This window comes from Streptomyces sp. NPDC051051, from assembly GCF_040682975.1.
GTDB lineage: Bacteria > Actinomycetota > Actinomycetes > Streptomycetales > Streptomycetaceae > Streptomyces.
Genome location: NZ_JBFBCB010000035.1, coordinates 1 through 56600, shown reverse-complemented (window position 1 = coordinate 56600; position 56600 = coordinate 1). Strand labels below are relative to the sequence as shown.

The following is a 56600-nucleotide window of genomic DNA, read 5'->3' as shown; positions in this document are numbered from 1 at the left end:
GCGTGCCACGTCTCGGCGAGCAGGGCGGTGGGCCGGTGCGTGCGCAGGTCGTCCAGGCCGGCCTTGCCGGTGCGCGCCGGGTCGCCGAACAGGCCCAGCAGGTCGTCGCGGAGCTGGAAGGCCTCGCCCAGCGGCAGCCCGTAGGCGGACAGGCCCCCGCGCAGCGCCGGCGAGGCACCGGCGAGCAGCGCGCCGATCAACAAGGGCTGTTCGACCGTGTACTTGGCGGTCTTGTGGCGGATCACCTGAAGGGAGGCGGCGGTGTCGGGCCGGCCGCCGGTGCGCAGGATCTCCAGGCACTCGCCCGCGACGAGGTCGCGGGCGAGCGCCGCCCACAGGCCGCGGGCACGGCCGAGGTAGGCGACGGGCAGTCCGCTGGTGACGAACAGCTGCCCGGCCAGGGACATCAGGAGGTCGCCCACGAGCAGGGCCAGGGACCGGCCCGCCGGGCGGGCGTCGGGGCGTCCGGCCAGGACCGCGGCGAAGGCGACGTGGACGGTGGGAACCCCGTGGCGCAGAGGGCTGTCGTCGATGAGGTCGTCGTGGACGATCGCGGCGGCGTGCACCAGTTCCATGGCGGCCGCGGCCCGCACGAGGGCGTCGCTGTCGGGCTGCCCGGACGCCCGCCAGCCCCAGTAGCAGAACGCGGCCCGCAGGCGTTTGCCGCGCCCGGCGGCGTCCCGCAGCCGCTCCGCCACCGGCTCCAGGTCGTCGTCGACCGCCACCAGCAGGTCGGCCTCCTCGGCCAGCCGGCCGCGCAGGACGGTGTCGACGCGGGCCCGGAAGGCGGCGGGATCCCATGCGTCAGACATCGGAATCGGCCTTCGCGCGGGCGAGCTTGTGCCGGGCGAGCACCTCCAGGTGGGCCGGCGGCACCCTCGCGTACCGGTCCAGGGCGAGTCTGCCGCGGGCCTGGAGCTCCTGCCGGGCGGTCTGGGCGAGGTCGGCCGCGTCGGACCGGCGCAACAGCCCGCGCAGCGTCCCGAAGGCCGAACCGACCGCGTGCGCCGCGAGGTCCGCCAGACCGGCGGCGAGCAGCAGCGCCTGCTCCTCCCGCCCCGGACCGCGCGGTGTCGTGTGCGTCATGCCGCTTCCCCCATGCCCGAGTGCTTTCGCCGTGAAGGCGTTTCCGAGCATGGCTCTGCGCCGGGTTCGAAGATCGGTGGATATTCCATCGAGTGACGGAGTGGACGTATGTCGGACCCCGGTCGGCCGTCACCTCGCCCACCGCGGTCGGAGGTGTCGCCCTCCCGCGCCGCGGTCGGAGGCGTCGCCGCGGTGCCTTCGCGCGAGCCGTCGGGATCCGGCCGGGTCGGTGCCCGGCACGCCCGGTGCCGGTGGCGCTGCCCCGCGCTGCTGCCGTGCACCGCCGACCGCGCCCCGCCGACCGGGCGGCGCCGGATGCGGCTCGGCGCCGGGACCCGCCCGGACCGGCCGCCCCCGCCGCTCGTGCGTGCGGCGGGGGACGGCCGCGAGAGCGTCAGCCGGGGAAGCGGCCCGTGGAACGCAGGTGCCAGCGGCGTTCCGCGTAGGCCAGGTCGTCGCGCCACAGGCGTCCGGCGGCCACCCGCATGAGCGGCCGCAGCAGCGGCGTCACCGTACGGGCCACGGCGAATCCCGGACGGTCCGAGGCCGCCACGATCGCCTCGACGACCGCGGTCCGCGGCCGGCCCCTGTCGTCGGGGCCGAGGGGCGTCGCGTGCGTCTCGACGACCGACCCCCGGCCCTCGCCCTCCGTGATGTGCATGACGACCGTGCGCGGTTCGGGCGCCGTGAACACCGCCCGGACCGGCACGACCAGCCGTCCGGCGAGCTTGAAGGACACGTCCACCGTGAAACCGTCCCCGTCCGCCGCCGCGCCGGCGTCGTCCTCGACCACGGCCAGGTCGACGAACGAGTACGGGTGGAACCAGGCCCCGTGCCACGGGTCCAGCCGGTTGGCGACGACGTCCTCCGGCTCGCACGTGCCGACGCCCACGTAGACCGCGGACACGGCGCCCGACAGGGCCGGTCGGACCGGCACCACCGGCGCCGCCAGCGGCGGCTCGCCGCCCACGTCGTCCAGCCGTACCCACACCAGCACACCGTCGTCGTGCACGGGCAGCGGTTCCCAGCCCGCGAACGGACCGCCCCGCAGCGCGAGCCCGTGCCAGTGGCAGACCAGGGTGCCGCAGCGCACCGGACTGTCCCGCAGCGGTGCGCCCAGGTGGGGGCAGACACCGGGCCCGGCGACCAGCCGGCCCTCGGCGTCGCGCCAGACGACCACCTCCCGCCCGGCGACGGTGCGCGCGAGGGGGCGGTCGTCACGGACGTCCAGGGTGGCACCCACGACGTACCAGTTGCCGGACGGGCGTGCCTGCGCCCGCTTCAGCGCCCGCGCGATCACGGCGGGCCGCGCCTCGCGCCACGTCGGGCGCTGCCGCTCCCAGGACACCGGATTCCTGCGCAGTGACAGCGGGAACCGTCGTTCGCGCCTGTCCGAACGGTCGGGACTCATGCGACCTCCTCGTGCTCACGTTCCGGCGCGTGCGGTGTGCCGTGCGTGCCGGGCAGCCCGGCGGGCGGCCGCGGCGGGCCGGGCGGAGCCTTCCGCCGGGCCGCGGCACGGGCGGCCGCCACGCGGACCAGACCGTCGAGGGCCACGGCGGCACGCCGTCGGCGGGGCACCACGGCACGGCGGTGGACGACCGCGTACCCGTCGTCGGCGACGGAGTCCAGGATCCCGCCGTACAGCACGAACGCCGTGCGGATGCACGGACGGGCCACCGGGTCGAGCATGGCGAGCCCCGGTGCCGCCTCGCGGTACACCCCCCGCGTCAGGTCCTCGAACGCCCTGAGCGCCTCGGTGATCCGGGGGTCCCGTCGCCCGGTGCGGCGGGACCACTGGAGCAGGTCCCGGTCGACACCGTGGCTCCCCAGCAGGTCGGCGGGCAGGTAGACGCGGCCCCGGTCGAGGTCCTCGCCCACGTCGCGCAGGAAGTTGGTCAGCTGGAAGGCGACGCCGAGGGCGGCCGCGTGCGGGGCCGCCTCCTCGCGCGGGACGAGGGTTCCCAGCACCGGCAGCATCTGCAGTCCGATCACGGCCGCCGAGCCGTGCATGTAAGCGCGCAGCTCGTCGTAGGTGGCGTAGTCGGTGACCGAGAGGTCGCTGCGCATGGCGGCCATGAAGTCGCGGAAGTGCCCGTGGGGGATGCCGTACCGGCGGGCGGTGTCGGCGAGGGCGAGGACGACCGGGTCGCCGCTGCCGCCACCGCGCAGACCCCGCTCCAGCCCCTCCTGGAGGGTGGCGAGCGCGGACGCGCGGCGGTGCGGCGGGACGTCGGTCTCCAGCGAGTCGACGATGTCGTCGGCCCAGCGCGCGAAACCGTACAGGGCGTGCACGGCCGGACGCCGTTCCACCGGCAGCAGCCGGGTGGCCAGGAAGTACGTCTTTCCGTGCCGGGCGTTGAGCAGGCGGCAGCGCGTGTAGGCGGCGCGCAGGGCCGGCTCGGCGATGCCCGCCGCGTCCAGTTCGCGGGCGGTCATGACGGGGCTCCTTCCGGGGTGACGAGCGCGGAACGCCCGCGCCGGGAGGGCGGGGCCGCAGCCGTGCGGCCGGTGACGCGGGCCGCGGCGAGCTTGCCCGACAGCAGGACGGTCGGCACGCCGACGCCCGGAGTGGTCCCGCAGCCCGCGAGCACGACGTTGTCGGTGCCGCGGACGAGGTTGCGCGGGCGGAACGGGCCGGTCTGGGCGAAGGTGTGGGCGGCCGAGAAGGGCGTGCCCGCCGCGTGCCCCTGGGCGTGCCAGTCGGCCGGCGTCACCAGGGTCTCGTCCTCGACGGCCGCGGCGATCCCGTCGAACCCGCGCCGCTCCAGTTCCCGCAGCACGTCGTCGCGGTAGCGCGGGGCCAGCTCGCCCCAGGCGGCGGCGTCCGGTCCGATGTCCGTGTTCGGGCAGGGGGCCAGGACGTAGTGCAGGTGCCGTCCGGGCGGGGCGAGCGTCGGGTCGGTGGCGGTGGGCCGGGTGATCAGCAGCGACGGGTCGCTCATCAGCTCACCCGTGCGGGTGAGTTCGTCGAAGGTGCGGTGCCAGGCGGCACCGAAGGAGAGCGTGTGGTGCGCGAGCTCGGGCCACGTCCGGTCGGTCCCGGCGTGCAGCACGACGGCCGACGGCGCGTGGGTGATCCGCAGGGGGCGGCGGGGCGTCCGGCCGAGCAGCCGGTAGGCGACCGGCAGCTCCGGGGTGAGGACCACGGCGTCGCAGGCGATGCGCTCGTCCGCGGTGACGACGGCGGTGACGCGGTTGCCGGAGCGCTCCAGCCGGACGACGTCCTGTCCGAACCGCAGGTCGGCGCCGGCCCGCGCGGCGGCGTCGGCCATGGCGCGCGGCACCGCGTGCATGCCGCCGCGCGGGAAGTACACGCCGGCGACGGTGTCCATGTAGGCGATGACCGCGTACGCGGCGAGGGCGCGGGCCGGCGGGACGCCCGCGTACAGCGCCTGGAAGGAGAAGACCCTGCGCAGCCTTTCGTCGCGCAGATGGCGGCCGATGCGCGCGTCGAGCCGGCCGAAGCCGCCCAGCGCGGCGAGCCGGGCCAGGTCGGGCGTCAGCAACTGGAGGGGCGAGTCGAAGTTGGTGTCGATGAACCGCCGCATCTGCGCCCGGTAGAGCTGCTCCAGCCAGTGGCGCAGCCTGCGGTACCCCGCGGCCTCCCCGGGCCCCGCGAAGCGCTCGACCTCCGCTTCCATCGCGTCCGCGTCGGTGTGCACGTCGATGCGGCTGCCGTCGGCGAACAGCGCCCGGTAGGCGGGGTGCAGGGGAATCAGGTCGACGCTGTCGCGCAGGTTCTCGCCGACCGCCGCGAAGGCCTCGTCGGCCAGGTCCGGCATGGTCAGGACGGTCGGACCGGTGTCGATGCGGTAGCCGCCGCGCGTCAGGAGCCCCGCGCGTCCGCCCGGCAGCGCGTCGCGTTCGACGATCGTGACGCGGCGGCCGGCGCCCAGCAGGTGGAGCGCGGCCGACAGGCCGGAGAGTCCGGCGCCGACCACGACGACGTGGTCGGTGCGTCCGGGAACGGTCCTCATCGCGGGGCCCCTTCGGTGAGCAGCAGCGGGACGGTCGTGCCCCCGTCCGGGGGAGGGGGTACGTCGTCGTCCGGGGCGGCCGGGCCGTCCCACGGACCGGTCGAAGCGGACGCGGGGGGCGCGGGGGGCGCGGGGGGCGCGGCCGGGGACGTCCCGGCGGTGGCGTGGAACAGCCCCGTCAGACGCCGCCTCGCCACGGGGTCGAGCACGACCGAGTCGAGGTGGCGCATTCCCTGGGCCACCAGCCGCTCGATCTTCGCCTCGACGGTGTCGCGCGCCCCGAGGGCGACGAGGACGTCGCGCACCTCGGCCAGACCGCTGTCGGGCAGGTCCGCCCGGCCGACGGACCGGCGCAGCACCGCGAGGGCGCCGCGGTCGCGGCTCGCCTCCGCGCGGGCCTGGGCCACGGCCATGAGGTAGGTGGGCCGGCCCGCCCGGATGTCGCCGCCGACCGGTTTGCCGGTCCGGCGGTCGCCGCCGAACGCGTCGAGGAGGTCGTCGCGCAGCTGGAAGGCGATGCCCACGCAGCGGCCCGCCGAGCACAGCGCCCCGGTCCGCGCGGAGTCGGCGCCCGCCAGGGCGGCGCCCAGGGCCAGCGGACGCTCCACCGAGTACAGGGCGCTCTTGAGGCACGCGGCGCGGATCGCCCGCGCGAGGGAACGCGAGGACGTGGCCTGCCCCTGTACGTCCAGGTACTGGCCGGCCACCATCTCGGTGCGCATCGCGCTCCACACCTCGCGCACCGCGCGGGCGATGGCCACGGGTGCCTCGGTCGCCGTGACGACGTCGTCCGCCCACGCCAGGGCCAGGTCCCCGGCGAGGATCGCGGCGGCCTCGCCGAACCGGGGGCCCTGGGCGCAGGGCACGGTGCCGGCGTACTGGGCGGTGACGTCCGCGTGCAGGGCGGGCCGGCCGCGGCGGAACGCCGAGCCGTCCATCACGTCGTCGTGGATCAGCGCGCACGTCTGGATCAGTTCGAGCGCGGCGCCGACGCGCAGCGCGCTCTCCGTCTCGTCCGCCCCTCCGCCGCAGGCGCGCAGCGCCCACCACACGAACCGGGGCCGCATCCGTTTGCCGCCGTCCAGGGTGAAGCGCCTGACGCGTTCGGCGAGGTCCCGTGCGAACACGGGGTCCAGCGCGGCGGCCTGCTCCGCGCGCTCTGCCAGGAGATGGTCGAGGAGACGTCCCACGGCTCCGGGTACGTCGTCGTCGAGGGCGGACAGGTCGCTGACGTCCAGCGGGAAACGGGCGGGCATGGCGCCTTCCGGTCGGCTGTCGGGGGAGGGGCCGCGATCGGCGTGCCCCGGCCGGGTCCCCATCGGACCCGGCCGGGGCGCGCGGGAAGTGCCGGACGGTGTGTCCGCCGCGGAGTCGTGTCTCGCGGTGCTGGGGCGCATGCCGGTTCCTCCCGTCGTGATCGCAGTGGGCCCTGACTTGAAGTCATTCCGCGCCGGGGACGGTCATGGATGCGCCAGACGAGCGACTCGCGGACCGATTCTGTTCCGCTTCCGCTCCGCATCGAGGGGATCGGGGAAAGGGGGCCGACGGAAGCGCGCACGAAAACGACGCAAAGACGCTGCGAGTTGTTGCGACGGTTCATCGCTCCGCATGGTGAAGGAACCAAGGTCGCTCCGAGCGGCCCCGGGTCCCCGGCTTCCGCGGGTGCGGACGGCCGGCACCGGCCGGGCCCGGACGAGACGCGGACGACCGCTCGCACGAGGAGCAGCCACCATGACGGCACAGCAGGTCACCGAGCGGACCCTTCCGGCGACGGCGGGTCCCGCCCAGGACTTCTTCACCGACGACGAACTGGCGGCGGGCTTCATCAGGGGTGACGAAGCCTGTCTGGCCGCCGCCTACCACCGCTGGGGAGTACTGGTCCACACGCTGGCACGCCGCAGTCTGGGTGACGCCCGGGAGGCGGAGGACGTGACACAGACGGTGTTCCTGGCCGCCTGGCGCGGCCGCTCCGGATTCCGGCCCGAGCGCGGCCCGCTGTCGGCGTGGCTGGTCGGCATCACCCGGCGCAAGATCGCCGACGCCCTGTCGGCGCGGACCCGGCGGGCCGATCTCGTCGCGGCGGCGGGAGCGCGGCTGTCCGTCACCGCCGACGACCGGCACGCCCAGCCCGACGCCGTGCTCGACCGCGTCGTGCTCACCCACGAACTGGCGAGGCTGCCCGCTCCGCAGCGCCGCGTCCTCACCCTCGCCTTCTACTGCGACCTGACCCAGAGCCAGATCGCCGAGCTGACGGGCTGGCCCCTGGGCACCGTCAAGAGCCACGCGCGCCGCGGCCTGCACCGGCTCGGCACGCGCGTACGGGAGGAGGACCCGCAGGCCCGTGTCGGCTGATGCGACGCACAATCGATGCGACCCCGCTGACCGTCCCGGAAGGGGACGCACGACCGGGTGAGCGCCGCACGGCCGTCGGCGATCCGCCCGCCGCACCACGCCCGCCGATCCGTCCGCGGTGCGCCGCACGGCCGACGGTCCGGCCCGGCCTGCATCCGCCCGGCCGCCCGGAGGGGAATGCTGGGCACAGGGCCCGGACACGGGGCCGAACCGGACGGACAGGACAGGGAGGGCGCGACACGTGCGGGACGCGGACGTCGCCATCGTGGGCGCCGGAGCTGCCGGACTGTCCCTCGCGTACCGGCTGGCACGCGCCGACCCGGCCCACCGGCCGTCGGTGCTCCTGTTCGAACCCCCGCCCGGCCCGCTGCGCCCGCCGAGCCGCACCTGGTGCTTCTGGGAGCCGGGGCCGGGCCCCTACGACGCCGTCCTGACCGCCGCATGGCAGCGCCTGCGGGTCCACACCCCCGAAGGGCGCACCATCGAGGACGGCATCGCGCCCCTGCGCTACAAGATGATCCGCTCCGACGACTTCGAGGCGTTCGTCGGGCGCGAACTGGCGCACCGCGACCACGTCCGCCGCATCGAGGCGACCGTCGAGACGGTGGACGGGACCGCCGGCGGAGCGGAGATCCGGGCCCGCACCGCCGACGGCCGCCCGCTGACCGTGCGCACCCGCTGGGTCTTCGACTCCCGGCCGCTCGGAAGCCTGCCGGCGGCCCGCACCACCCTGTTGCAGCACTTCCACGGCTGGTTCGTCCGCACGGCACAGCCGGCGTTCGACCCCGCTTCCGTCGACCTCATGGATTTCCGGGTCCCGCAGCCTCCGCACGGGCTGGCATTCGGCTACGTCCTGCCGACGAGCCCCCGCGAGGCCCTCGTCGAGTACACGGAGTTCTCCGGCGCGCCCCTGACCCGGACGGCCTACGAGGCCGCGCTGGACCGGTACACCCACGGCGTGCTGGGGCTCGGGGCGTTCGAGGTGACCGCGACGGAGACCGGCGTGATCCCCATGACGGACGCGCGGTTCGCGCGCCGCACCGCGCCCTCGGTCTTCCGGATCGGCGCGGCGGGCGGTGCCACCCGTCCGTCGACCGGTTACACCTTCGCCGCCGTCCAGCGCCAGACGCGGGCCGTCGCGGCAGCGCTGGCCGCAGGCCGCCACCCGCTGCCCCCCGCCCCCCACTCGGCCCGCTCCCGCGCCATGGACGCGGTGCTGCTGCGCGCTCTGGACAGCGGACGCGTCGGCGGCGCCGAGGTCTTCTCGAGGCTCTTCTCCCGGGTCCCGGCGGAGCGGCTGCTGCGCTTCCTGGACGGCCGCACCCGCCTCCACGAGGACCTCTCGGTCGGCGCGCGCACCCCCGTGCTGCCCATGCTCCGTTCCGTCATGGACCTGTCCCGCCTGCCCCGCACCCCTTTCCCCCGCCCCTGACCGCCGGACCGGCGACGTCCGCGCGACAGTCCGCCCCACGCCACCGAGGAGACCTCATGACCCTGCTGCTGCGCGACGCGGACCTGGCCGCCGCGTTCGACCATGCCGCCCGCAGCTACGACACCCTGGTGGCCGCCAATCCCGGCTACCACGCCCATCTGCGGCGCTCCGCGCGCCGCCTCGGCCTGCCGCACGGCGGAGCCGGTCTGCGCGTCCTGGACCTGGGCTGCGGCACCGGCGCTTCCACCGCCGCCCTGGCCGCCGTGTTCCCCGAGGCGCGGATCACCGCGGTGGACGCCTCCGCCGGCATGCTGGAACAAGCGGCCCGCAAACGGTGGCGGCAGGAGGTGAGCTTCGTGCACGCCCCGGCGGAACGCCTGGCGGAGGCAGGGGTCGAAGGCCCCTTCGACGCGGTCTTCGCCGCCTACCTCTTCCGCAACGCCACCGACCCGGACGCGGTGCTAGCCGCGGTGCGCGAGGCGCTCGGGCCGCGGGGGCGGCTCGCCGTCCACGAGTACACCCTCAGCGGCCGGGCCGTCCACCGCGTGGTGTGGACGGCGGTGTGCCGGGGCTTCGTCCAGCCCGTCGCCACCGTCCTCGGGGACGGCGAGCTGTACCGCCACCTCTGGCACAGCGTCGTCCGGTTCGACACGGCGGAAGCCTTCACCGAGAGGGTGCGCTCCGCCGGCTTCGAGCAGGTGCGGGCGCTGCCCCTGCCCGGCTGGCAGACCGGCATCACCCACACCGTGGTCGCCCGCCGGCCGGGCTCCGAAACGGCGGTCGGGCGATGACGGCGGCCCGTCGGTCCGAGGCGGCCCGCCGCGGCAGGGACCGCATGGCCCGCACGATCCGCCCCCGGCCGGGCGCGCCCGCGCTCACCGGTGACCACCGGCCGACCACCGCCGTGGTGGGCGGCGGCATCGCCGGCCTGGCGGCGGCGACGGCCCTGGCCGAACGGGGCGTACGCGTCACGCTCCACGAACGCGGACCCGCCCTCGGCGGACGCCTGGCCGGGTGGCCGACCACCCTGGCCGACGGCAGCACCGTCACGATGAGCCGCGGCTTCCACGCCTTCTTCCGCCAGTACTACAACCTGCGCGGACTGCTGCGGCGCACCGATCCGGGGCTCCGCCGTCTCAAGGGCCTGCCCGACTACCCGCTGCGCCACAGCAGCGGCACGCACGACAGCTTCCGGCACGTGCCGCGCACCCCGCCGTGGAGCGCACTGGGCTTCGTCGCGCTGAGCCCCACCTTCGGCCTGCGCGACCTCGCCCGCATGAACCCGGTCGCCGCGCTGCCCCTGCTGGACGTGCGGGTGCCGGACGTGTACACGCGCCTCGACGACATCAGCGCCCACGACTTCCTGCGGTCGGTCCGCTTCCCCGAGGCCGCGCACCACCTCGCGTTCGAGGTGTTCTCCCGGAGCTTCTTCGCCGACCCCCGTGGCCTGTCGGCGGCGGAGATGGTGCTGATGTTCCACATCTACTTCCTCGGCTCCGCCGAGGGCCTGCTCTTCGACGTGCCCGACGAGCCCTTTCCCGCCGCGCTCTGGGACCCCCTGGCCGGCTACCTGGAGGGCCACGGCGCCGAACTGCGGACCGGTACGCCCGTCGAGGCGGTCGAACCCACCGGGGACGGCGGCTTCCTCGTGGCCGCCGCGGGCGAGGAGCGGCGGTACGACACCGTGGTCCTCGCCCTGGACACCGCCGGCCTGCGTTCCGTCGTCGCCGGTTCCCCGCGGCTGGCCGACGCCCCGTGGCGCGAACGCGTGGCCGGGCTCCGCAACGCCCCGCCCTTCCTGGTCTCGCGCCTGTGGCTGGACCGTCCCGTCGCCGCCGACCGGCCCGGCTTCCTCGGCACCAGCGGCTACGGCTCCCTCGACAACGTCAGCGTGCTGGAACGCTGGGAGGGCGAGGCGGCGCGCTGGGCCGCCCGCACCGGGGGCTCCGTCGTGGAACTGCACGCGTACGCCCTGCCGGAGCGGGCCTCCCACGACGTCGAACAGCGCCGTCTGCTGGAGCAGTTGCACCGGGTGTACCCGGAGACGCGCGCGGCGCGGGTCGTCGACGCACGTCACGAGTGGCGGGCCGACTGCCCGCTGTTCCCCGTCGGGGGACACGGCGGGCGGCCGACCGTGCGCACCACCGACCCCGGGCTGGTGGTCGCCGGCGACCTGGTCCGCACGGACCTGCCGGTGGCCCTCATGGAACGGGCGGCCACGAGCGGCTTCCTCGCCGCCAACGCCCTTCTGGAACGCTGGGGGGTCGCGGGTCAGACCCTGTGGACCGTGCCCGACCGCGGGCGGGGTGCGCTGCTGCGCGGGCTCGCACGTGCGGGTGGAGACCGGCAGCGGGAGGTCGCGCGCGCCGTGCCGACTGCGAGACGGTTGTCGGAAGACAACATTTTCCCGCTGTAGGAAAGGGAGCGGGGAAGCGCACCGCGCGTCCCCACCCGCTCGTGATCTCCTCACCGGGTTCCCCACCCGTCCCCACGGTGGCGTCGGCAGCGTCGGCGCCACCTGGAACGACGCCTCCACCCGGTTCTCGTCCTGGGACGCGGGGCGACGTCGTCGAGATCAACGAGGCCGCCCGCTCGATCCTGCCCGGTCCGCCGACGACCGGCCGGAGCGGTCCGTGCCGTCCTGGCTGTCCGACGCGCACCACAGGCTGACGCGGACGGGCACCGGGACCCGCCCGCCGGAGCCGGCCGAGGGGACGATCGACGAGCGCACCTTCCGGGTCCATCCGACCACCGGCCCGGCCCTCGACGGCGACGTGGTGTGGTGGCTGGTCGAGGACACCGACCTCAGGCTCACCGAGGCCCGCGGCGGTCCCCCGGGCGACCAGATGTACGGTGATCACCGGCTGCGCGCAGCCCTGGCCGAATGCGCGAGAATGCCGGCGGAAGCGGTGGTCGAACGCGTGCAGATGCTCGCGGCACGGTGGCTGGGCGGGAGCGGGCACGACGACATGGCGGCCCTGGCCATCACCAGCCCGACGAACAACCGAGGACGGCTCCACCTCGTGGACGGACACACCGCCCGGGCCCGGGCCGCGCAGGACTGGACGGAGGAAGAGGGCGCATGACCGATGCGCGAACGACCGATCGCGAGGTCGCTCCGTTGCGCGAGCGGCTGTGGGCGGCGGCCGTGGACGCGGACGAGGCGGGCGCGGTCGCCCACCTGCACGCCACCGCGCCCGAGGCCGTCCTGCTCCCGGCGTCGCTCCCCACCCGGCTGCCCACGGCGCACGCGGCGCTCACGGCGTGCCGGTCGATCGGCGTCCCCGTCCTGGTGGGCGGCGCCGCGTTCGGTCCCGACGGCCGCGAGGCCCGCGCCGTGCGCGCAGACGGCTGGGCCGCGCACGCGCGGCACGCCGCCGACCCGCTGGAGGCAGGTGTCGAGAAGCCGTACGCGACGGCCGCGCGGCACCAGGTCGACGACCTGCCGCACCTGGCCGACCAGGAGTACACACTGATCACCGGTACCAGGGCCGCCCTGGTACGGCAGGTGCTGCACGACCTGTGGGAGCGGTCCCCGGTGCTGTGGTCGTACACCCCGGAGCAGCAGGACCGTACGGCCGAGGACCTCCAGCACATCATCGAATTCCTGGCCACGGCCCTCTATTTCGACGATCCGGACATCTTCGCCCGGTTCGTCGGCTGGACCACCGGCATCCTCACCGCGCGAGGCGTCCCCGTCGAGTGGCTCCACCTCGGCCTGACGGTACTCGCCGGCCACCTGTACGACTTCCCCCGCGCCCGGCGCTTCCTGAACGAGACGGCGCCGGCCCTCGACTCGTTCGCCACCACCCTCTCCGTCACCGGCACAGGAACACCCGCATGAGCACGCACGTCCCCTTCCGGATCACCACCGCGACCTCCGACCCGAGCGCCCTCACCCTGGCGGTCGTGGGTGAACTCGACCATGACGCCGGGCACTTCCCGGCCCTGCTCACGTGCGCCATCGAGGACCACGAGCGGGAGCACGGGGCGACGCTGCGGGACCTGCACCTGGACTGCGCCGACCTCACCCTGATCGACTCGACGGGGCTGGCCATGCTGCTCATGCTGCGCCGGCGGACCTACCCGGCCGGCATCACCCTGCATCTCGACAACCGGCCCGCCCACCTGGAGCGCATGCTCCAGCTCACCGGTACCGCCGAGTACCTCACCGAGCCCCAGCCCCGTGCCGGGCGGCACACCGACCAGTCGGACACCGCGCCCGCGCCCTGACGCCGACCGCGCACCGACGCCGACCGCTCGCGCGGACGCCGCCGCCGGAGCCCCGCGACCCGCTCGCCCGCCCCGCGACCCGCACGGCGGCCGGCGGGCGAGCGGGGCCCGGCCGTCCCCGCGATCAGTCCAGTGCGGCGCCGCGCGCCGCGGCCTCGCGCTCGGTGCCGGCGTCGGCCGTCGCCAGGGTGCCGTTCGCGCTCTCGAGGTGGGCACGGACGAACCACTGGAACTGCTCCAGGTCCCGCAACTGCTCGATCAGCAGGTCCTCGGTGGCGGGATCGAGGTCGCCGACCTCCTTGATCGAGCTCCGTACGCCCTCGATCAGGCCGGTGTACACCATGTCGAGGGCGCCCAGGTGCGCGATCGCGCTGTCCCGTCCGATGGAGTAGTCCTGCCACGTCCGCTCCTCGACCAGCGCGCCGGGCGTGCCCTGCGCGACTCCGCCCAGGGCCGCGATGCGCTCGGCCACGTCGTCGGCCATCTCACGCACCCGGTCGACCTGGGGGTCGATCATCTCGTGCACGGAGATGAAGTGGGGCCCCACCACGTTCCAGTGCACGTGCTTGAGGGTGAGGTGCAGATCGTTCAGGGCGTGCAGCCGCAGGCGCAGCGCGCCGATGAGACGGCCGGCGGTCTCCCGCTCGATGCCCGGAACGGTGTACTTGGGAGTCAGGTCCTTCGCCATCTGCGCAGCTCCTTCAGGTCATGGGATGTTGGGTGCCCTGGTGCCCCGCACCCGGTGCGACAGGCCTGTGAACCGCGTCGCCCCACCGATCGGACCACCGGTTCGGCCGCGGCGCGGGCCGGAGACCGCCGTACGGGTGTCGGCGCCTGCCGGACCGGGTGTGCCCGGTCCGGCAGCCGGGCGGTGTACCGCGAGGGGTACCGGTGGCATTCCGGGCCTGTCGGCCGTCCGGATGCACGCAGTGCTCCACCGGGGCCGCGGCCTGGGCCAGTAGGGTGAAAGGGTGAACGAGGGGAGACCGGTGAGAGCGGCGCGCAACCTGGCGACGCTGGACGACGTGGAGAGCGGCGACCACGTCTGTCAGTTCCTGGAACCGGCCGAGAACATCACGGAGCGCAGCCGCGCCTTCGTGGCCGACGGCGCCCTCTTCGGCGACAAGCTGGTCATCGTCGGCACGGACGACCGTCCCGCTCCGGAGATCGCCGACACGCCGGCCCGCGTCGTCCTGGATCCGGCCCGGCTGGACGGCTCCTCCCTGCTGGCCGCGGTGCGCAGGGAGGCCGCGAGCGCCGGACGCGAGGGTTTCCGGGCCCTGCGCATCCTGCGGCATGTGACGGCCGACCACCGTGACGGCCGGCGCGACACCATGCTGCAGAGCGAACTGGATCTCGAGGAGTTCGCCGCGGACAGTGGTGCGATGGTGTTGTGCACCTATCGGCCCGCAGACTGGGACCCACCGACACTCGACCAAGTCAGGTGTGTGCATCCGCACCACGTGGGCAGCCGACCCGCAGCGCCTGAGTTCCGGGTGTACACAACCGGAGAGGGCCGCTGGACGGTGAGCGGAGTGATCGATTCCGAAGGTGCCGCGGCGTTCGGTGCCGTACTGCGCGGCCTGGTCGCGCACGCCGTGACCCTCCGCCTGATATGCCACGATCTCGAGTTCTTCGACGCGGCCGGCATGCGCGCCCTGGCCGACGCCGCCAGATTTCTGCCGGAGCGAGTGGTGATCATCGAGGGGGCCAACGAGACCGTGCGCCTGAGCTGGAGGCTCTCGGGATACGCCGTACCGGAGGTACCCGTGGTGATGGTGCCATGACCATGTCCTCTCCGCGGGAGTCCGCGGCCACCCCTACGGGATACCGGCACGAGCTGTATCCCTACCGGGGCCGTCAGGAGTTCCTCGACGGCACCCTGGACTTCATCCACGAGGCGCTCGACGGGGACGAGGCCGTCGTCGTGGCCGTGCCGAACGACAAGGTGACGCTGCTGCGCGCGGAGCTTCCCCGGCTCTCGGCGGTCCGCTTCGTCGACACCGGCGCCGTCGCCCACCATCCCGGCCGGCTCATCGCCGCCTGGCAGCGGTGGATAGGGGAGCACACCGCCGAGGGCAGGCCCGTGCGGGGCATCGGCGAGTCGCCCTGGGAGGCCGCCCGCAGCCGCGCCGAGGTGCGCGAACTGCAGTACTACGAGTGGCTGCTGAACAAGGCCTTCGCCCACAGCCCCGCCTGGTGGCTGCTGTGCCCGTACGACGCCGACGGCGGGCACGCCGACCTGAAGGCGATGGCGCGCTGTCATCCCGAGGTGCGCCGCGACGGCCGCTCGCAGGCGAGCGACGGGTACGACGCGGAGGCGGCCTACCCGTTCGATCCCCTCGACCGGCCGTGCGACCCGTACGAGGAGATGCGCTATACGGTGGGAGACCTGTCCGCGGTGCGCGCGAAGATCGCCGAGTGTGCCCGGCGGCACGGTCTGGACGGCTCGCGGCTGAGGGAACTGTCCCTCGCCGCCACGGAGATCGCGGGCAACAGCATCAAGCACGGCGGCGGCCACGGAGTGCTCCGGACCTGGGTCGAGGACGACCGCATGATCTGCGAGTTCCGCGACCGCGGCCACCTGGACGACCCCCTCGCGGGGCGGACCGGCCCGGACGCCGCACAGGTCGGCGGCCGCGGACTGTGGCTGGCGCACCATCTCTGCGACCTCGTCGAGATCCGGTCCACCCCCGAGGAGGGGACGACCGTCCGCCTGCACACCGCACTGCGCGACTGAGCGCGGCCGGCGGGCCCTCGCCGACCGGCTCCTCCCACCGCCCGCCGTCAGGGCAGCGGTGTGCCCCCGGTGGCGTTGAGGATCTCGGCGGTGATGAAGCCGGCCTCCTGCGAGGCGAGGTAGACGTAGGCGGGAGCCAGCTCGGCCGGCTGCGCCGGACGGCCCAGCGGGCTCTGCTTGCCGAACTCGGTCGTGTCGGGCATCGTCGCCGGGATCAGGGGCGTCCACACCGGGCCCGGCGCGACCGCGTTGACGCGGATGCCGCGCTCCGCGACCATCTGCGCCAGCCCCTGCGTGAAGGTGACGATCGCGCCCTTCGTCATCGCGTAGTCGAGCAGGTGCGGGCTGGGCTTGTACGCCTGCACGGACGTGGAGTTGATGACGCAGGCGCCCTCCGGCATGTGCGGCAGCGCGAACTTGGTGAGCCAGAACATGCCGTAGAGGTTGGTGCGCAGGACGCGGTCGAACTGCTCGGTGGTGATCGCCTCGATGCCGTCCGGCTGGGACATCTGGTACGCCGCGTTGTTGACCAGGATGTCGATCCCTCCGAACTCCGCGACCGCCCGGTCGATCAGCGCCCTGCACCGGCTCTCCTCGCGGATGTCGCACGGGACGGCGACGGCCTTGCGCCCGGCGTCCTCGATCAGCCGGGCCGTCTCGCGCGCGTCGTCCTCCTCCTCGGCGAGGTGAGTGAACAGCACGTCGGCGCCCTCGCGGGCGTAGGCGAGGGCGACCGCCCGCCCGATGCCGGAGTCCCCGCCCGTGATGACCGCCCTGCGGCCCTCCAGCCGGCCGGAACCGCGGTAGGACTCCTCGCCGTGGTCGGGCGGCGGATCCATCGGTCCGGTCCAGCCGGGATGCGGCTGGTCCTGGGAGGGGAAATCGGGCCGCGGGTGCTGGGTGGTGGGGTCCTGCTGCCTGCGATGCTCGTCCGTCACGTGGACCTCCTCGTCCTCGGGGGAGGGGTGGGCAGACCGGGTTCCCCGTGGTGACCGGCCGAAAAGCGTTCTCCGGGACCGGTCCGGAAGCAGTCCGAATGTTTCGGATCCAGTGCACCTCGCCAATGGATCTCCATCGTCCCTTCTCTGTCGTGCTCATGTACGGCGATCACCCTGGTGAGAGCTCTGGTCTGCTGGAATATCGCCCTTGAACGCCCCCAATTCTCCTTCGAACGTTTCGAAATGATTACCGAAACTGTTGACTGCCGACGGGGGCAGCTCAACACTTTCGCCATTCCCGTCCCCGAAGGAAGAGGCGCGTACATGACCGCGTTCATCCATCCGAAGAGCCGCGGACGCGGGCGGTTCCGCACGCTCGTCCGAAGTGCCTGGGCCGTCGCCCTGGCCGCCGTGGTGGCGATGCTGCTGCCGGGAGCCGCCCACGCGGACACCGTCGTCACGTCGAACCGGACCGGCACCGACAACGGCTACTACTACTCGTTCTGGACCGACAGCGCCGGGACCGTGTCCATGAACCTGGGCTCCGGCGGCAGCTACGGCACCTCGTGGCGCAACACCGGAAACTTCGTCGCCGGCAAGGGCTGGAGCACCGGCGGCCGCAGGGCCGTGACCTACTCCGGCACCTTCAACCCGTCCGGCAACGCCTATCTGGCGCTCTACGGATGGTCGACCAACCCGCTCGTGGAGTACTACATCGTCGACAACTGGGGAACCTACCGGCCCACCGGCACCTTCAAGGGCACCGTCACCAGCGACGGCGGCACCTACGACATCTACCAGACCACGCGGTACAACGCCCCCTCGATCGAAGGCACCCGCACCTTCAACCAGTACTGGAGCGTCCGGCAGTCGAAGCGGACCGGCGGAACCATCACCACGGGCAACCACTTCGACGCCTGGGCCCGCGCCGGAATGAGCCTGGGCACCTTCAACTACATGATCCTCGCCACCGAGGGATACCAGAGCAGCGGAAGCTCCGACATCACGCTGGGCGACAGCGGTTCGGGCGGCGGGGGAGGCGGGGGCGGTGGTGGTGCCGGTTGTTCCGCGACTCTTTCGGCGGGTCAGCAGTGGGGTGACCGGTACAACCTGAACGTGTCGGTGAGCGGGTCGAGCAACTGGACGGTGACGATGAACGTCCCGTCGCCGGCGAAGATCCTCTCCACCTGGAACGTCAGTGCCGCCTACCCCAGCAGTCAGGTGCTGACCGCGAAACCCGACGGCAGCGGCAACAACTGGGGCGTCACCGTGCAGCCCAACGGCAACTGGACCTGGCCGACGGTCTCCTGCACCCCGAGCTGACCGCACGCCCGGACCGGGCTCGCGGCGGGGCCACCCGAGGTGCCGGGTGCCCCCGCCGCGACCTGGTCCGTCCGTGAGGCGTGGAGGGACGCGTGCACCGTCACCGTGTTCGGGAACGCGGCGGCCAGCCGGTCGGCGGCCCTCTTGCCGCACGGGGAGGAGCCGTTGTCGACGATCCGGAACACGCGCTTCGCGCTCGCGTACGGCTCCTGGCTCGTGGACCCCGGGCGACCGGGTCCACGAACGGGCCGATTCCGGTGCGTGGTCCGGTCCGAGTGGGTGGTCCTGCCGGGCGCGGGCGGACGGATCCCCAGGACGCGTCCGGCCCTGGTGCGCGAACCGGGGTCGGTGATGAAGATCCAGGAGCGGTGCCGGGAGCGTTCGAGCGCGTCCTCGGCCGACCGGACCGCCTGCGGTCGGCCAGGGCGGCCGTCCCGGAGGGGGACGCGGACACCGCCCGGCGGCGGCGTCCGCGTCGGACCTCAGGGCTCGGGGTTGGCCAGACGGCTGAGCAGGGTCACGGCGTCGTCGTGCGCCACCGGCTGGAAGAAGCGTGCGTCGACGTTCTCGACGGCGGCGATCGCGCGCGGGGCCAGTTCGGCGCCGGTGCTGGTGACGCGCAGCCGTTTGGCGCGGGTGTCGGCGGGGTCGACCTCGCGCTCGATCAGTCCCTTGGTCTCCAGGGCGCGCAGGACCTGCGAGGTCATCTTGACGTCCGTGCCTGCCTGGCGGGCCACGGCCAGCTGGTTGGGGTGTTCGCCGCGTGCGTTCAGCCACCAGGTGCAGGCGAGGAGAACGAACTGGACATGGGTGAGATCCAAGGGGCCGAGAGCGGCGGCGATGTCGCGTTGCCAGCGCAGCGTGGCGTGCCAGAGCAGGAAGCCGGGGCTGTCGCCGGGGCTGAGGGCCATCAGCCCTCTGCCCGTTCGACCAGGGCGGCCATGGTCTCCGGCCAGTCCGCGATGATGGCCGGACCGATCTGCGGGCCGAGCCGGTCGGCGCCGGTTCCGGTGATCTCCATCCGGTAGGTCACCCGAGTGCGGCCTCGCCGGCCCTCGTCGAGCCGGTGGACGGTGCGCAGGAGCAGCCCGTCGAAGCGGGCCTCGTCCACGAACAGTTCGTTGACGGTCGCCTCGGCGACGAGCAGGTGTACCGGGTCCTGCCCCGCCGGGGTCATCACGATCTCGGCGCCCGCCTCGAACGGGCCGCTGATCCGGGTGCTCGCGATGTCGGCGTTCCAGGCTCCCCAGTTCCCGACGTCGGCCCACAGGCCCCAGATCGCCTCAGGTGCGGCGCCGGTCTCGATGCTGTGCTCATACGTCCACATCAGTGGCCTCCCCGTCAAGAAGATTATCTTCGGAGAGATTATCTGCGCAGAGACTATTTGTCCACGCCTCCCTCGGCACCCCGCCTTCGGCCCGGGACCGGATCGCTCTGACGCGGCATCATTCCCCCTCGTGGCGCCGCTCGGCTCAGCCCGTCGGGCCGGGCGGTTCCGGAGGCTCGCCCCAGGGCATCTCCAGCACGGCCCGCAGCTCCCGCACCGACCGGCCGCCGATGCGCTCGGCCAGCGTGCGTTCGAGCGCGTCGAGGGCGGCCGTCGCGCGGTCGTGCGCGCGCCGGCCCGCGGGGGTCCGGCGGATGAGCAGCTGCCGGGCCGAGGCGGGGTGGGGGACCTGCTCCAGCAGGCCCAGGGCGACCAGGGTGTGCACGGCCTTGTGCGCGGTCTGCCGGGTGACGCCCATCCGGCGGGCCAGCTCGGACACCGTCGTGCCCCGCTCGTCGAGGACCGCGAACAGTTGCAGCTGGGTCGACGACACCGGTTCGGCGCCGTCCGCTTCGAGGGCCGCCAGCAGGGCGTCGTCGAACCACCGACGGGCCTCGCCCAGCAGTTGCGGCAGGCTGCGGCGTCCGGCGTCCATGCGCTCCCCAGGGTCGGACGAAGAAAAAGTCAGCGAAGTCTTGCACGCTCCCGAACCATTATGTCAGCCTGGCTGACATTCAGCGTCGCCGTGATCGCCGCACGTCCGCGACCGCCGCACCACCGAGGAGAATCGTGACCATCGAGTACGCCACCCAGTACCGCCGTGCCTCGCAGATCCCGCCCGACCCGGGCAAGCCGTACTTCATCGAGCGGGGCATGGGTGACCGCGCCCTGCTGTTCACCGACCTGTTCACCGTCTACGCGGGCGGCGAGCAGACGGAGAACACGTTCAACTTCTTCACCTGCGAGGGCCCCAAGGGCGACACCATCCCGGCCCACCTCCACCCGGACACCTACGAGGTCTTCTTCGTCACGGACGGCGCGGTGCGGCTGTTCGTCGAGGACACCGCGGGCGAACAGTACGAGAAGCTCCTGACCAACGGCGACTTCGGCTTCGTCCCGAAGAACTGCCCCCACGCCTACCGCATCGAGCGCCACGGCAGCCGGATCGTCGGCGTCGCCGCCGGCCCCGGCGGCACGTTCGAGCGCTTCTTCGAGAACCTCGGCACGCCCGTGGAGGGCCCCGGCCTGCCCGCCTCGCCGTACGTCCCGGAACGGAGCAAGTTCGCCACCGTGCCCCAGCAGTACGACGTGCGGTTCCTGCCCGACCACCAGTGGCGCACCCCGTGACCGCGCGTCCCGACCTGCTCGCCCTCATCGCGGCCCCCCACCCGGACGAGGCCCCGCTGCCCCCGGCCGCACACCTGGAGGGCGGGGTCCGCCTCCTGCGCGGCGTCCCCTACGCGGACGTGCCGGGGGCGCGGCCGCTCGAACTCGACCTGTGGCTTCCGGAACACCGCCCCGGCGGGCCGTCCGTCCCGCTCGTGCTGTTCGTGCACGGCGGGGCCTGGCGCCGGGGAAGGCGCGAGGACATGGGGTACCGGACGCGGGGCTGGAAGCCCGGCCCCTTCGCCCGGATCGCCGCCGCCGGACTGGCCGTCGCCTCCGTCGACTACCGGCTCAGCGGCGAGGCCGTCTTCCCTGCCCCGCTGGACGACCTGCGCGCCGCCCTGCGCTGGCTCGCCCTGCGCGCCCCCGAACTCGGCGCGGACGCCGACCGGGCGACCGTGTGGGGCGAATCGGCCGGCGGGCATCTCGCCGCCCTGCTCGCCCTGTCCGAAGGGGTGTCCCGGCTGAAGGGCGCCGTCGCCTGGTACGCGCCCAGCGACCTCACCCGGCAGGGCGCCGACTCGCCGGAGGCGCTGCTCCTCGGGGCGGCCCCCGCCGACGTGCCGCAACTCGCCTGCGAGGCAAGTCCCTCGGCTCAGGTCCGGCCCGGTGCGCCGCCCTTCCTGCTGGTCCACGGCGAGGACGACTCCATGGTCGACTGCGACCACAGCCGCGCCCTGGCCGCCCGGCTGGCGGAGGCGGGCGTCCCGGTCGACCTGTGGACGGTCCCCGGCGCCGACCACGTCTGGCACGGCCTGCCCGACGAGCAGGTCGACGACCTCTTCGTCCGCACGCTCGACTGGATCCGGAGGCCCGCTCCCTAGGGCTTCGGGGCGGGAGCGTGCCCGCGGACCGGGGGCGATCGACCGTGCGCGACCCCTTGACCTGATCCGACCGGCGGTTTAGCGTTCCGGCGTCGATCATGATTGAAACGATTCAATCATGAGTTGTTCTCCCGGACTCGAGGCGCACCATGGATGAAGGCATGACGCAGAGCGGCGGCATACCCCGGCGGACGGCCCTGGCCGCGGGACTGGCGGCGGGGGCCGGGGCGACGGTCCTCGGCGCCCTGCCCGGCGCGGCGGCCGCCGCCCCCGCGACCGCGCTCCCCGCGACCGAAGCCACGGGGACCGCGGTCGCGGACGCCGGCCCCGGTGCCGACTGGTTCGCGAAGCCCCCGCGGTCCGTGCGCCCCAAGTTCCGCTGGTGGTGGCCGGACGGACTGGTCGACCCGGACGAGATCGCCCGCGAGATCGACCAGATCGCGGACGCCGGCTTCGGCGGCATGGAGATCGCCGCCGTCCACCACAGCATCAAGGACAAGTCCGTCCTGGACACCGCCCGGCACGGCTGGGGCGGCGGAGCCTGGCGGGACGGCGTCGAGGCGGCTCTGAGCAGAGCCGCCAGACGCGGCGTCACCGTCGACCTCACCCTGGGCCCCAGTTGGCCCGTCGCGGTCCCCGGCGTCACTCCCGACGACGAGGCGGCCGCGCAGGAACTCGCCCACGGCCGGGCCGCCGTGGCCGGCGGAGCGGTGTACGAGGGCCCGGTACCCCCGCCCGTCCACGCGCCCGCCTCCGGCGTCACCCGGCAGCGGCTCCTCGCCGTGCAGGCGGCCCGCGTCGACACCGCCAACTCCACCCGCAAGGAGACCGGCCTCGACCCCGCCAGCGTCCGCGACCTGACCTCGCTGGTCACCGACGGCGCTCTGTCCTGGACGGCGCCGGGGGGCGGCGACTGGGTGCTGATCTCCTACTGGCGGCGCGGCTCGGGACAGCAGCCCGAGTCCGGGCCGCACTCCGCGCCCGCGGCCTACGTCGTCGACCACTTCAGTGCCGCGGGCACGGCGGCCGTCACCGGCCACTGGGAGCGCGAGATCCTGACGGCCCGGCTGCGCGAGCTGCTGAAGGCGGCGGGCGGCGCCTTCTTCGAGGACTCCGTGGAACTGGAGACCGACGGACTGTGCTGGACCTCCGCGCTGCCGGAGGCCTTCGAGAAGCGCACGGGACGGCCGCTCCTGCCGTACCTGCCGGTGGTCGTGCTCGACAACAGCAACCAGGTCTTCGCGTTCGAGGCCCAGCTCACCCGGCAGATCCGGCACGACTTCTGGGCGACCGTGTCCGACCTGTTCAACCGGCACCACGTCCGCGCCCTGCGGGACTGGGCGCACTCCCTCGGCATGGAACTGCGCGCCCAGCCGTACGGCCTGCAGACCGACGCCATCGCCTCGGCCGCCCTGCTCGACATCGCCGAGGGCGAGTCCCTCGGCTTCAAGAACCTCGACGACTACCGCTGCCTGGCCGGCGGCCGGGACATGGCCGGGCACACCGTCCTGTCCTGCGAGGCGGGCGCCTACAACGGGTCCGCGTACAGCACGACCTGGGACCGCTTCCTGCGCACCATGGGCGGCGCCTACGCGGCGGGCGTCAACCAGACGGTCCTGCACGGCTTCTCGTACGCCACCGCACCCCAGGTGAGCTGGCCCGGCTTCGCCGCGTTCAGCCCGTACAACGGCACCTCCGGCTACGGCGAGTCCTGGGGGCCGCGGCAGCCGACCTGGCGGCACGTGGCCGACGTCGCCGGCTACCTCGGCCGGGTGCACCGGGTGCTCCAGTCGGGCACCGTCCGGGCCGACGTGGCGATCCTGCGGCAGACCGGCTACACCGCCACCGGCATCGGCGCCTCCTGGTTCACCGCGACGGGCGTCCCGCTCGGCTGGACCCACCAGTTCCTCAGCGGACCGCTGCTCGACCTGCCCTCCGCCACCGTGCGCGAGGGCCGCCTGGCGCCCGACGGCCCGGCGTACAAGGCCCTCTTCGTCGAGGGCGACTTCTTCTACGGCTCCACGCCCACCCTCGCCCTCGACGACGCCCGCAAGGTGCTCGCCCTCGCCGGGGCCGGGCTGCCCGTGGTGCTGCTCGGCGCCTTCGACCAGGCACTGACGCCGGGCGTGCCCGCGGACGGCGAGACCGACCGGCTGCGGGACGTCCTCGCCCGGCTGCTCGCCCTGCCGAACGTCGCCCGCGTCACCGACAAGGCGCTCGTCGGCGACGCCCTGAACCGGCTCGGCGTCACACCGGACGTCCGCCACAGCACCCCCTCCACCCTCCTCAACGCCCACCGGGCGACCCCCGAGGCGGACTTCTACTACCTCTGCAACGGCAAGCACGCGGAGACCGTGAAGCCGGCCGTCGCGGCGATCGACCACGAGGTGACGCTGCGCCGCACCGGGTCCGGCACCGCCGTGCCCTACCTCCTGGACGCCTGGTCGGGCGAGGCCGTCCGGCTCGCCCGGTACACCCGGGACGGCGACGACTTCACCCTGCGGATCGCCCTCCAGCCGGGGGAGACGGCCGTCGTCGCGCTGGGCCGGCCCGGACTCTTCGGGGACCGCCACGGCTCCCGCCCGCACGTCGTCGCCACCGATGCCGACGAGGCCCTGTTCACCGACGAGGGGCTCGTCGTCCGGGCGAGCGCACCCGGTACGTACACGACCCGACCGGACCGGGGGCGGCCGGTCACCACGACGGTCCGTGCCGTCCCCGCGGTGATCACCCCGGACCGGTGGCGGCTCGACGTCGAGGACTGGCGGCCCGGCACCGGTGCGACCCGCACCGAACGCGTCGAGGTCGCCGTGACGCTGGACGCGCTGCTGCCCTGGTCGCGCATCCCCGAACTGGCGGACAGCGCGGGGATCGGCCGCTACCGCACGATCCTCGACCTCCCCGCCGACTGGACCGCCTCCCACGGCGCCCGTCTGGAGCTCGGCCAGGTCAGCGACACCTGCCGGGTGAGCGTCAACGGCGTACGGCTCGACCCGGTGGACCGGCTGCACCCCGTCGTCGACCTCGGCACCGCCCTGCTGCGGCCCGGTGCCAACGTCGTCGAGGTGGAGGTGGCGACCCCGTTGATCAACCGTCTCCGGGTGGCGCAGCCCGCCGTGTTCGGCGGCGTCGCCCGCCAGGACCACGGCCTGGTCGGACCGGTGCGCCTGGTGCCGTACGTGCAGGCGCGCGTGTCCTGACGCCCGGTCCCCCGAGCGGGGGCCGGTGTCACGCCCCCGCTCGCGGCTCCTCGGGTCGTCTCCGTCCCGTCGTCCCTCGTCAGTCCGTACGGACCAGGTGGACGGCCGTGCTCGACCAGTCGCCCCGCGGCAGGTCGAGGTGGAGGCCGTACTCGGCGAGGACGGTGGCGTGGTGCACGGTGCCGGTGCGGGTGTCCCGGTAGCGGGCGCCGGGCGTGAGCGCCGGCAGGCGCACGGGGAGGCGCGGGCTGCCGTGCCGGGGCCCGCGCTGCCAGGCCAGCACGAGCAGCTCGGCGGCGTCCTCGGCGACGTACTGCACCACCGTCGGACGGTCGCCGAGCGGCTCGGACAGCCGGTACAGCGCACCGTGCTGCACGAGGTGGCGCACCTTCTTGTACTCGGCCACCAGCTCCGCGCCCTCGGCCAGTTCCTCCTCCGACCAGTGGGTGAGGTCGCCGCCGATGCCCAGCAGCCCGGCCATGGCGGAGTGGAAGCGGAACCGCAACGGCACCGTGCGGCCGGTGACCTGGTTCGGCACGTCGGTCACCCAGGCGGACATCGCGCGGGCGGGGTAGACCTGGCCGAAGCCGTGCTGGATGACCAGGCGGTCGACGGCGTCGGTGTTGTCCGACGCCCAGGCCTGGTCGGTGCGCGCGAGGATACCGAGGTCGACGCGCCCGCCGCCCCCGCTGCACGTCTCGATCCGCAGCCCCGGATGGTCGGCGCGCAGCCGGTCCAGGACGCCGTACAGGTGGGTGACGTACGCGCTCCACAGCCGGTCGCCGTCCGGGGCGGCGCCGGGCCAGCCCGCCTCGCTGAAGGCGCGGTTCATGTCCCACTTCAGGAAGTCGACGGCGTGGTCGCCGACCAGCCGGGTCAGCCACCGGTACGCCCAGTCGGCCACGTCGTCGCGGGCGAAGTTGAGGACGAGCTGGTTGCGCAGCTCGCTGCGGACCCGGCCGGGGATGTGCAGGACCCAGTCGGGGTGTTCGCGGTACAGGTCGCTGTCGGGGTTGACCATCTCCGGCTCCACCCAGATGCCGAACCGCATGCCGAGCGCGTGCACGGCGTCGGACAGTGGGCCGAGCCCGTCGGGGAAGCGGTCGGGCGCCGGCGTCCAGTCGCCGAGACCGGCGCGGTCGCTGCGGCGCGAGCCGAACCAGCCGTCGTCGACGACGTACAGCTCGACTCCCAGTGCGGCGGCCCGTTCGGCGAGGGCCTTCTGGCTCGCCTCGTCGACGTCGAAGCCGGTGGCCTCCCACGAGTTGTAGAGCACCGGCGCGGTCTCCCGGCCGCGCGGCAGGACGTGCGCGAGCGTGTACGCGTGCCAGGCGCGGCTCGCGGCGCCGAACCCGCCGTCGGTGCACAGGCCGGCGAACACGGGGGTGGCGTGCTCCTCGCCGGGAGCGAGCGGCAGGCTCGTGCCCTCGTGACCGGCGCCGCCGGTCCAGCCGGCCCGCCCGTCGGGGGTGCGCTGCACGGTGACGCGCCAGGTTCCGGACCAGGCGAGGGCGGCGCTCCACACCCGTCCGCGGTCCTCGGTGGCGTCGCCCGCGTCGAGCATCACCCACGGGTTGGCGTGGTGGCTGGTGATGCCGCGCCTGCTGGTCAGCACGGTCTCACCGTACGGAAGGGCGTCCCGGCGCAGCTGGCTCTCGGCGGACCACTGCCCGGTGACGTGGCTGAGCCGGTAGTCGGGCAGGACGGGCAGCGTCCAGGCGGCGGAGTCGGCCCGCAGGAGCTCGACGCGCCGGTCCCCGGCGTTGCGCAGCACGGTCCGGCGTTCGATGACGTCGGTGTCCTCGCGCACCCGGTAGTGGAGCGCCACGTGCAGGGGGTAGAGGCGGTCGCGGAACTCCAGGACGAGTTCGGCGCTGCCGGGCGCGGGCTCGTGCACCCGGTGTCCGACGGGCTCCCACTCGAAGGCGCGGGAGCCGTCGGCGTGGCGGACCTGGAGGGAGGGCGGGCCGAAGCGGGTGCCGCCGTCGACGGGGAGTTCCTCGCCCACCGCCGGCCGCCCCTCGAAGCTGTCGCCCGCCGACCCGGCGGGGACGAGGAGCTCCTCCGCCTCCGGGAGCGTCAGCCGCGGCCCCCACGCCAGATGGCAGGGAGCGCCCGTCTCGTCGATCCGCAGGGCGTACGACGTCCGCGGGGTGGTCAGCAGCCAGATCCCGGTGTCCGGGGAGAAGGAGATCATCGGTATCGGGCCTCACATGGATGAACGGACGAAAGAGTGGCGAAGTGACGCAAAGCCAAGCGTGACCTTCGATCACATGTCAAGACTCCGCCCTCATCGCGGCTTCCGAAGGAGATCACAAGTCCTGGCAGCCTTTCAAGGCTTACCGAGTTCTTTCATTGACAGCGGAAAATAAGAGCCCTAGGTTCCCGGCCATGCCCTCGCCCACCGACGCCGAGACGTTGCCCGCCGCCACCCCGGCCGCCTCGCACATCTTCACCACCGTCCTCTCCCACGGCCCCCTCACCCGGCGGGAGGTGGCCCGGCGGGCCGGTCTGTCCCCGGCCGCGGTCACCAAGGCCGTCCGTCCCCTGATCGAGTCGGGCTATCTGGTGGAGGATGTGGACGCGGAGGCCCCCCCGGCGCTCGGACGGCCCGCCGGCCTGGTGCGCGTCGACGGTGGCCGCGCGCTCTTCATCGGCGTGAAGCTGACCGGTGACGAGATCATCGGCGTGCTCACCGACCTGTGCTGCCGCAGCCTCGTCGACCGTCGCGTACCGCTGGCCGACCGCGCCCCCGAGGCGGTCCTCGCCGCGACCGCGGACCTCGTGCAGGAGCTGCTCACCGAGGCGGAGGGCTACGGCGTCCGGGTGGCCGGCCTGGGCATCGCCGTCTCCGGCGACGTCGACCGCGCCGAGGGCGTGGTGCGGTACTCGCCGTTCCTGGAGTGGCGCGAGGTCCCGCTGGCCGAACTCGCCGCCGCCGTCACCGGGTTGCCGGTGACCGTCGACAACGACGTACGGGCCCTCACCGTCGCCGAGCAGTGGTTCGGCGCCGGCGTGGGCCTGTCGGACTTCGCGGTGGTCACCGTCGGCGCGGGCATCGGGTGCGGCCTGGTCGTGCACGGCCGGGTGGTCGCGGGAGCGCACGGTGTGGCCGGCGAGATCGGTCATGTGACCGTCGACCCGGACGGGCCGCCCTGCCACTGCGGCAACCGCGGCTGCGTGGAGGCCGTCGCCGCGGACGCGGCGATCCTCGCCCGCATCCGCGAGACGGGCGGAACCGAGGTCGCGGGCACCGCCGAGGCCGTGGACCGGGCGCGGCACGGGGACGCCGGGGCGCGCGAGGCGTACGCCAGGGCCGGGAACGCCATCGGCCGCGGCATCGCCACCGTCGCCAACCTGCTCGGGCCCTCCCGCGTGATCATCTCCGGCGAGGGCCTGGCCGCCTACGACCTGTTCGCCGAGCACGTCCGTGAGGCGTTCACGGCCGCCGCGTTCGGTTCGGCCGCGCGGTGCGACGTGCAGACCAGGCCGCTGCCCTTCGAGGAGTGGGCGCGCGGGGCCGCGGCCACGGCGATCCAGTCCTTCATCACCGCACCCCGTTGACGGTTCATCGGCAGGAACCTCCTGAATCGGTCACAGAATGCCCAAGTCGGTTGAAGTCGGTTGGAATCGGTCGGAGTCGGTCGGAGTCGATCGCGGGTCGGAGTGCGTGGCCGAAGGACGGGTACCCGGGGCTGCGTGATATCTCCGACCTCCCGCATCCCCGCGACAGGGGAGCGCGTGTCCGTACACCCCCGGCCCCCGGTAGCGGAACGCCCCCGCGAGGGGCGGGTGCTGGCGGGTCGTTACCGGCTGGGCTCCCTGGTCGGGCGGGGCGGCGCCGCCGACGTCCACGCGGGCTTCGACCTCCGGCTCAGGCGGCGGGTCGCGGTCAAGGTGTTCCGGGGCGGTGCGGCGCAGTCGGAGAAGGGTTTCACCGACGAGGCCGTGCTGCTCGCCGGACTCCAGCACCCCGGCCTCGTCACCGTCTACGACTCCGGCCGGGACGAAGAGCTGCCCTTCCTGGTCATGCAGTTCCTCGAGGGACCGACACTGCGCGCACGCATAGGGGCCGGAGCCCTGCCCCCGGCCACCGTCCGCGAACTCGGCTCAGCCCTCGCCGAAGCACTCGCGTACGTGCACGCCGCCGGCGTGGTGCACCGCGACGTCAAACCGTCCAACATCCTCCTGGACACCGCCGGCGCGCCCCACCTGTCCGACTTCGGAATCTCACGCCCGACCGACGGCACCGGGCAGACGGCCCCCGACGTGCTGGAGGGCACCGCGGCCTACCTGGCACCCGAACAGGTCATGTCCCGTCAGGCCGGGCCCGCCGCCGACGTCTACGCCCTCGGCCTGACCCTGCTGGAGTGCGTCAAGGGCGAACTGGAGTACCCCGGCGCGCCGCTGCAGGCGGCGATCGCCCGGCTGCACCGTCCGCCGGCCCTGCCCCGCTTCCTCGACGACGAACTGGCCGGCCTGCTGGCGGCCATGACGGCCGAGGACCCGGAAGCCCGTCCCGGCGCCGCCTCCTGCGCCCGTGCGCTGGCCGCCATGAACACACGGGACGCCACCGGCGCGGCCGGGACGTCCGGCATCAGGGGCGCCCTCCTCGGCCACACCGGCGGGTCCCGCGCCACCGCGGGCCGGACGGCGCTCCCCGCAGCTCCCCGCCGGCCGGGCGGGCGCACCCTGGCGGTGGCCGGTGCCGCGCTGGCCGCCGTGCTCGGCGTCACCCTGACCGGCTCGATCGGAGCGGCGCCCGACGACGGCACCCCGCGTGCGCAGGACCCCGGTGCCGGCGCGCCGCCCGCCACAGGGCCGGTGAATCCGCCCGCGACCGTCCCGGACACGCCGGCCGGCCCGGCCTCCGACGCCCCCTCCGACGCCCCCTCCGCAGCCGCAGCCGCAGCCGCAGCCGCGGCCGAGACCACGGCCGCGACCCCCGCGGCCCGTACCCCGTCGTCCGGGCAGGGCGGCGAGGCCGACGACCGGACGCAGGAACCCCCGGCGGCCGACGGTTCCCGGACGCACGGCAAGACCCGGGCGCCGGCCGGGGCGGCCAAGGGCAAGGAACAGGCCAGGAGCAAACAGAACCGGGCCGTGGGACGGTGACGGCCGACCGGCCCCCGACCGACCGGCGTCGGCGGCGAAGAGGTTGTCGCGGGACCGGCGGGTGGTGGCGGACCGCCGTTGATCGGCGGCGGGGGTGCGTCGGAGCCGCCCCGTCTGCCGGTGTACTGCACATGGCAGCCCCCGGCGTCCCCCGAAGCCGCTAAACCCTCCTGCCTCCGGCATCCCCTCGCGTGCCACGGGCAAGGCCTCGCGTCATCCGTCCCTGACCCGAGGAGACACTCCGCATGGTTGCCAGACCCCCCGCCGGCAGACGCCGCGCCGCCCTGACCGCCGTCGGCACCCTCGTCCTGGCGGCCGTTCCGGCGGTCGCGGCCGCCGAGCCGTCGCACCCCGTACGGCCCGGACCCGCCGCCGCCCGCGCACTCGGTGTCGACCAACCCCCGCGGGAGGTGCTCAGCGCCCTCCAGCGCGACCTGCGCCTGACGCCCGGGCAGGCCACCGCGCGCCTGGCCAACGAAGCGGAGGCGGGCCCCCGGGCCGGCCGGCTCCACAACGCGCTGGGCGCGCGCTTCGCCGGGGCGTGGGTGACCGGCCGGACGTCCGACGGCCTCACGGTCGCCACCACCGACGCGGCCGACGTACCCGCGATCCGCGCCGAGGGCGCGCAGGCCGCCGTCGTCACCACCTCCCTCAGCGGCCTGCTCTCCCTCAAGAACGCCCTCGACGAGACGGCCGGCCGGGTCCGGACCACGGAGACGCCGGTCTGGTACGTCGACGTCAGGGCGAACCGGGTCGTGGTCCAGGCGACCAGCCGGTCGGCCGCGACCGCCTTCATCGAGGCGGCCGGTGCCCAGGGCAAGGGCATCGGCATCCGGGTGGCGGCCGAGCGCCCGCGCCCGATGGCGGACATCGTCGGCGGCGAGGCCTACTACATCGACGACACGGCCCGCTGCTCCGTGGGCTTCTCCGTCACCAGGGCGGAGCAGCAGGGCTTCGCCACGGCGGGCCACTGCGGCAGCGCCGGGGCCACGACGACGGGCTCCGACGGGACCGACCAGGGAACGTTCCAGGCGTCCGACTTCCCGGGCAAGGACATGGCCTGGGTGGGCGTGAACGGCGACTGGACCGCCACCGCCGACGTGAGGGGGGAGGGAGACACGAAGGTCCAGGTCTCCGGGTCGGTCCGGGCGCTCGTGGGCGCGTCGGTGTGCCGCTCCGGCTCGACCAGCGGCTGGCACTGCGGCACGGTCGAGCAGCACGACGTGAGCGTCACCTACGCCGACGGCACCGTCGACGGCCTGTCCCGGACGACGGTGTGCGCCGAACCCGGCGACTCCGGCGGGCCGTTCCTGGCCGGGACCCAGGCCCAGGGCGTCACCTCGGGCGGCTCGGGGGACTGCACGCGCGGCGGCACCACGTTCTTCCAGCCGGTCAACCCCCTCCTGAGCCGGTACGGGCTGACCCTGAAGACCGCGGGCGAGGCCGTGACGCCCGCTCCGCAGCCGGGCGCCTCCACCGACACCTGGGCCCCGGGCCGGGTCTACGAGGTGGGGGAGACCGTCTCCTTCGGCGGTGTCGACTACCGGTGCCTCCAGAACCACCAGGCGCAGGGCACGGGATCGCCGGAGGCCGCCCCGGCACTGTGGCAGCGCTCCTGACCGCCTGATCGCGCCGGGTCCGGCGGCGGAACGGATCCCGCCGCCGGACCCGGCCGTCCCGCCGAGGCGGTGGGCGGGGAGCACCGAGGGCCCGCCCGGCGACAGGCGCGTCGGACCGGCGCGGGGACAGCGGTCCGACGAACCGTCGCCTACGCGGTCCGGGCGACGAGAAGGGCGACGTCGTCGTGGTCCTCGGGGTGGCGCAGGCCGTGCAGGAGCAGGTCGCAGGTCTCCTCCAGGGGGCGCCCCGGCTCGTCGAGGAAGCCGAGCAGCACGTCGAGACGGTCGTCGATGGAGTGCTGACGGGTCTCCACGAGGCCGTCCGTGTAGAGGACCAGCATGTCGCCGGGCACCAGGTCGGTCGTGGTGGTCTCGAAAGGCACGCCGCCGACGCCGAGCGGCGCCCCGGTGGGCAGGTCGAGCAGCCGGGGCTCATGCCCGGGGCCGGCCAGCGCGGGCGGCATGTGGCCGGCGTTGGCGATCCGGAACTGGCCCGTACGGGGGTCGTAGACGGCGTAGAGGCAGGTGACGATGTAGTGCTCCAGGCCGCGGGTGATCTTGTCGAGGTGCTGGAGCACCGAGCCGGGGTCGAGTTCGAGATCCGCGTACGCGCAGGTGGCGGTGCGCAGCCGCCCCATGGTGGCGGCCGCGTCGATGCCGTTGCCCATCACGTCTCCGACGACCAGCGCCGTCTTGCCGTCGGTGAGGGGGATGACGTCGTACCAGTCGCCGCCCACCTCGCTGGTGGCCTGCGCGGGCTGGTAGCGCGAGGCCAGCTCCAGGCCGGGGTGCCGGGGCGGATGGTCGGGCAGCAGGCTGCGCTGGAGGGTCAGGGCGGTGTTGCGCACGCTCTGGAACCAGCGCGCGTTGTCGATGGCCACGGCGGCACGGCCGGCCAGCTCGCCGGCGAGGACGACGTCGTCCTCGTCGAACGGGAGCGGATTGCGGGTGCGCTTCAGGTCCAGGGCGCCCAGCACCTCGCCGTGGGCGATCAGCGGAACGGCCAGGTACGAGTGCACCCCGGCCCGGGCCAGGAGCGCGCAGGCCTCGGCGCTGCGGGCGATGCGCGGCAGATCGCGCTCGCCCACGTGCCGTACCAGGACCGGCCGGCCGCTGTGCACGCACAGGGTGACCAGACGGTCGCCCTCGTACGTGGTGAGGTCGCCCGGTGGGTCGGCGGCGCGCTCCGCCACGGTGGGGTGGGAGGCCTTCAGCGCGAGGGCGCGGAAGAGTTCGGGCCCGTCGTCCGGCCGGCGTCTGCGGCGGCAGGCCAGTGCCGAGTCGAGGATGTCGACGGCGACCACGTCGGCGAGTTCCGGCGTGGCGACCTCGGCGAGTTCCCGGGCGGTCCGCTCCACCTCCAGCGTGGTGCCCACGTGCGTGGACGCGTCGGCGATGAGCGCCAGGCGCCTGCGGGCCCGGTCGGCCTCGGCGGCCGCACGGTGGCGTTCGGTCGCGTCGACCAGCGAGAGGGCCGCGCCGAGAACCTTGCCGCCCGGATCCTCCAGCCGGTAGAAGGACAGCGACCACGCGTGCTCGTGGTCGGGGTCGGTGGGCGGCCGGCCCACGTGGAACTGGTCGAGCAGCGGGGTGCCGGTGGCGATCACCTGGCGCAGCGCCGACTCGATGGTGTCGATGTCGGGCAGGGGCAGCGCCTCCCGCAGCCGACGCGCGACGTGGTCCCCGGCGGGAATGCCGTCGATGCGCTCCAGAGCCGGGTTGACGAGCAGGTACCGCAGATCGGTGTCGACGAGGGCCAGACCGATCGGGGACTGGTCGATGAGCCGCTCGCACAGCGCGAGGTCCGTCTCGACGCGCTGGAGAAGCTGGTGGTCGGCCACGATGCCCAGGGCGTAGACGTCCCCCAGGTCGTCCTGCAGCCGGATGTTGCGGAACTCCACCAGACGGCTGCTGCCGTCCTTGTGCCGGACGGGAAACGCCCCCGCCCAGCCGCGGCCGGTCTCCAGCACCTCCGCGAACAGCCGTACGACGGCCTGCAGATGCTCGGGGTCGATGAACAGCCGCGCCGCGTACGCGCCCAGGGCCTCCGCCGCGGTGTAGCCGAACAGATCCTCGGCCTGCGGAGTCCAGAAGACGATGCGTCCCTCGGCGTCGAGAACCACCGCCGCCACGCTCAGCATGTCCAGCAGGCCGGTGGTGCGGGGCGGCTCGAGATCGTACGGGTCGTTGCCGGACCGGAAGGAATCGGACGTCATCCTTGAGCCTCCTCCACCGGTCGGCGGAGCGGGGCGGCGACGGTCGGTACCGCCGCACACCCGGGTCGCGGGCACCGGCCCTTCCATGCTCCCCCCGCACGGCGGATCCCGGAAGCCGGGCCGCCGCCGGCGGCGGCCGGTCCGGCCGGTGCCGTGCGCATCGGCCGGACTAGCAGGACCATGGTCGTGAAGAGGATGGCAGCCATGGAATCTGCTCGAGGTACTCCCCAGGGTCCGCCGCCCGACGGACCCGGACACTTCCCCGGCGGGCCGACGCCCGGCGGCCCCGGAGGCGTGCCCGGTGGCCTGCTGCGCGGCGAGACCGGCGAGGTCTCCGGCGGCCCGCTGCCCGCCGGGCCGGGCCGGAGCGCCGGTGGGCCGGCATCTGGCCGCGCCGACGGCGGTTCCGGTGGGTCGGCGCCCGGTGAGCCCGGTCGTCCTCCCGGTGGACCGGCGGCCGGTGAGCCCGTCGGCGTTCCTGCCGGGCCGCCGGCCGGGGCGTCCGGCGAGTCGGCGGCCGGCGGAGCCGACGGGGTTCTCGACGCGTCCACCGACGCGGCGGCCGTCGTCACCGTCGGTGGCATCGTCATGGGCTGGACCCGGGCGGCCGAAGCGCTGCTCGGCCGCCCGGCGGACGAGGTGGTCGGCGGCTCCGCCGCGCGTCTGGTGGCGATGCCCGCGGACCCGGCCCGGGTGGCCGGCGTCGCCGAGCACTGCCGCGCCGGAATGGGGTGGAACGGACACGTCTCCGTACGCCACCGCGACGGCCGGCCCCTGGACGTCGACCTGCGCGTCTCCGCGTCCTTCCGCCTGGGCGACGACGAGTGCTTCCTGCTCTCGGCCCGTGAGCGGCGGACGCGGTGGACGGTCGGCCAGTCGGTCCTCGACGGGTTCCTGACCCGCTCACCGATCGGCATGGCGGTGATGGACCTGGACCTGCGGTACGTGTGGCTGAACGACACCCTGGAGCGCTTCGGCGGCGTCCCCCGCGAGCAGCGGCTGGGACACCGGCTGAGCGAGTTGCTCCCCGGCCTCCAGGCGGAGACGCTCGAAGGTCTGATGCGCAAGGTCCTGGAGACGGGCGCCCCGGTCACCGACTACGAGTACGTGGGATGGAGCTGGGCCGACCCGCACCGGCAGCACGCCTACTCGACCTCGTTCTTCCCGCTGGTGGACGCCCGCGAAGCGGTCACCGGGGTCTGCTACATGGTCCTGGACGTCACCGAACGGTGGAACGCGCGCCGCCTGCTGTCGATGGTCAACGAGGCCGGAACCCGCGTCGGCACCACGCTGAACGTGATGCGGACGGCCCAGGAACTCGCCGACTTCGCCGTGCCGGGCTTCGCCGACTTCGTCATCGTCGATCTTCTGGAGCCGGTCCTCAGCACCGAGGGGCACGGCGCGTGGCTGACCGACGCGGGCCCGGCGCCCGCCAGACCGGTGATGCGCCGCGCCGCGCTGAGGTCGGTGCGCGAGGGCTGCCCGGAGGCGGTGGCGCAGATCGGTGACCGTGTGGGCTTCCTCCCGCCCCCGCACGGGATGCGCCTGCTCATGGCGGGGGACGCGGTCCTCATTCCGGTCCTCGATCCCTCCGAGGGCCTGTGGGCGGCGGAGGAGCCCGCGCGCGCGGAGCGGATCCGGGAGTTCGGACTGCACTCGCTGATCTCCGTGCCGATGCGGGCGCGGAACACCGTCCTGGGGGTCACCACGTTCATCCGCTCGCTCAACCCGGTCTCCTTCCAGTCCGACGACGTGCTGCTGGCCCGGGAACTGGTCGCGCGGGCGGCCCTGTGCGTCGACAACGCGCGGCGCTACACGCGGGAACACACGGCCGCCGTCACCCTGCAGCGCAGCCTGCTGCCGGACGTCCTGACCGGCGGTTCGGCGCTGGAGGTCGCCTCCAGCTATCTGCCGGCCGACCCGACGGACGGCGTGGGCGGCGACTGGTTCGACGTCATCCCGCTCTCCGGGGCCCGCGTGGGCCTGGTGGTCGGGGACGTGGTGGGGCACGGCATCACCGCCGCGGCGACGATGGGCCGGCTGCGCACCGCGGTGCAGACCCTCGCCGACATGGAGATGCCCCCGGACGAACTGCTGGCCCACCTGGACGACCTCGTGCTCCGGCTGAGCGCGGAGGGCAGCGACGACGAGGCGGCCCGCACGACGGCGGCCACCTTCCTCGGCGCGACGTGTCTCTACGCCGTCTACGATCCCGTCACCCGGCGGTGCTCGATCGCCCGGGCCGGGCATCCGCCCCCCGTCGTGGTCGCGCCCGACGGGCGGGTCACCTTCCCGGAGGTTCCCGCCGGGCCTCCGCTCGGGCTCGGCGGCATGGGCTTCGAGACCACCGAGATCGAACTCGCCGAGAACAGCCTTCTGGGCCTCTACACCGACGGCCTCATCGAGGGGGCCGACCGCGACATGGAACGGGGCATGACCCGGCTCGGCGAACTGCTGGCCCACCCGGACGGCGACCTCGACACGCTGTGCTCGACGGCGGTACGGCACCTCGTGCCCGCGCCCCGGCCCGACGACGTCGCCCTGCTCCTGGTCCGCACCCGCGCCCTGGCCGCCGACGACGTCGTGTCCTGGGAGGTACCCGTGGACCCGGCCGCCGTCGCCGACGCACGGGCCCGCGCGATCCGCCAGGTGGAGGCGTGGGGGCTGGGGGACCTGGCGATGACGACCGAACTCGTCGTGAGCGAGCTGGTCACCAACGCGATCCGGCACGCCGTTCCCCCCATCCGGCTCCGCCTGCTCCGCGACGCCCGGCTGACCTGCGAGGTCTGCGACGCCAGCAGTACGGCCCCCCGGCTCCGGCACGCCCGCAGCACGGACGAGGGGGGCCGGGGCCTGTTCCTCGTCGCCCAGCTCGCGCATCGCTGGGGGGCGCGCTACACGCCCGACGGCAAGATCATCTGGGCCGAGCAGGAGATCCCGGCGCCCCCGTAGCCAGGGGGCACCGGGAGGTTCACGCGTCGGCGTTCACGCACAGCCCCAGGCGTTCATGCCCTGCATCGCCGCGAGCCGGCGGGCGACGGCGATCTGCGACCTCCTGCTCGCCAGGTCGGCTCGCGGCGCGTGTCTGAGTCCGCCCGCGGCGACCCAGCTGCGCTGCGAGAACTGCAGGCCGCCGTAGTAGCCGTTTCCGGTGTTGGCCCGCCAGTTGCCGCCGGATTCACAGCGGGCGATGGCGTCCCAGTCGGCCCTCGTGGGGACGCCCGGGGCGGCCCCGGCGGCGGGGGCCATGACGGTCAGGAGGGTGGCGACGGGCAGGCCGAGCCACAGGGCGGGGCGGGCCGACCGGAGCGGTCCGCGCGCATGACAGCGCGTCAGGTGTTTCTGAAGTGAAAACATGACAAGTGACATTAAGCGTATGAATTCGCCACCGCCTGCCGTCGCGCCCGCGCGCGGCCCCTCGTACGGCCTTCCGGGTGACGGCCCGTCAGCCCACCCCGCCGCCGTCAGCCCACCCCGCCGCCGGCGGGAGGTCCCCCGAAACGATTCCCGCCGATCGGGGGAGGGTGGCGGAAGCCCTCCCCTCGCACCCGTCTACGATGTCCTGGCCCCTGCCCGACCGGCGTGGGAGCGAGTCGGCGTCCGGTGACCCGGTCCGACTCGGTGGACAGGGGTCGACACCGGCGTCGAACCGCCTCGTCGACCGTGCCCGTCCGCCGGCCCAACTGGCCCTGTCGTGGCCGCCGTCTGCCGAAAGTGACGTCCCTACGTGTTCCAGGAAACGCCGATCTTCCATCGTCTCGTCGCCGAGCGGGGCGACATCCCGACCCAGGTGCGGGGCGAGGCCGAGCGGATCCAGCGCGATCTCGCCTCGGTCATCCCGTCCCCGTCCGCCGCCGGCAACCTGCCCGCGCAGCACTTCCTCGCCGTGCGGGGCCGCCCCGAGTGAACCACTCCCACCGGCCGCGACACCGGACCGGTTGACAGAACTTGCAGACCTCGTACCCGCACTGAGCAGCTGCTTTGCTTCACGGTTGGACGACGTCTGAAAACACCTTCATCTCTTTGCGCAAGAGGTGAGGAGTCGTGAGGATGGCGCGTCAGGACGCCCCACCGTCATCCATCCGTCCGTCCTCACCTCTTGGGGAAGAGTCATGCCGCATCTCCTTGCACAGGCCGTGGCCACGGCCGCCGCCGCGCTCGCCGTCCTGCTGACGAGCCCGGCGGCTTCCCACGCCGCGATCGCCGACCCGCCCGGGACGCCGGCCCCCGACTGCGCGCACCACCACGCCGACCGGCGCTACACCACCGTCGTCAACGACTGCGACACCACCGTGAGCGTGACCGTCGACTACGCCGACGGCCAGTGGGCCCCGTGCCGCACCCTCGCCCCGCGCGACATCGCCACCTTCGCCGGATACGGCTTCGGCGAGAACCGTGTCATCGGTCTCAGCACCTGCCTGCCGGAGACCGTCTGACCGCACCCGCACCCGCACCCGCACCCGCACCGTCCGACCGGTCCGCGGCGCGCTCCCGGCCCCGCGCTCGGCGGTGTGCGGGTGAGCGACCGGGCGGACCGGCGGCACCGTCCACGACGGGCGGCTCCCGGCGGACGCTCGGCGGCGGCCGGAAGCCGCCGTGTGTGCGTCGCCGTCATCGGGTACTCGGCCCGCGACCTGTTCGACGTTCGCGGAAGGGACGGCCGTGATGACGGTGCCGGAAGAGAACCGGAAGAAGACCGACACGACCGACGAGGTGATCGGCGGGGGCGCCGGCTCCGGAGGTTCCTCCCGTCCGGGCGCGGCGTCGGGCCGCACGATGCGCGAGGCGATGGAGGAGGCCGGCGTCCGTTCCGAGGACTACCCGGCCGCCGAGGGGCCGAAGGGGTCGTAGCGCCGCGCCCGCCCGGTGCGTCCAGCCGGGGCACGCGACCCGTTCCGGTTCTGCCCGGGTCCCGCTGCCGTCGGTCACCCGGCTGGTGGACGAGCCACTGCGGCGTAATCCCGGCCGTGCCAGATTGATGCACGGAACCACCTTTTCGTAGGCCTTTGTGTGCCTTTGACGCCGTGGTCCCACGGCCGCCGCCACCCGCGAGCAGGGGCGGCGGTCGTCGTACGCCCTCCGCTGCCGTCGGCAGCCGGACCGCCACCGGCCCCGGCACACATCCGCGCCACGAGTGAGAAGCGAAGGAAGCGATGAGCGAGAGCAATCCCATCAAGCGGGCGGCGGAGAAGGTCGTCGACACCCTGCGCGCCGACGGAGCGGGGCCGGAGGACGGGATTCCCGGGAAGCCGGGCCCCCAGTCCCCTCCGGTCGCCGAGCCGACCCGGCCGACGGACCCCCTGCCGCCCAAGCCCGACCAGAGCGGACCCGACACCGTGTCCCCGACGGGACAGCCCACAGGGGCCGACCAGGCCCGCGTCGCGCAGTCCGGCAGCTACCTGACGAACGCCCAGGGGACCCGCCTCCACGACACCGACCACTCGCTCAAGGCCGGACCCCGCGGCCCCGTACTGCTCCAGGACCACCACCTGCGCGAGAAGGTCATGCACTTCGACCACGAGCGCATTCCGGAGCGGGTGGTGCACGCCCGGGGCGCGGCGGCCCACGGGGTGTTCCAGAGCTACGGCACGGCGGCCTCCGTGACCAAGGCCGCCTTCCTCGCGGAGGACGAGGAGACGCCCGTCTTCGTGCGGTTCTCCACGGTGCTGGGCTCGCGCGGCTCGTCCGACACCGTGCGGGACACCCGCGGTTTCGCGACGAAGTTCTACACCAGCGAGGGCGTCTTCGACCTGGTCGGGAACAACATGCCCGTCTTCTTCATCCAGGACGCCATCAAGTTCCCGGACGTCATCCACGCCGGCAAACCGCACCCGGACCGCGAGATCCCGCAGGCCCAGAGCGCGCACGACACCTTCTGGGACTTCGTCACCCTGCACACCGAGGCCACCCACCACACCCTGTGGAACATGTCCGACCGGGGCATCCCGCGCTCGTACCGCACGATGGAGGGCTTCGGCGTCCACACCTTCCGCCTGGTCGCTGCCGACGGCGGCACGACGCTGGTGAAGTTCCACTGGAAGCCCAAGCTGGGTGTGCACTCCCTGGTCTGGGAGGAGGCGCAGATCATCAACGGCGTCGACCCGGACTTCCACCGCCGGGACCTCGCCGACGCCATCGAGGCGGGCGCGTACCCCCAGTGGGAGCTGGGCATCCAGACCTTCCCGGACACCCCGGACCAGACCTTCGAGGGCATCGACCTGCTGGACCCGACCAACCTCGTCCCCGAGGAACTGGCCCCCGTACGGCCGGTCGGGCTGCTGACCCTCAACCGCAACCCGTCGAACTTCTTCGCCGAGACCGAGCAGGTCGCCTTCCACGTCGGCCACCTCGTGCCGGGCATCGACATCACCGACGACCCGCTGCTGGCCGGGCGCCTGTTCTCCTACCTCGACACCCAGATCACCCGGCTCGGCGGCCCCAACTTCCCCCAGCTGCCCATCAACCGGCCGCACGCGCCGGTCAACGACATGCTGCGCGACGGCATGCACCAGACGGCCGTGCACCGAGGCGTCGCCCCCTACCGGCCCAACTCCCTCGACGGCGGCTGCCCGTTCACCGCCGGTGCGGACACCGGCGCCTACATCGAGTCGCCGGTGCCGGTGCCCGAGGCCACCAAGGTGCGCGAGGCACCCGAGTCGTTCGCGGACCACTTCAGCCAGCCGCGCCGGTTCTGGCTGAGCATGAGCCCGGTGGAGCGCGAGCACATCATCGGCGCCTACACCTTCGAACTCTCCAAGTGCTACGAACAGGCCGTCAGGGAGCGGGCGTTGCAGGTCCTGGCCAACATCGACCCGGAGCTGTGCGGCGAGGTGGCGACCGGCCTCGGTCTGCCGGCGCCGCAGCCGACCGTGCCGCTCGCGGACGTCGAGCCCAGTCCGGCCCTGTCGCAGGTGGGCCGTACCTGGCCCACGGACGGCCGGATCATCGGCATCGTCGCGGGCCCGGACGGCGACCTCGACGGGGTGCGCGCCGTACGCGACGCCGTCCTCGAAGGCGGCATGGTCCCCCTGGTGATCGGCCCGGTCGGCGGCATCCTGGGCTCCCTGACCGTGCAGCGTACCTACGCCAACGCGCGGTCCGTCGAGTTCGACGCCCTGCTGCTGGCGGGGACCCCCGCCGTGGGCGGCGACGCCTACGGCGCCCGTGACGCCAAGGGGCTCCCCGCCGCCGCGGGCCCGGCACCCGTGGACCCGCGCGTCAGCCTGCTGGTGTCGGAGGCCTTCCGGCACGGCAAGGCCCTCGGTGCCTGGGCGGGCGGCGAGGCCGTCCTCGACGCGTCCGGAGTGCCCGCCGGCGCACCGGGCGTCGTCGCCGGCGCCTCGGGCACGGCCGTCCTGGAGCAGCTGACCCGCCTCCTGGGCGAGCACCGCGCGTGGGACAGGTTCGCCGCGGCCTGACCGGCCGAGCCGCGCCCTGACCGGTCGGCCGTTCGGCCCGACCGGCCGGTCGGGCCGAACGGCCCAGGACGGTCCGTCCACCCGACCGGCCGTCGGCCGCACACTCCCGCAGCGTGCGGCCGACGGCTCCCCGTTCTCCCGCCAGGGGCGGCCCGTGCAGACCTTCCTCCCCCACGCCGACTTCACCGCGTCCGCCGCGACCCTCGACCCGCGCCGGCTGGGAAAGCAGCGCGTCGAGACCCTCCAGGTGCTGCGCGGTCTGACCGTCCCCGGCTACGGCTGGCGGCACCATCCGGCGGTCCGCATGTGGACCGGCTACGAGGAGGCGCTGGTCCGTTACGGCCTGGAGATCTGCGGAACGTGGACCGCGGCCGGGCGCGCCGACACCTGCGCCGTCTCCCTGATGACCGGCTTCACCGGCAGCCGCGGCCGAACCGGCGTCCGCACCCAGCGGGAGCTGGCCGACGCCGGTGAACTGCCGCCGTGGCTGGGCGACCCGGAGTTCCACCGCAGCCACCGGTCCGCGCTCGTGCGCAAGGACCCGGACTTCTACGGCCGTCTCTTCCCGGACGTGCCCGACGACCTGCCCTACGTGTGGCCCGCCTCGGACCGGATGCCCTGAGGCCACGCCCGACGTGTCGCCGGGCGCGGCCTCAGGGCATCGGTCGCACGGCGGACGTGCCCGACGCGGTACGTCAGTTGTTCACGCCCCGGTCGAAGTCCTTGGCGCACTGCTCGCGTTCGGCCTGCGTGTCGGCGTGCTCGACACAGTCGGAGTAGTTCTTGAACTCGTCCGAGTTGAGCAGCGACACGCCCGCGGCGAGGATGACCGACGAACCGATCAGGCCGAGGGCTCCCGTCACCGCGCCGACGATGGCCATGACGCCGTTGGTGGCGACGCCACGCCTCGCGCGGCGGTGTCCCAGCACGCCGAAGACCAGGGCGAGCAGCCCGAGGACGATGCCGCCGAAGACGGTCCAGAAGAGCACGACGGCCAGGATGCCCAGCACGAGCGCCGCGATCCCGAATCCGTTGCGGTGCTCGGGCGTCGTGCCGTACGCGGGCCGGGGCTGTCCGTACGGGCCTTGGGCCGAGGTCATGATGGTGACTCCCTCCGGTACGTGGATCGCGGGTGTGCGGTGCCGGCGGCCTCCGCGACGTCGCGGACCGCGGTGCAGGTCGGTTGCCCCCTGCGTCCCGGCCCATGCCCGCGGTCGGCGCGCCACCCCGCGACGGCCGAACTCGCCGGGCGATCACCGCCCTCGGGCCTGATCGGTGCCCGGCCGGGTAGGCGGAGGAGGACAGCGACCGATCCGACCCGAGGAGGACGACGATGGCCACCGTCATCCAGCGCATCAAGGAGTTCAGCAGGAGCCCCCAGGGCCGCCGCACCATGGAGCAGGTGCGCCGTACGGCGTCCGATCCGCGTCGGCGGGCCCAGGCGCGCCGGCTGCTGGACCGGCTGCGCACACGGCGGTAGACCGGCCGGGCGGGCCGGTGACCGACTGTTCTAAAGTGACTGCCGTCAGTCAGTTCCGGATGACCTGGGACGGAGAGGTAGTCGCCCATCATGCCGACCGAAACGTTTGAGTTCCGCGTAGAGGCCCGTCAGCTCCTGCAGCTGATGATCCACTCGATCTACTCGAACAAGGATGTCTTCCTGCGCGAACTCGTCTCCAACGCCTCGGACGCGTTGGACAAGCTGCGCCTGGCGGCGCTGCGCGACGACACGTTGGACGCCGACGTGTCCGATCTGCACATCGACATCGAGGCCGACGGCGAGGCCCGCACCCTGACCGTGCGGGACAACGGCATCGGCATGTCGTACGACGAGGTGGCGGAGCTGATCGGCACCATCGCCAACTCCGGCACGGCCACGTTCCTCGAACAGCTGCGGCAGGCCGACGACGAGGCCGGCGCCGAGAACCTCATCGGGCAGTTCGGCGTCGGCTTCTACTCCAGCTTCATGGTGGCCGACGAGGTCACCCTGGTGACCCGGCGGGCCGGCGAGGCGCGGGGCACGCGCTGGTCGTCGCGCGGCGAGGGCACCTACACGCTGGAGACCGTCGACGGGGCGCCGCAGGGCACCACGATCACCCTCCACCTCAAGCCGGCCGACCCGGAGAACCAGCTCCACGACTACACCTCGCCGTGGAAGCTCCGGGAGATCGTCAAGCGGTACTCGGACTTCATCACCTGGCCGATCCGGATGGCCCCGCAGGCCCCGGCCGGCGACGGCGGGGAGAGCGACGCCGCCGCGCGCGAACCCGAGACGCTGAACTCGATGAAGGCGCTCTGGGCGCGGTCGCGCGACGAGGTCGAGGACGCGGAGTACCACGAGCTCTACAAGCACATCAGCCATGACTGGAACGACCCGCTGGAGACCATCCGGCTCCAGGCGGAAGGCACCTTCGAGTACCAGGCGCTGCTGTTCATCCCCTCGCACGCCCCGCACGACCTGTTCACCCAGGGCTACAAGCGCGGCGTCCAGCTCTACGTCAAGCGCGTCTTCATCATGGACGACTGCGAGGCCCTCCTCCCGCCGTACCTGCGGTTCGTGAAGGGCGTCGTCGACGCCCAGGACCTCTCGCTCAACGTGTCCCGTGAGATCCTCCAGCAGGACCGCCACATCCAGCTGATGCACCGGCGGCTGGCGAAGAAGGTCCTGTCCTGCGTGAAGGACATGGCGAACGCCGCCCCCGACCGGTACGCCACGTTCTGGCGGGAGTTCGGCCCCGTCCTGAAGGAGGGGCTGGTCACCGACGCGGACAACCGCGACGCCCTCCTCGCCGTCTCGTCGTTCGCCACCACGCACGACGCCTCCGAGCCGACGACGCTCAAGCAGTACGTGGAGCGGATGAAGGACGGGCAGGACGCCGTCTACTACATGACCGGCGACTCCCGCGACGCCATCGAGAACTCGCCCCACATGGAGGCCTTCCGGGACCGCGGCATCGAGGTGCTGCTGCTGACCGACCCGGTCGACGAGGTGTGGACCGACGCGGTCGCCGAGTTCGACGGCAAGCCGCTGCGGTCCGTGGCCAAGGGCGAGTTCGCCCTCGACGGCGACGGCGACGCGGAGAAGCCCGCGGAGAGCCGGGAGAAGCAGAACGAGGAGTACGCCGACCTGCTCACCTGGATGAAGGAGCAGCTCGGGGAGGACATCAAGGAGGTCCGGCTGTCCTCCCGGCTCACGGTCTCCCCGGCCTGCCTGGTCTCCGACGCCGACGACCTGACCCCGGCGCTGGAGAACCTCTACCGCGCGATGGGCCAGGACGTCCCCCACGCCCGGCGCGTCCTCGAACTCAACCCCGACCACACGCTCGTGAAGGGCCTCAACCGGGCCCTGCGCGACCGGGCGGACCGGGCCGGGCTCGCCGAGGACGCGCAACTCCTCCACGGCCTCGCGGTGCTCGCGGAGGGCGGTCGGCCGAAGGAACCCGCCCGCTTCACACAACTCCTCGCGGAACGCCTGGAACGCGCCCTTTAACAGGATTTCCGAGGTGGGTGGCGCCGCGCCCGGGGCGCCACCCACGACGAATTGTCAGCGGTGTGCTGAAGAATGCGCGAAAGCGAGATCAACTCCGGGCAAGACGGGGTAGGCGGTCTCGAGTCCCTGCCCTGAAAGAGGTCACCGCTGATGCCGCTCACCGCGATCCGGCCGCAGTCCGCCGACACGCCTCGCACCCCGGCCACGGCCGACATCCTGCGCATCGTCTCGGACGCCCGCACCCCGGTCTTCGTCACCGTGCACGCCAACGGCCGCCGCAGGTACAGCTATTGGCGCCCGCTGGACTCCACCACCGGCAGAGGCGGCTGCTACGTCGCCCTCCCCACCGCCGAGTGCGACGAACTGCAGGCCGCCGGCCGCATCACCCTCGGCGACCCCCTCACCGACCCCACGAAGACCACCTACCGGGTCCGGCCGCTGCGCACCGCCCAGACCCCCACCCGCGTACCCCCGGCCCCCCGCCGTCCGTATGCGGTCCCGGCCCCGGTCCGGACCCGGGACCGTATACGGGCGGCGTGAACCGGCAGGCGCGGCACCGCCCCGTCAGGCCGGCGGCGCGACCACCGCACGCCGGGCCGGCGTCATCGCCCAGCGGATCGCCGCCGTCATCGCGGTGCCCAGCGGCCGTACGCACAGGCTGTCGACCACGGCGAACCGGGGGAGGCGCAGCTCGGCGGCGGCCCAGTCGGGCAGCAACGACACGGCGTTGGCGGCCAGTACGCCGTAGGGCAGGCGGGCGACGAGGGGGACCGGCGGGTTCAGCAGGAGGAAGCGGGCGGTGTCCCGGGCCTCGGGAGTGGCGCGCAGCTCCGGGCGGTACGCCGACAGCCGCGCCGCGAGCGACGCCCTGCTGCGCGGCGGATCGGGGATGCCGAGGGCGACGGCGATCCGTGCCGTGTCCTCGACGTACCCGTCGCACTCCTCGTCCGACAGGGGGGACAGGCCGTAGCGCTGGTGCGCGCGGAGGAAGCTGTCGACCTCGGCGACGTGCACCCAGGCCAGCAGGTGCGGGTCCGAGGCGCGGTACGGCTCCCCGCTCGCGGTGACCCCGCGGACGCGTTCGTGGACGGCGCGGACCTGGTCGCAGGCCTGCTGGGCGTGCTCGGCGGTGCCGTACGTCGTCGTGGCGAGGAAGGTGCTGGTGCGCTGGAGCCGGCCCCACGGGTCGCCCCGGAAACCCGAGTGCGCGGCCACGGCGGCCATGGCGAGCGGATGCAGCGACTGGAGCAGCAGGGCGGACAGCCCGCCGACGAACATCGAGGCGTCCCCGTGCACCTGGCGGACGGGACGCTCCGGCCCGAACCAGCGTGGGCCCGGCGTGCCGTGGATGCGGGCGCGGTTGCGCACCCCGTCGGGCCCGGCGACGCGCGCGAAGAGACCCTGCCCCAGCCGCTCGCGCGGACTGGGGCCACCCGTTCCGATCGTCCTCATGGCTGCCGTGGCCTCCTCTCGGCCCACCGGGAAGCGCGGGCTCGTGGCGTCCGTTCCCTCCTCCCCCTTCTACCCCATATGTCCCCGTCGGAGCGTGCGGGGCGACGTGCCGACGGCGGCAGCGGGGGCGGACGGCGATCAGGAGCAGGCGATCAGGAGCAGTCGTACACGAACCGGACCTCGGCCGACCGCCGCTCGGGCGACAGCACCCGCAGCTCCGCCACCGCCTCGTGCCGGCCGGGTCCCCGGAAGGTCCACAGCAACTGGAGCCGCACCTGCCGCTGCCCCCGCGCGACCGTGGCGTGCCGTACGGCGGAGGAGGTGCCGTCGCTGCGCACCCACCGGTAGGAGAGCGTGCCCGGCCTGCCGTCGGTGCGGACGACCCCGACCACGCCGGCGGTCGTGTCGCAGCCCTGGAGCTCCCGCGCGACCGCCACCGACACCTCGCGCACGCCCACCGTGGACGCCGTGTGCTCACGCCAGAACAGCAACAGGACGGCGGCGACCAGCACCAGCGCGGGCAGCGCGTGGCGCCGCAGCCGGCGGCGCGGCGGCGGGGGAGGCACGGGCGTGGGCGGCGTCGGCCGCGGGTGCCGGGTCAGGGCCGCCGTCACACCGGGACCGAAGCGCAGGACGGTCCCGTCATCGGGAACGGCCACCGTGCCGGCCATGAGGGTCGGGGCGGGGCCGGAACCGGTTTCGGGGCCGGTTTCGGTTTCGGGCAGCTGGACCCAGTGGCTGGCCAGCACGGTCGCGCTGTAGTCGTCGTCCCCGGCCCCGGGTGCCGCCGGGGGGAGGGAACCGGGTGCGGGCGTCGCGCCGTCGGGGGTGGTCATCGGAGTTCACACTGCCTGGTCAGGAGCTGCTGGGAGGCGCCGCCGCCGGCGGGGTCGGTGCCGACCCGGACCGTCCAGTAGCAGCCGGTGCCCTGGAAGGCGTGGTCGACGGTGAAGGAGTACTGCGTGGCACCGCTGCGCTGCTGCGTCGTCGGCGGCCCGTCGCCGGTCCCCGGCCGGCCGCTGACGTTCCCGGTGAACCAGCCGACGGTGACGGAGAACGGGCCGGTGCCGTCCGTCGTGACGGTGACCGTCGCGGTGGCCGTGCCGGGCCCGGTCTGCCGGAAGCCGGTCACCGTGACGTCCTTGACCGCGGGCGGGCCCGGGGGAGCGGAGGTGCCGGCCGTCACGCCGGGAGAGGCCGGCACCGGGGGCTCCGCGGTGGTCGGTTCCGCGCTCGGGGTGGCCTGCGACGCGGAGGGCGAGGGAACCGGGGACACGGACGGGGGAGCCGGGCTGCCGGACGAGGCGGTGGCGGACGGCGCGTCGGAGGGCGTCGCCGTCGGCGTCGGCGACGCGGCGCTCGGCGGGAGCGTGCCCGTCGGCGCGGCGGGTGCGCCGGGCGCGGCACTCGTGGTGGCCAGGGCCTGCGCGGCCTGACGGGAGTCGGCGACGGTGTCCGCGCCGACGCCGCGCGCCGCCAGGATCGCCACGAGCACGAGGGCCACGGACACCGCGAGCCCCGGCCAGGTGGGCCGCCACGGGCGCAGCCGGCTGCCCGCGCCCCGGCCGAACACCGTGCGGGCCGTGTCGGTGGCGGCCGTCGGCATCTCCTGGCCGGTCGGACGGGGGAACAGGAACAGCGCGACCAGAGCGGCCAGCCGGCCCCGTCCCCGCTCCTCCCAGTCGCTCCCGTACGCCGCCACGGCGATCCCTTCCAGCTCCGCGACGAACGCCGCCGCGTCCGAGGGCCGCTGCTCCGGCGACTTGGCCAGACCCCGGCCGACCAGCGACCGCACCGCCTCGGGCACCTCCGCGACCGGGATCGCGCCCTCGACGTGCTGCAGCGCCAGTTCGGCCAGGTTGTCGCCCGTGTAGGGCCGGCGCCCGGTGAGGCACTCGAAGAAGGTGGCCGTGGCGGCGTACACGTCACCGGCGGGCGAGGCCGGGGCGCCGGTCCACTGCTCCGGGGCCATGTAGGCGGGCGTCCCCGCGGCACCGGCCCGCACACCGGCGTCCACGGCGATGCCGAAGTCGACCAGCTTGGACACGCCCTCGGGCGAGACCAGGACGTTCTCCGGTTTGTAGTCCCGGTGGACCACGCCGACCCGGTGCGCGTCGGCGAGACCGAGCAGCGAGCCCTTGAGGACGACCAGCGCGGCCTCGGGCGACAGCGGGCCCTGCCGGGCCAGCGCGGTCCGCAGGGAGACGCCGTCCACCAGTTCCATCACGATGGCGGCGCCGTTCGTGGCCTCGACGTACTCGTAGAGACCGGCCACGTACGGGCTGCTCAGTCCGGCGAGCAGCTGCGCCTCCGCGCGGAACCCGTGCACGAAGCCCGGCCGCGTCCGCAGCGACTCGCTGAGGTACTTCACCGCCACCGGCACACCCGTCGGCTCGTGGACGGCCAGCACCACCCGCCCGCTCGTTCCGGACCCGAGTTCGAGCGACTCGGAGTACCCCGGTACAGCCCATGTGTTCATCGCCGTCCCCCAGCCCCTACCACGCCCGTGTCACCGCGCCCCGGCACATCGGGCCACGCGGACGAAGACACGTTTTCGGCCAGAGCGGTTGCAGGTGGGCCGTGGACGTCACGCCCGGCCGCGGACGTCAGGCCGCCGCGGTCAGCTGCCAGAAGTCACGCATCAGGGCGGGCGGGGTCGGCCCGGTCATCGCCATCTGGGTGAGCAGGACGCTCACCGTCCCGTCGGCGGGGACCAGATGGGCCGACGTTCCGGAGCCGCCGACCCAGCCGTAGCGGCCGGGCACGTTCCACGGACGGACCCGTTCGACGTCCACCGAACCGCCGTACCCCCAGCCCTGGCCCTCCAGGAACAGTCCGCAGGAGGCGCGCTGTCCGGGGGTGAGGTGATCGGTCGTCATCCGGAGCACGGCCTCCTCCGACAGCACCCGCCGGCCCTCCGCCGTGCCGCCGGCCAGCAGCATCCGGGCGAAGGCGAGCCAGTCCCGCGCGGTGGACACGAGTCCGCCGGCGCCCGAGGGGAAGGCGGGCGGCTCGCTCCACTGGCCGTCGGGCGGGTCCATCACCTCGGGTACGCCCTCCGCGCCCGGCCGGTAGAAGGTGGGCAGCCGGTCGAGCCGGCCGGCCGGCACCCAGAAGGCGGTGTCGGTCATCCCGAGCGGTTCGAGGACGCGTTCCGCCAGGAACTCCGGCAGCGGCTGCCCCGACACGCGCGCCGCCAGCACCCCCTGGACGTCGGAGGCGGTGTTGTACAGCCATGCCTCGCCCGGCTGGCGCACCATCGGGATGCGGGAGAGGCGGTCCATCCACTCGTCGGGCGCGGGCGTGTACCGCGGGTCCAGGCCGGACTTCTGGAGCGTCCCGAAGAGCTGCTGGACGGCCGGGAGCGAGAAGTCCTCGGGGAAGCCGTGGCCGGCCCGGGAGGTGAGCAGGTCCTCGACCGTGACGTCCCGCCGCGCCGGGACCACGTCGTCCGGATCCGCCTCCGGGGTGCGCACCACCCGGGGGGCGGCGAGTTCCGGCAGCCAGCCCTTCACCGGCTCGTCCAGCGCGAGCCGGCCCTCGTCGACCAGCGTCAGCAGCGCCGCGGCCATCACCGGTTTGGTGATCGAGGCGAGCCGGAACAGGGTGTCCTGCCGCATCGGGGAGCCGCCGCCGAACTCGAACGTCCCGGCGGCCACCGTCTCGGTCCGCCCGCCCCGGGCCACGAGGGCCACCGCCCCGGGGACCGTGCCGTCGTCGACGTACCGCCGCAGGAGGTCGTACAGGCCGCTCATGGTGTTCCGCCTTCCGTCCGCCGGCCCGCCGGTGCGCGGGGCGGCCGTGCGCAGGGGAGACCGGGCCGCCCGCCGGAACTCATCGGTCCCCGCCGGAACGCACGGCGGGGACCGGTCGGGCGTACGCCGGTGGTGCACCTCGGTGCCGGCGCCGCCCCGGGGTCAGCGGTGCCGGAGAGCAGCCGGCCGGCGCCGGTCCTCTCCGGCGTCCCCCTCCTGACGGGGTCCCGCGCGGTGCGCGGCGGCGAGCCCGCCGGCGGCGAGGAGGGCGCCCAGGGCGGTGAGGACGGTGCCCCGCCAGCCGACCGCGTCGAGGAGGGGACCGGTGACGGCCGCGCCCAGCGCGCCGACGGCGAAGTAGAGCACGAGGTAGACGCCGGTGAGACTGCCGGCGCGGTGGGGGTCGACGGCGACGACGACGCTCTGGTTGGCGGCCTGCGCGGCGAAGCAGCCCGCGTCGAACAGGGCCAGCCCCAGCACGGTCGCCGCCGGGTGCGGGAAGCCGGCGGCCAGGACCGCCGTGCCGAGCGCGGCGACCGTCACGGCCCCGACGGTGACCCGGCCCGGCGTGTACCGGTCGACCAGGCGGCCGGTGAACGGCAGTGCCACGAACCCGAGGAGTCCGGCCAGGCTGTACAGACCGATGGCGGTGGCGTCGAGCGAGTGGGGCGGACGCGCCAGCGTCAGGGCGAGGGCCACCCAGACGACGTTGAAGGCGAAATACCACAGGCCGCCCATGGCCACGGCGCGGCGCAGCGGGCGGTGCCGGAGCAGCAGGGGCGCCATGGCCGCGAGCGCGGCGGGGTACCCCTCCTCGGGGCGCGGGCGTTCGCGGGGCAGGAGCCGCGAGGTGACGAGCGCGCCGAGGAGAGCGAGGCCGGCGAAGACGAGCAGCATGCGGCGCCAGCCGAGCAGGTCGGCCAGGCTTCCGCCGGCCCAGCGGCTCAGCAGGATGCCGGCGGACAGGCCGGTGGCGACCGTGGCCATGGCCCTGCCGCGCCGGCCGGGTGCGGCGTACCGGCCCGCGATGGCGCCGGCCTGCGCCGCGACCCCGGCCATCGCGCCGATGAGCAGACAGGCGGTCAGCAGGACCGGCGCGTTCGGCGCGGCGGCGGCCAGCGCGAGCCCCGCGGCCAGAGCGCACAGCTGGACGCCGACCAGCCGGTGCGGGGCGACCCGGTCGGTGAGGGGCAGCAGCAGCGCGAACCCCGTCGTGCAGCCGACGAGGGTGGCCGTCGGGACCAGCCCCGCCGTGGCGGGGGACAGGCCGAGGTCGGCGGCCACGTCGGTGAGGGAGGGCTGGAGGACGTAGTTGTTGGCGATCGCCGTCGCCGCGGTGCCCGCGAGCAGCAGGGTGCCGTACCGGGGGAGGGCCGGGCCGCTCACGGCCGGTCGGCCTGGGCGCGGATGACGACGTACCGGCACTCGGCGCCGCCCTCGTTGGCGAAGGTGCAGGGCGCGGGCTCGCCGAGTTCCACGGTGTCGCCGGGGCCGAGGTAGTGGACGGTGGTCCCCTCGTGGAAGGTCAGCCGTCCGTCCAGCACCCACACCACCTGCCGGGCGAACGCGAAGGACGCCGCCGGGTACGACACCGCAGCCCCGGCGGGCAGCCGGATCTCCGCCGTCTCCGCGGGGAAGCGCGGGCCGGTGATCTGACGGCGCCGGTAACCGGTGTCCGGATCGCGCCACTCGGTCGCGTCGCCGTACCGCCGCACCCCGGCCGTGCCGTCGGACCCGTGCGCCTCGCCCTCGGCGAGCGCCAGGAGCGAGGAGACGCTGAGCCGGAAGGCGGCGGACAGCTTGCCGAGCACGACGGCCGTGGGACTGCTCTCGCCCCGTTCGATCCGGTGGATCATCGCGCGGGAGACCCCGGAGGCCTCGGCCAGCTCGTTGAGGGTCCAGCCGCGTCGTTCGCGCTCGGCGCGGACACGGACGGCGATCCGCTCCACCAAGGGATCTACTATGTTGGACATGGTGACAATATATGAGAAGCGTGAGGTGGTGCGGGTCCGTCCGGCGACCGCGGCCGACGGCGAGGCCATCCGCGTCATCCGCAACCACGCCGTCGCCACCTCGACGGCCCTGTGGACCGACACCCGGCAGTCGCCGGCCGACGCCGCGGTCTGGCTCGCCGCGCACCTCGCGCGAGGCTCGGCGCTCGTCGCGGAGGCCGGCGGCGAGGTCGTCGGGTTCGCGGTCTACGGCCCCTGGCGCGACCTCGACGGCTACCGCCACACCGTGGAGAACTCCGTCTACGTCCGTGAGGGCAGCCAGGGTCTGGGTCTCGGCGGCGCGCTGCTGGGCGCCCTCGTCGAGGCGGCGCGCGGGGCCGGCCACCACAGCATGATCGCCGGGATCGAGTCGGGCAACGCCACGTCGATCCGGCTGCACCGGCGGTTCGGGTTCACGGAGGTGGGCACCGTGCGCGAGGCGGGACTGAAGTTCGGCCGGTGGTTCGACCTCACGCTCATGCGGCTGGCGCTGGAGGCCTGACCCCGCGGCGACCGGGACGGGCCCGGAGGCGTGGGCGCACGGACCCGGGAGCGTGACCGGCCTGCCGGCCGGGGCCCCCGGGTCCGCCGCGGATCAGGCCGTGTGCAGGGTCAGCCCGTAGCGGTTGAGGATCTCGTTGACCGGCTGGAACCAGGTCTCCCCGCCGCTGCCGCAGTTGCCCCAGCCGCCCGAGGTGACGCCCTGCGCCTGGTCACCGCTGAGGAACGAGCCGCCCGAGTCGCCGGGTTCCGCGCACACGCTGGTCTTCGTCATCTGGTGCACCGCGCCCTGGCTGTAGTTCACCGTCTCGTTCTTGGCCAGCACGCTGCCGCAGTGCCAGTGCGTCGTGGAGCCCGACCGGCAGATCGAGCTGCCGACCGGCGCCTCGGCCGAACCGCGCACCAGCTGGTCGGGGATGGTTCCCCAGCCGAGCACGACCGGTACGGTCCACCAGCCGCTGCCGACGTTCACCCAGGCGTAGTCGTTGTCCGGGAACGACGAGCCCTGGAAGGCGCCGACGTAGGAGCCGTCCCAGCCGCTGACACCGGCGCCCGCCCGGCCGCAGTGCCCCGCGGTGACGAATCCGCCGTGCACCGAGAAGCCTATGGAGCAGCGGACGTTGCCCGTGTAGTACGGGTCACCGCCGACCGTGCCCGCCGCGAAGGTCCGCGGCGCGGCGGCGACCGTCTCGACGCTGACGGGACCGGCCTCGCGGGCCCGGGAGACGAACCGGCGGACATCGTTGTCGGCGGCCCTGTCCCGGACCACCTCGACCACCAGCGTGTTGGCCTCGGGATCGACGTGCCAGCTGCTCACCCCCCGCGGGGCGGGCAGCCGGTCCACCCGCTCCTTGGCCGCGTCGAGTTCGCGCGCGCTGTGCTCGACGGTGCGCACGGCGGCGCCGGTGGAGCGGACCGCGCGCAGCGTCGCGGGGGAGGCGTCGGAGGTGACGGCCACGGTCAGCCGTCCTTCCGCCGCGTCGAACCACGCGCCGCCGTAGGACGCTCCGGCGGCGCTGCGGGCCCGCGGCTCCACGACGGTGGCGGTGCGCTCGGCCGAGAGCCGCTCCTCGGCCTGACGCTTCGACAGGCCGAGGTCGCGCTGCATCGCGGCCAGCAGTCCGGTGGAGACCGGCCGGGAGTCCGCGGCGGCCGGTGCGGGGGAGTCGTTCGCCGCCGCGGGCAGGGCGGAGCCGGTGGTCCAGCTGCCGGCCAGGAGCAGGACGGCGAGTCCGGCGTACTTGAGTCTGCGGTGTCTCAAGGGAGTTGCCCCTTCGTCGTTCCAGCAAGGTGGGGGTGGAACAACCGCGTCTGAGAGCGCTCTCGTACGGATGGGTAGAGGGTAGCCATCCATCGTGGGCAGGTCCATGCCAATAGCGGAGTTCGGTTTCCGGTGCCTCCGTCGCGTACGTCTCGACGCACGCACGCCGGGACGCACACACGCCTCGGTGCATGCCGGGACGCACGCACGCCTCGGTGCACGTCGGGTCGGCGCGCGCCGAGGCGCTGGGCTGGGGTGTGCGCAGTCGCGGGGCCGGTGTCCTTGCGGTGGCCGGCCCGGTGGGGGTGCCTCAGCGGTTGCGCAGGGCGCTGGTGGCGAAGAAGCCGGTGGCGGCCGCGGTGATCAGGGCGCAGACGGCGAGGAGGAGGGTACGTCGCATCGAAGTGCCTTTCCCGGTGACGGTGGTGGAGCCCTGCACAACGCCGCCCGGCCCCGTGGCGCTTCGCCACCCGGCCGATGCCACCCGTACGGACGCGCCCAGAGGGGCGTGCGGAGCGCGTGCCGCCCCGGGAGCCGTCGCGCGGCACCGCCGATCCCCGCCCCCCTCGTCGCGCCCACGCCTTCGGGCAGGGCGCCGCCGGCGTGGCGGACGGCTTGCCAACGGCCGTCCGGCGGCGGGCCGTCGAGGCGGGTGGCGGGCCCGGTGTGATCCTCCCCATTGCGGTGGTGGGGCAGCGCGATGAACATCGCATCACACGAATTTCCGAATAACTGTTATCCGAGGCTGCCTCAGAGATCTCCCTTGTCACGGACAGCAACGTTCGGCATCGACGACAGGGAAGCTGCAATGAGTACTCAGCACACGAGGGAGCCGGCGGCACTGGTGACCGCCGCCCGAAAGGGCGACCCGGCGGCACAGGACGCTCTGGTCGGCGCGTACCTTCCGCTGGTCTACAACATCGTGGGCCGGGCGCTGAACGGCTCCGTGGACGTGGACGACGTGGTCCAGGAGACGATGCTCCGCGCCCTGGACTCGCTGGGCGCGCTGCGCGACCCCGGGAGCTTCCGGTCGTGGCTGGTGGCCATCACCATGAACCAGATCCGCGCGCACTGGCAGCAACGGCAGCTCGCCCAGGGCCCCGTGGAGGAGGCCGGCGACCTGGCCGACCCGGGCGCCGACTTCGTCGATCTCACCATGGTGCGGCTTCAGTTGTCGGGGCAGCGCCAGGAGACCGCGCGCGCCACGCGCTGGCTCGAGCCCGACGACCGGAGCCTGCTGTCCCTCTGGTGGCTCGAGTGCGCCGGCGCGCTGACCCGCGCCGAGGTGGCCGAGGCGCTGGAGCTGTCCCCGCAGCACACCGCCGTCCGCGTGCAGCGCATGAAGGCGCAGCTGGAAGCCGCACGCGTCGTCGTGCGGGCGCTCGACGCCCAGCCGCCCTGCGAGGAACTGCGGGGCGTGCTGGCGAGCTGGGACGGACGGCCGTCGGCACTGTGGCGCAAGCGAATAGCCCGGCACGCGCGCGGCTGCACGCGCTGCTCGGGCCTGTGGAGCGGGCTGCTGCCCGCGGAGGGACTGCTCGCGGGCCTGGCACTGGTGGCGGCGTCGCCCGCGCTCGCGGCGAGCATCCGCTCGGCCTACGACCCCTCGGCCATGGCCGTGGCCGGATCGGCCGTCCCGCTCGGCGCGGGCGAGAACCCCAGCGCAGGCGGGAACCCCGGCACCGGTGAGTACTCCGGCGCCGACGAGAGTCCCGCCGGGGCCGTCCCGCCCGGTGGACACCGCTCACACCGCTCCGCGGGTGGGCGGACCACCGCCCGCGGCGCGGCGCGGCGCAGGCGCCGCGGGCGGCGGCGGGCGGCCGGCGCGGCGGTCGTGGCCGCCTGTGTGGCGGGCGGCGGCCTCTACTGGTTCGGCACCCGGCCGGGCGACGAACCCGGCACGGGGACCGCGGCACGGACCGCCGACGAGGTGCTCCTGACGGATCCCGCCACGCCCGGCACCACCCCCGGGAACTCCCCGTCCGCCTCCGCCTCCCCCTCCCCGTCGACGTCCGCGTCCGCCTCGGCGTCGCCCAGCCCGAGCGCCTCCCCGAGTCCCCGGGCGAGCAAGAACACGCCGCCGGCCACGGTGAAGGCCCCCGCGCCGCGGCCTGAGGCCTCCCGCGCACCGGTCGCGCAGTCGGCTCCGTCCGGCAGGGCCGCACAGGTGATCGCGCTGGTCAACGAGGAGCGGGCGGCGGCCGGTTGCGGCCCGCTGACCGATGACGCGAAGCTGCGGGACGCCGCGCAGGGCCACTCCGAGGACATGGCCGCCCGCGACTTCTTCGACCACACCGATCCGGACGGTGCCGACCCCGGCGAGCGCATCACCGCCGCGGGCTACCGCTGGTCCACCTACGGGGAGAACATAGCCAAGGGCCAGCAGACCGCCGAGTCGGTGATGACGTCCTGGATGAACAGCCCCGGACACCGCGCCAACATCCTCAACTGCGCCTTCAAGAACATCGGCGTGGGCATCCACGACGGAAGCGGCGGCCCCTGGTGGACGCAGAACTTCGGCGCCAAGCTGTGAGCGGACGCCGTACCGCGCCCGCTCCGGCGGGCGGTACGGCGTTGCGGGTCCGGCGCCCTGCCGTGCGGAACCACCCGGTGCTAGGACGCCGCCGGCTCAGCCGGCCGGCTCGGCGCCGATGAGGAAGACCTGGGCCGTGTTCGCGCCGGTGGCGCACCGCTCCGTCATGGCCACTGCTCCGGCCGTCCCGGCGGCTCCCCGCATCGCCAGGCACGGCCCGGGCGACTACTACTCCCAGGGCTGCATCAAGCTGAAGCCGGCCGACATCAAGAACCTCTTCGCCAAGGCGGGCCGCTACGGCTGGCCGAAGACCCTCACGGTCAAGTAGACGGACCCGGCCGCCCGCGCGACCGCGCAGCGGCACACTCCGCGACCGCTCGCGCGGGCACGTCCCGCCCGGACACCCGGGCGGGACCGCGGAAATACACAGGGCATTCGCCTCATAGCGGACCATGAGGCAGGTTCCGCAATAGTGAGTCGTGAGCCGT

The 56600-nt window shown here is 74.1% G+C and carries 49 protein-coding genes and 1 pseudogene (1 of these 50 running past the window's edge); 28 read left to right on the top strand and 22 right to left on the bottom strand.

What is annotated here, in order from left to right; translation table 11 throughout:
- The 6 genes from AB0N31_RS24820 to AB0N31_RS24795 form a co-directional block, all read right to left on the bottom strand.
- Nucleotides 1-812, bottom strand: the 5' portion of a protein-coding gene (locus AB0N31_RS24820; RefSeq protein ID WP_366060609.1) for a polyprenyl synthetase family protein. 241 nt of this gene lie to the left of the window's left edge; 812 of the gene's 1053 nt are visible here — the first part of the coding sequence; it begins with the start codon at nucleotides 810-812; its stop codon lies off the left edge, out of view.
- Entirely contained in the window at nucleotides 805-1086 is a 282-nt protein-coding gene (locus tag AB0N31_RS24815) for a polyprenyl synthetase (RefSeq protein WP_366060608.1), read from the bottom strand. Before AB0N31_RS24815 ends, AB0N31_RS24820 begins: the two co-directional genes overlap by 8 nt.
- 394 nt (nucleotides 1087-1480) lie before the next feature.
- A complete protein-coding gene (locus AB0N31_RS24810) occupies nucleotides 1481-2497 on the bottom strand; it encodes a DUF5914 domain-containing protein (RefSeq protein WP_366060607.1) in 1017 nt (338 codons plus the stop codon).
- Nucleotides 2494-3525: a phytoene/squalene synthase family protein gene (locus tag AB0N31_RS24805; RefSeq protein ID WP_366060606.1), complete on the bottom strand. Its 1032-nt coding sequence runs from the start codon at nucleotides 3523-3525 to the stop codon at nucleotides 2494-2496. The genes AB0N31_RS24810 and AB0N31_RS24805 overlap by 4 nt, the downstream gene beginning before the upstream one ends.
- The gene (locus tag AB0N31_RS24800; RefSeq protein ID WP_366060605.1) at nucleotides 3522-5066 is read right to left on the bottom strand and encodes a phytoene desaturase; all 1545 of its coding nucleotides are present in this window, start codon (nucleotides 5064-5066) and stop codon (nucleotides 3522-3524) included. The genes AB0N31_RS24805 and AB0N31_RS24800 overlap by 4 nt, the downstream gene beginning before the upstream one ends.
- Nucleotides 5063-6322 carry a polyprenyl synthetase family protein gene (locus tag AB0N31_RS24795; RefSeq protein ID WP_366060604.1) on the bottom strand — a complete coding sequence of 420 codons (1260 nt, stop codon included), beginning with the start codon at nucleotides 6320-6322 and terminating at the stop codon, nucleotides 5063-5065. Before AB0N31_RS24795 ends, AB0N31_RS24800 begins: the two co-directional genes overlap by 4 nt.
- 475 nt (nucleotides 6323-6797) lie before the next feature.
- Between AB0N31_RS24795 and AB0N31_RS24790 the strand changes: the two genes are divergently transcribed.
- The 7 genes and pseudogenes from AB0N31_RS24790 (at nucleotide 6798) to AB0N31_RS24760 (ending at nucleotide 13083) form a co-directional block, all read left to right on the top strand.
- A complete protein-coding gene (locus tag AB0N31_RS24790) occupies nucleotides 6798-7418 on the top strand; it encodes a sigma-70 family RNA polymerase sigma factor (protein WP_366060602.1) in 621 nt (206 codons plus the stop codon).
- Between the two features lie 241 nt (nucleotides 7419-7659).
- Nucleotides 7660-8850: a lycopene cyclase family protein gene (locus tag AB0N31_RS24785; protein ID WP_366060601.1), complete on the top strand. Its 1191-nt coding sequence runs from the start codon at nucleotides 7660-7662 to the stop codon at nucleotides 8848-8850.
- Nucleotides 8851-8906: 56 nt separating this feature from the next.
- Complete coding sequence (locus AB0N31_RS24780; protein ID WP_366060600.1) at nucleotides 8907-9641, top strand: class I SAM-dependent methyltransferase; 735 nt, start codon at nucleotides 8907-8909, stop codon at nucleotides 9639-9641.
- A 44-nt stretch (nucleotides 9642-9685) separates the two neighbouring features.
- Nucleotides 9686-11266, top strand: coding sequence for an FAD-dependent oxidoreductase (locus AB0N31_RS24775; RefSeq protein WP_366060599.1), 1581 nt, complete (start codon nucleotides 9686-9688; stop codon nucleotides 11264-11266).
- A 394-nt stretch (nucleotides 11267-11660) separates the two neighbouring features.
- Nucleotides 11661-11936, top strand: a pseudogene (locus tag AB0N31_RS24770) (SpoIIE family protein phosphatase); the annotation flags it as partial.
- Nucleotides 11933-12694 (top strand): hypothetical protein, encoded by a 762-nt coding sequence (locus AB0N31_RS24765; protein ID WP_366060598.1) that lies wholly within the window; start codon nucleotides 11933-11935, stop codon nucleotides 12692-12694. The pseudogene AB0N31_RS24770 and the gene AB0N31_RS24765, both read left to right, overlap by 4 nt.
- Entirely contained in the window at nucleotides 12691-13083 is a 393-nt protein-coding gene (locus AB0N31_RS24760) for an STAS domain-containing protein (RefSeq protein ID WP_366060597.1), read from the top strand. Before AB0N31_RS24765 ends, AB0N31_RS24760 begins: the two co-directional genes overlap by 4 nt.
- A 124-nt stretch (nucleotides 13084-13207) precedes the next feature.
- On the opposite strand, the gene AB0N31_RS24755 is transcribed toward AB0N31_RS24760, so the two are convergent.
- Nucleotides 13208-13771, bottom strand: coding sequence for a DNA starvation/stationary phase protection protein (locus tag AB0N31_RS24755; protein WP_366060596.1), 564 nt, complete (start codon nucleotides 13769-13771; stop codon nucleotides 13208-13210).
- A gap of 283 nt (nucleotides 13772-14054) precedes the next feature.
- On the opposite strand from AB0N31_RS24755, the gene AB0N31_RS24750 reads away from it, so the two are divergent.
- Complete coding sequence (locus AB0N31_RS24750; RefSeq protein ID WP_366060595.1) at nucleotides 14055-14870, top strand: MEDS domain-containing protein; 816 nt, start codon at nucleotides 14055-14057, stop codon at nucleotides 14868-14870.
- A complete protein-coding gene (locus AB0N31_RS24745) occupies nucleotides 14867-15823 on the top strand; it encodes a sensor histidine kinase (protein ID WP_366060594.1) in 957 nt (318 codons plus the stop codon). Before AB0N31_RS24750 ends, AB0N31_RS24745 begins: the two co-directional genes overlap by 4 nt.
- A gap of 47 nt (nucleotides 15824-15870) precedes the next feature.
- On the opposite strand, the gene AB0N31_RS24740 is transcribed toward AB0N31_RS24745, so the two are convergent.
- A complete protein-coding gene (locus AB0N31_RS24740) occupies nucleotides 15871-16761 on the bottom strand; it encodes an SDR family oxidoreductase (protein ID WP_366060593.1) in 891 nt (296 codons plus the stop codon).
- A gap of 324 nt (nucleotides 16762-17085) precedes the next feature.
- On the opposite strand from AB0N31_RS24740, the gene AB0N31_RS24735 reads away from it, so the two are divergent.
- Entirely contained in the window at nucleotides 17086-18084 is a 999-nt protein-coding gene (locus AB0N31_RS24735) for a glycoside hydrolase family 11 protein (protein ID WP_366060592.1), read from the top strand.
- Between the two features lie 482 nt (nucleotides 18085-18566).
- Here AB0N31_RS24735 and AB0N31_RS24730 read toward each other — a convergent pair whose 3' ends face one another.
- The 3 genes from AB0N31_RS24730 to AB0N31_RS24720 form a co-directional block, all read right to left on the bottom strand.
- Nucleotides 18567-18995 (bottom strand): MarR family transcriptional regulator, encoded by a 429-nt coding sequence (locus tag AB0N31_RS24730; RefSeq protein WP_366060591.1) that lies wholly within the window; start codon nucleotides 18993-18995, stop codon nucleotides 18567-18569.
- The gene (locus AB0N31_RS24725) at nucleotides 18995-19411 is read right to left on the bottom strand and encodes a polyketide cyclase (protein WP_366060590.1); all 417 of its coding nucleotides are present in this window, start codon (nucleotides 19409-19411) and stop codon (nucleotides 18995-18997) included. The genes AB0N31_RS24730 and AB0N31_RS24725 overlap by 1 nt, the downstream gene beginning before the upstream one ends.
- 145 nt (nucleotides 19412-19556) lie before the next feature.
- The gene (locus AB0N31_RS24720) at nucleotides 19557-20006 is read right to left on the bottom strand and encodes a MarR family transcriptional regulator (protein WP_366060589.1); all 450 of its coding nucleotides are present in this window, start codon (nucleotides 20004-20006) and stop codon (nucleotides 19557-19559) included.
- A gap of 134 nt (nucleotides 20007-20140) precedes the next feature.
- Here AB0N31_RS24720 and AB0N31_RS24715 point away from each other — a divergent pair, with 134 nt between their 5' ends.
- The 3 genes from AB0N31_RS24715 (at nucleotide 20141) to AB0N31_RS24705 (ending at nucleotide 24761) form a co-directional block, all read left to right on the top strand.
- Complete coding sequence (locus AB0N31_RS24715) at nucleotides 20141-20698, top strand: quercetin 2,3-dioxygenase (RefSeq protein ID WP_366060588.1); 558 nt, start codon at nucleotides 20141-20143, stop codon at nucleotides 20696-20698.
- Complete coding sequence (locus AB0N31_RS24710; protein ID WP_366060587.1) at nucleotides 20695-21561, top strand: alpha/beta hydrolase; 867 nt, start codon at nucleotides 20695-20697, stop codon at nucleotides 21559-21561. Before AB0N31_RS24715 ends, AB0N31_RS24710 begins: the two co-directional genes overlap by 4 nt.
- A gap of 149 nt (nucleotides 21562-21710) precedes the next feature.
- Complete coding sequence (locus AB0N31_RS24705; RefSeq protein WP_366060586.1) at nucleotides 21711-24761, top strand: glycosyl hydrolase; 3051 nt, start codon at nucleotides 21711-21713, stop codon at nucleotides 24759-24761.
- Between the two features lie 79 nt (nucleotides 24762-24840).
- Here the strand turns inward: AB0N31_RS24705 and AB0N31_RS24700 are convergent, their stop codons facing one another.
- On the bottom strand, nucleotides 24841-26964 hold the full coding sequence (locus AB0N31_RS24700) for an alpha-galactosidase (protein WP_366060638.1): 2124 nt from the start codon (nucleotides 26962-26964) through the stop codon (nucleotides 24841-24843).
- Nucleotides 26965-27152: 188 nt separating this feature from the next.
- Here AB0N31_RS24700 and AB0N31_RS24695 point away from each other — a divergent pair, with 188 nt between their 5' ends.
- The 3 genes from AB0N31_RS24695 to AB0N31_RS24685 all read left to right on the top strand — a co-directional run bounded on the left by AB0N31_RS24695 (nucleotide 27153) and on the right by AB0N31_RS24685 (nucleotide 31495).
- A complete protein-coding gene (locus tag AB0N31_RS24695) occupies nucleotides 27153-28325 on the top strand; it encodes an ROK family transcriptional regulator (RefSeq protein WP_366060585.1) in 1173 nt (390 codons plus the stop codon).
- 177 nt (nucleotides 28326-28502) lie between these two features.
- Nucleotides 28503-29876 carry a serine/threonine-protein kinase gene (locus AB0N31_RS24690; protein WP_366060584.1) on the top strand — a complete coding sequence of 458 codons (1374 nt, stop codon included), beginning with the start codon at nucleotides 28503-28505 and terminating at the stop codon, nucleotides 29874-29876.
- A gap of 245 nt (nucleotides 29877-30121) precedes the next feature.
- A complete protein-coding gene (locus AB0N31_RS24685; RefSeq protein WP_366060583.1) occupies nucleotides 30122-31495 on the top strand; it encodes a trypsin-like serine protease in 1374 nt (457 codons plus the stop codon).
- A 149-nt stretch (nucleotides 31496-31644) separates the two neighbouring features.
- Here the strand turns inward: AB0N31_RS24685 and AB0N31_RS24680 are convergent, their stop codons facing one another.
- Nucleotides 31645-33711 carry a SpoIIE family protein phosphatase gene (locus tag AB0N31_RS24680; protein ID WP_366060582.1) on the bottom strand — a complete coding sequence of 689 codons (2067 nt, stop codon included), beginning with the start codon at nucleotides 33709-33711 and terminating at the stop codon, nucleotides 31645-31647.
- A 204-nt stretch (nucleotides 33712-33915) separates the two neighbouring features.
- Here AB0N31_RS24680 and AB0N31_RS24675 point away from each other — a divergent pair, with 204 nt between their 5' ends.
- Nucleotides 33916-36663: a SpoIIE family protein phosphatase gene (locus AB0N31_RS24675; RefSeq protein WP_366060580.1), complete on the top strand. Its 2748-nt coding sequence runs from the start codon at nucleotides 33916-33918 to the stop codon at nucleotides 36661-36663.
- 33 nt (nucleotides 36664-36696) lie between these two features.
- On the opposite strand, the gene AB0N31_RS24670 is transcribed toward AB0N31_RS24675, so the two are convergent.
- On the bottom strand, nucleotides 36697-36960 hold the full coding sequence (locus AB0N31_RS24670) for a transglycosylase family protein (protein ID WP_366060637.1): 264 nt from the start codon (nucleotides 36958-36960) through the stop codon (nucleotides 36697-36699).
- Nucleotides 36961-37438: 478 nt separating this feature from the next.
- Between AB0N31_RS24670 and AB0N31_RS24665 the strand changes: the two genes are divergently transcribed.
- The 5 genes from AB0N31_RS24665 (at nucleotide 37439) to AB0N31_RS24645 (ending at nucleotide 41751) form a co-directional block, all read left to right on the top strand.
- Entirely contained in the window at nucleotides 37439-37618 is a 180-nt protein-coding gene (locus AB0N31_RS24665) for a hypothetical protein (RefSeq protein ID WP_363089620.1), read from the top strand.
- 205 nt (nucleotides 37619-37823) lie between these two features.
- A complete protein-coding gene (locus AB0N31_RS24660; protein ID WP_366060579.1) occupies nucleotides 37824-38147 on the top strand; it encodes an alpha-amylase in 324 nt (107 codons plus the stop codon).
- Between the two features lie 229 nt (nucleotides 38148-38376).
- Complete coding sequence (locus tag AB0N31_RS24655; protein ID WP_366060578.1) at nucleotides 38377-38562, top strand: hypothetical protein; 186 nt, start codon at nucleotides 38377-38379, stop codon at nucleotides 38560-38562.
- 302 nt (nucleotides 38563-38864) lie between these two features.
- Nucleotides 38865-41129 (top strand): catalase, encoded by a 2265-nt coding sequence (locus tag AB0N31_RS24650; RefSeq protein WP_366060577.1) that lies wholly within the window; start codon nucleotides 38865-38867, stop codon nucleotides 41127-41129.
- A 154-nt stretch (nucleotides 41130-41283) separates the two neighbouring features.
- Nucleotides 41284-41751 carry an MSMEG_6728 family protein gene (locus AB0N31_RS24645; RefSeq protein WP_366060576.1) on the top strand — a complete coding sequence of 156 codons (468 nt, stop codon included), beginning with the start codon at nucleotides 41284-41286 and terminating at the stop codon, nucleotides 41749-41751.
- A 73-nt stretch (nucleotides 41752-41824) separates the two neighbouring features.
- On the opposite strand, the gene AB0N31_RS24640 is transcribed toward AB0N31_RS24645, so the two are convergent.
- The gene (locus AB0N31_RS24640) at nucleotides 41825-42229 is read right to left on the bottom strand and encodes a DUF4190 domain-containing protein (RefSeq protein WP_366060575.1); all 405 of its coding nucleotides are present in this window, start codon (nucleotides 42227-42229) and stop codon (nucleotides 41825-41827) included.
- A gap of 233 nt (nucleotides 42230-42462) precedes the next feature.
- Between AB0N31_RS24640 and AB0N31_RS24635 the strand changes: the two genes are divergently transcribed.
- The 3 genes from AB0N31_RS24635 (at nucleotide 42463) to AB0N31_RS24625 (ending at nucleotide 45159) form a co-directional block, all read left to right on the top strand.
- Entirely contained in the window at nucleotides 42463-42609 is a 147-nt protein-coding gene (locus AB0N31_RS24635; RefSeq protein WP_366060574.1) for a hypothetical protein, read from the top strand.
- 90 nt (nucleotides 42610-42699) lie between these two features.
- On the top strand, nucleotides 42700-44619 hold the full coding sequence (htpG, locus tag AB0N31_RS24630; RefSeq protein WP_366060573.1) for a molecular chaperone HtpG: 1920 nt from the start codon (nucleotides 42700-42702) through the stop codon (nucleotides 44617-44619).
- Nucleotides 44620-44769: 150 nt separating this feature from the next.
- A complete protein-coding gene (locus tag AB0N31_RS24625) occupies nucleotides 44770-45159 on the top strand; it encodes a hypothetical protein (RefSeq protein WP_366060572.1) in 390 nt (129 codons plus the stop codon).
- A gap of 24 nt (nucleotides 45160-45183) precedes the next feature.
- On the opposite strand, the gene AB0N31_RS24620 is transcribed toward AB0N31_RS24625, so the two are convergent.
- The 6 genes from AB0N31_RS24620 to AB0N31_RS24595 form a co-directional block, all read right to left on the bottom strand.
- Nucleotides 45184-46071 carry an oxygenase MpaB family protein gene (locus AB0N31_RS24620; protein WP_366060571.1) on the bottom strand — a complete coding sequence of 296 codons (888 nt, stop codon included), beginning with the start codon at nucleotides 46069-46071 and terminating at the stop codon, nucleotides 45184-45186.
- A gap of 152 nt (nucleotides 46072-46223) precedes the next feature.
- Nucleotides 46224-46907: a hypothetical protein gene (locus tag AB0N31_RS24615; RefSeq protein ID WP_366060570.1), complete on the bottom strand. Its 684-nt coding sequence runs from the start codon at nucleotides 46905-46907 to the stop codon at nucleotides 46224-46226.
- Nucleotides 46904-48550, bottom strand: a complete 1647-nt coding sequence (locus tag AB0N31_RS24610; protein WP_366060569.1) for a protein kinase — start codon at nucleotides 48548-48550, stop codon at nucleotides 46904-46906. The genes AB0N31_RS24615 and AB0N31_RS24610 overlap by 4 nt, the downstream gene beginning before the upstream one ends.
- 127 nt (nucleotides 48551-48677) lie before the next feature.
- Nucleotides 48678-49826: a serine hydrolase domain-containing protein gene (locus AB0N31_RS24605; RefSeq protein WP_366060568.1), complete on the bottom strand. Its 1149-nt coding sequence runs from the start codon at nucleotides 49824-49826 to the stop codon at nucleotides 48678-48680.
- A 162-nt stretch (nucleotides 49827-49988) separates the two neighbouring features.
- Nucleotides 49989-51212: an MFS transporter gene (locus AB0N31_RS24600; protein WP_366060567.1), complete on the bottom strand. Its 1224-nt coding sequence runs from the start codon at nucleotides 51210-51212 to the stop codon at nucleotides 49989-49991.
- The gene (locus AB0N31_RS24595; RefSeq protein ID WP_366060566.1) at nucleotides 51209-51799 is read right to left on the bottom strand and encodes an XRE family transcriptional regulator; all 591 of its coding nucleotides are present in this window, start codon (nucleotides 51797-51799) and stop codon (nucleotides 51209-51211) included. Before AB0N31_RS24595 ends, AB0N31_RS24600 begins: the two co-directional genes overlap by 4 nt.
- Here AB0N31_RS24595 and AB0N31_RS24590 point away from each other — a divergent pair.
- Nucleotides 51798-52319: an N-acetyltransferase family protein gene (locus AB0N31_RS24590; protein ID WP_366060564.1), complete on the top strand. Its 522-nt coding sequence runs from the start codon at nucleotides 51798-51800 to the stop codon at nucleotides 52317-52319. The genes AB0N31_RS24595 and AB0N31_RS24590 overlap by 2 nt on opposite strands.
- Before the next feature lie 93 nt (nucleotides 52320-52412).
- Here the strand turns inward: AB0N31_RS24590 and AB0N31_RS24585 are convergent, their stop codons facing one another.
- Nucleotides 52413-53579, bottom strand: a complete 1167-nt coding sequence (locus tag AB0N31_RS24585) for a S1 family peptidase (protein ID WP_366060563.1) — start codon at nucleotides 53577-53579, stop codon at nucleotides 52413-52415.
- A gap of 808 nt (nucleotides 53580-54387) precedes the next feature.
- Here AB0N31_RS24585 and AB0N31_RS24580 point away from each other — a divergent pair.
- Together AB0N31_RS24580 and AB0N31_RS24575 are read left to right on the top strand one after the other, a co-directional pair.
- On the top strand, nucleotides 54388-56112 hold the full coding sequence (locus AB0N31_RS24580) for a sigma-70 family RNA polymerase sigma factor (protein WP_366060562.1): 1725 nt from the start codon (nucleotides 54388-54390) through the stop codon (nucleotides 56110-56112).
- Between the two features lie 118 nt (nucleotides 56113-56230).
- A complete protein-coding gene (locus tag AB0N31_RS24575) occupies nucleotides 56231-56440 on the top strand; it encodes a hypothetical protein (RefSeq protein WP_366060561.1) in 210 nt (69 codons plus the stop codon).
- Nucleotides 56441-56600 lie beyond the last annotated feature (160 nt).

Bases quoted from the DNA above. Each gene is read 5' to 3' on its own strand.
- AB0N31_RS24815 (WP_366060608.1), bottom strand. From the start codon at position 1,086: ATGACGCACACGACACCGCGCGGTCCGGGGCGGGAGGAGCAGGCGCTG.
- AB0N31_RS24810 (WP_366060607.1), bottom strand. From the start codon at position 2,497: ATGAGTCCCGACCGTTCGGACAGGCGCGAACGACGGTTCCCGCTGTCA.
- AB0N31_RS24805 (WP_366060606.1), bottom strand. From the start codon at position 3,525: ATGACCGCCCGCGAACTGGACGCGGCGGGCATCGCCGAGCCGGCCCTG.
- AB0N31_RS24800 (WP_366060605.1), bottom strand. From the start codon at position 5,066: ATGAGGACCGTTCCCGGACGCACCGACCACGTCGTCGTGGTCGGCGCC.
- AB0N31_RS24795 (WP_366060604.1), bottom strand. From the start codon at position 6,322: ATGCCCGCCCGTTTCCCGCTGGACGTCAGCGACCTGTCCGCCCTCGAC.
- AB0N31_RS24790 (WP_366060602.1), top strand. From the start codon at position 6,798: ATGACGGCACAGCAGGTCACCGAGCGGACCCTTCCGGCGACGGCGGGT.
- AB0N31_RS24780 (WP_366060600.1), top strand. From the start codon at position 8,907: ATGACCCTGCTGCTGCGCGACGCGGACCTGGCCGCCGCGTTCGACCAT.
- AB0N31_RS24775 (WP_366060599.1), top strand. From the start codon at position 9,686: ATGGCCCGCACGATCCGCCCCCGGCCGGGCGCGCCCGCGCTCACCGGT.
- AB0N31_RS24765 (WP_366060598.1), top strand. From the start codon at position 11,933: ATGACCGATGCGCGAACGACCGATCGCGAGGTCGCTCCGTTGCGCGAG.
- AB0N31_RS24760 (WP_366060597.1), top strand. From the start codon at position 12,691: ATGAGCACGCACGTCCCCTTCCGGATCACCACCGCGACCTCCGACCCG.
- AB0N31_RS24755 (WP_366060596.1), bottom strand. From the start codon at position 13,771: ATGGCGAAGGACCTGACTCCCAAGTACACCGTTCCGGGCATCGAGCGG.
- AB0N31_RS24745 (WP_366060594.1), top strand. From the start codon at position 14,867: ATGACCATGTCCTCTCCGCGGGAGTCCGCGGCCACCCCTACGGGATAC.
- AB0N31_RS24735 (WP_366060592.1), top strand. From the start codon at position 17,086: ATGACCGCGTTCATCCATCCGAAGAGCCGCGGACGCGGGCGGTTCCGC.
- AB0N31_RS24730 (WP_366060591.1), bottom strand. From the start codon at position 18,995: ATGGCCCTCAGCCCCGGCGACAGCCCCGGCTTCCTGCTCTGGCACGCC.
- AB0N31_RS24725 (WP_366060590.1), bottom strand. From the start codon at position 19,411: ATGTGGACGTATGAGCACAGCATCGAGACCGGCGCCGCACCTGAGGCG.
- AB0N31_RS24720 (WP_366060589.1), bottom strand. From the start codon at position 20,006: ATGGACGCCGGACGCCGCAGCCTGCCGCAACTGCTGGGCGAGGCCCGT.
- AB0N31_RS24705 (WP_366060586.1), top strand. From the start codon at position 21,711: ATGGATGAAGGCATGACGCAGAGCGGCGGCATACCCCGGCGGACGGCC.
- AB0N31_RS24695 (WP_366060585.1), top strand. From the start codon at position 27,153: ATGCCCTCGCCCACCGACGCCGAGACGTTGCCCGCCGCCACCCCGGCC.
- AB0N31_RS24685 (WP_366060583.1), top strand. From the start codon at position 30,122: ATGGTTGCCAGACCCCCCGCCGGCAGACGCCGCGCCGCCCTGACCGCC.
- AB0N31_RS24680 (WP_366060582.1), bottom strand. From the start codon at position 33,711: ATGACGTCCGATTCCTTCCGGTCCGGCAACGACCCGTACGATCTCGAG.
- AB0N31_RS24675 (WP_366060580.1), top strand. From the start codon at position 33,916: ATGGAATCTGCTCGAGGTACTCCCCAGGGTCCGCCGCCCGACGGACCC.
- AB0N31_RS24670 (WP_366060637.1), bottom strand. From the start codon at position 36,960: ATGGCCCCCGCCGCCGGGGCCGCCCCGGGCGTCCCCACGAGGGCCGAC.
- AB0N31_RS24660 (WP_366060579.1), top strand. From the start codon at position 37,824: ATGCCGCATCTCCTTGCACAGGCCGTGGCCACGGCCGCCGCCGCGCTC.
- AB0N31_RS24655 (WP_366060578.1), top strand. From the start codon at position 38,377: ATGACGGTGCCGGAAGAGAACCGGAAGAAGACCGACACGACCGACGAG.
- AB0N31_RS24650 (WP_366060577.1), top strand. From the start codon at position 38,865: ATGAGCGAGAGCAATCCCATCAAGCGGGCGGCGGAGAAGGTCGTCGAC.
- AB0N31_RS24640 (WP_366060575.1), bottom strand. From the start codon at position 42,229: ATGACCTCGGCCCAAGGCCCGTACGGACAGCCCCGGCCCGCGTACGGC.
- AB0N31_RS24635 (WP_366060574.1), top strand. From the start codon at position 42,463: ATGGCCACCGTCATCCAGCGCATCAAGGAGTTCAGCAGGAGCCCCCAG.
- htpG (WP_366060573.1), top strand. From the start codon at position 42,700: ATGCCGACCGAAACGTTTGAGTTCCGCGTAGAGGCCCGTCAGCTCCTG.
- AB0N31_RS24625 (WP_366060572.1), top strand. From the start codon at position 44,770: ATGCCGCTCACCGCGATCCGGCCGCAGTCCGCCGACACGCCTCGCACC.
- AB0N31_RS24620 (WP_366060571.1), bottom strand. From the start codon at position 46,071: ATGAGGACGATCGGAACGGGTGGCCCCAGTCCGCGCGAGCGGCTGGGG.
- AB0N31_RS24615 (WP_366060570.1), bottom strand. From the start codon at position 46,907: ATGACCACCCCCGACGGCGCGACGCCCGCACCCGGTTCCCTCCCCCCG.
- AB0N31_RS24610 (WP_366060569.1), bottom strand. From the start codon at position 48,550: ATGAACACATGGGCTGTACCGGGGTACTCCGAGTCGCTCGAACTCGGG.
- AB0N31_RS24605 (WP_366060568.1), bottom strand. From the start codon at position 49,826: ATGAGCGGCCTGTACGACCTCCTGCGGCGGTACGTCGACGACGGCACG.
- AB0N31_RS24590 (WP_366060564.1), top strand. From the start codon at position 51,798: ATGGTGACAATATATGAGAAGCGTGAGGTGGTGCGGGTCCGTCCGGCG.
- AB0N31_RS24595 (WP_366060566.1), bottom strand. From the start codon at position 51,799: ATGTCCAACATAGTAGATCCCTTGGTGGAGCGGATCGCCGTCCGTGTC.
- AB0N31_RS24580 (WP_366060562.1), top strand. From the start codon at position 54,388: ATGAGTACTCAGCACACGAGGGAGCCGGCGGCACTGGTGACCGCCGCC.
- AB0N31_RS24575 (WP_366060561.1), top strand. From the start codon at position 56,231: ATGAGGAAGACCTGGGCCGTGTTCGCGCCGGTGGCGCACCGCTCCGTC.